We start from the raw sequence: 57,671 nt of genomic DNA, 5'->3' as shown, positions 1-57,671 counted from the left end.
CATCAACTAACACGAAACAATGCTTGGTTGATGGTCGATGATGCCCATGGCGTGGGCGTTTTAGGCGAAGATGGCGCCGGCAGTTGTAATGCAGCGGGCATCCAACCCGAGATACTGGTTGTGACGTTCGGCAAAGCATTCGGACTCTCAGGTGCGGCTATTCTGTGCAGTGAAGAAGTAGGGAACTATCTGACTCAGTTCGCACGACATCATGTCTATTCGACGGCTATCCCTCCAGCGCAGGCTTATGCCATTACTCACGCTATTGGCATGATTCAGACTCAGCAATGGCGACGCGAAAAGCTTCATGAGCTGTCTCAGGTTTATGATGAACTATTGCAGTCAGTTGACGGCTATGTCGCGACGTGTACACCAATCAAACCTTTTATTTTGGGTAAATCTCAGCACGCACTTAACGTTGCGCGACAACTGAAAGATAAGGGATTTTGGATGACGGCTATTCGTCCGCCAACGGTTCCTGAAGGCTCAGCTCGATTACGTATCACGCTGACGGCCAATCACAGTATCAAAGATATCTCGGCGTTAGCGAGCGCTTTAGTTCAGTGTATGGAGTCAAATAAATGAGTGAACTTGCCTTACGCTCAGAGATTGAAAGCAAAGATAAATCTGCTATTTCAAGCGCCTTTAGCAAAGCTGCTGCGACCTATGATAAGCACGCGACATTTCAGCGCGATGTTGGTCATCGTCTATTGAATCAACTACCCGCAGATTTATCAGGTCTTCGTGTTCTCGATTTGGGCTGTGGGACTGGCTACTTTTCACAACAACTTAAACAGCTAGGAGCGAATGTGGTGTGCGCTGATCTCTCTCCAGCTATGCTTGAGCAGGCGAGGGTGCGTTGTGGTGAGGATTCGGTCACGTATGTTCATGCCGATGCGGAACAACTGCCTTTTTCTGCTGGCGAGTTTGATATTGTTTTTTCAAGTCTGGCTCTTCAGTGGTGTGACGATTTATCCACGCCTCTGGCGGAAATCCGACGAGTACTCAAACCATTAGGTCGTGGTTACTTTTCTACTTTGCTTGATGGCTCTTTGGCTGAACTTAAGCAGTCATGGAGGAAAATTGATTCTCATCAACATGTTAATGAGTTCATTTCTTTCAATCAGGTAAAAATTGCGTTAGCGCAAGCCGAGCTTCCTAAGCATCACTTAAACTTGGCCGAGATGATTGTTTGGTATGACACCGCTTTTGAACTCATGCGCGATCTAAAGGGCATCGGGGCGAACCATATCCATTCAAGATCTCAGGGGTTGACGGGAAGACGGGCACTGATTCAAGTCGAACAGGCCTACGAGCGATTTCGAAGTCAGCAAGGTTCTTTACCTGCAACATATCAGGTTTGTTTAGGGGTAATTTATCGATGATAAATGCATTATTTATTGCGGGTACGGACACCGATGTTGGTAAAACAGTGGCTTCAAAAGCGATATTGCAAGCGATTGCCAGTAAGGGCTTTACAACAATTGGCTATAAACCAGTAGCCGCGGGTTGTGAGAGAACAGAGCAAGGTTTACGAAACTCTGACGCGCTCCATCTCATGAAAGTAGCGACACAAGAAATGCCGTATGACGACGTCAATCCATACGCGCTAGAATTGCCTGCATCGCCACACATTGCAGCTAAGCACGAGAATCTGACTATCGATTACAAGGTGTTGAGTGACAAGCTCGCTTACCTGAAAACCAAAGCGGACACCGTGTTGGTTGAAGGTGCGGGTGGGTGGCGAGTGCCAGTTTCGGATACAGACTGTCTCTCCTCTTGGGTTAAGCAAGAGAAATTGCCCGTTGTATTAGTGGTGGGTGTGAAACTTGGCTGTTTAAGTCACGCGCTGCTTACAGCAGAAAGTATTGAAGCGGATGGTTTGACGATTGTTGGTTGGGTGGCAAACCGTATTAACCCAGGCACTGAACACTACGCTGAAATTATTGAGGTGTTGGAATCTCGTATTCGAGCACCAAAACTGGGTGAAATCCCGTATGTCCCAAGCGCGAAACGCACGGAACTTGGTAAATACATCAATCTTGAACCTTTGATGGAAAAGGAACTCGCGTAGTCGGGTTCCAAACCAAGTATTCTGAGTTAGCTTGGCTATAAGGCAAAATAAAAGGGCTGCATTAATGCAGCCCTTTTTAAATCTGTTTGATTACACTTCTTTGTTCAAACCCAGCATAGCGAATGCTTGTTGAGTTTCAGCGATATGTTGTTGCACAGATTGTTCCTGACCAATACCCAGTTGCAACTTCGCTTCTTCTTCAGTTAAGCCTAAATGGCAGCGGAGTAGGTCGATTGCCATTTTATAACTTTGAGCTTCAGCCATGATGATATCCTTCGTTATGATGTCTCTCTCACTGCTCGGAATTTAATCTCTTTCGACTTGTGCCTCAATACGACAAAAGTCTAACTCTGCAGAGATCGGATCTGTTTACATTATAGCCACATAATTGACATTAAATGTTTCAATTTATCACTTAACCTTGTTTTTTAAATCGCAGACACTATGTATTAGAAAACTCCTGAAGCCTTTGTGTGGAATACCTTAGTGACTTCAGGCTAATAGTCAGCTTTCCTCAACGGAGATAATTAATGAAGCGAGTATTGTTATTCCTGGCAACCAACCTAGCCGTCGTAATGGTGCTAAGTGTGGTTTTGAATATTGTTTATGCCACTACAGGGATGCAACCGGGTAGTTTGTCTGGCTTGCTCGTAATGGCAGCCGTGTTTGGTTTCGGCGGTTCATTTATTTCACTCTTGATGTCAAAGAGGATGGCTCTGAGCTCGGTGGGCGGTGTTGTAATTGAAAACCCACGTAACGAAATGGAGCACTGGCTGCTGGAAACGGTGAAGCGTCAGTCGCAGCAAGCAGGTATTGGTATGCCTACTGTTGCTATTTACGATTCTCCAGATATGAACGCATTCGCTACTGGTGCAAAACGTGATGATTCGTTAGTGGCGGTTTCTACAGGCTTGCTACATAACATGACGCGTGATGAAGCCGAAGCTGTGCTTGCTCATGAAGTTAGCCACATTGCAAACGGCGATATGGTTACCATGACCTTGATGCAAGGTGTTGTGAACACATTCGTGATCTTCTTGTCGCGCTTCATTGCTAACATTGTTGCTTCTCGTAACAGTGACGAAGAAGGTCAGGGCAGCAACATGATGGTGTACTTCGGTGTCTCTATGGTGCTTGAATTGGTGTTAGGCTTCCTAGCAAGCTTCATTACCATGTGGTACAGCCGTCATCGTGAGTTCCATGCTGATGCGGGCGCTGCTCAATTGGTGGGTAAGCACAAGATGATTGCGGCACTAGAGCGCCTGAAGATGAGCTACGAACCTCAATTGGAAGGTTCTATGATGGCGTTCGGTATCAACGGTAAGCGTACGATGACTGAGCTACTGATGAGTCATCCACCGCTTGATAAACGTATTGCTGCATTGCGCAATTCTTAAAATTTATAAGCCAGCTTCTTAGCTGGCTTTTTTGTGCCTTCAATTTGTCTCCTCTGCATACTGTTAAATTTCTCTGCTAAAGAATTCTTACAAAAAGTTGTACAAATATTTTTTTGTACAACTTTTCTTTGTGCGCTATCCTAACACTTAACTTATACGGAAAATAAATTTGTACAGGTTTAGCGAATATGGATATCCAAGTTATCGCCCAGTTTTATCAGCAGCTCAGTAAAGACAATTTGCATTTGCTGCCAGAGGTTTATCACCAGCAGGTGGTATTTGAAGATGCGGCGCATCGGATAGAAGGGCTGGAAGCACTGCAAAGCTATTTTGCTAACCTTTATCAGAATGTTGAGCGATGTGAGTTTTCAATAGCCGAACAACATCAGTCTGACAATGACGGATTTATAACTTGGACCATGCACTTGCAGCACCCCAAGTTATCTGGCGGCAATCCTATTGATGTTAATGGTATGAGCCATCTTAAATTTGCCGACGGCAAGGTTATATCCCACCGAGACTACTTTGATCTGGGCGAAATGCTTTACGAGCACATCCCTTTACTTGGTGGAGTCATTAAAAGCATTAAGCGGAGGCTGGGCCAATGAGTGCGGTACTGATTACTGGAGCAACATCTGGCATTGGGCAGCAGTTGGCGTTGGATTATGCCAAACGAGGCTGGCGAGTGATCGCTTGTGGGAGAAATAAAGAATCTTTGGCTAAGCTTGATGAAGCGTATCCAAATATTGAAACTTGCGAGTTTGATATTACGGACCGAGTGCAGACATTCAATGCGCTGCGCAGTTTATCTTTGACTCCAGACCTTTGGCTCCTTAACGCGGGCAATTGTGAGTATATCGATAATGGAGAAATGGACTCGAAACTGGTTGAGCGAGTGTTTCAAACCAACGTATTTGGTTTGACTAATATTATTGAAGCGATAGAGCCTCATTTAGTTTCAGGGCACAGAGTAGCGGTGGTGAGTTCAATCGCCAGTGAGCTGGCCTTGCCGAGAGCGGAAGCTTATGGTGCATCCAAAGCAGCCGTCGGATACATCGCTCGTTCATTACGCTTAGACTGGCGCGAGCGAGGCGTTGAGGTGTCTACAATTTTTCCAGGTTTCGTTGATACGCCGCTAACCGCGAAAAATACCTTTCCTATGCCCATGCTCATCAGCGTTGAACAAGCATCAGAAGCGATTCAGAAAGGTTTAGACAAGGGGCAAGCTAACATTTATTTCCCCAAACGATTTACCTGGATTTTAAGAATACTGGGGTTATTACCTTACTCATGGCAGCACGCAGTGACTGGTCTGCTGTTTCGGTCTTAAAAGGAAAACAAGATGAAGATTGCAATTATTGGTACAGGTATTTCTGGTTTGTCTTGCGGTTACTATCTGCATGAACAGCACGACATTACGGTATTTGAAGCCAATGATTATATTGGTGGTCATACAGCCACGGTTGACGTTGAAGTTGGCGGAAAAACTTACGCTGTAGATACAGGTTTTATTGTTTATAACGATCGTACTTATCCTAACTTCATTAGTTTAATGGCCGAGTTAGGTGTGAAAACGACGCCGACCGAAATGAGTTTCAGTGTTCGTAATGATGCGAATGATCTCGAATACAATGGTCATACGATCATGACTCTGTTTGCTCAGAAACGTAATTGGCTGAACCCGCGTTTCTATCAGTTTATTTCCGAAATTCTGCGTTTTAACAAGTTAGCCAAGCAAGAAGCTAAGGAGTCTGAAGTCAATTTGCAAACTCTTGGGCAGTTTCTCAATCATCACGGCTTTTCGCATTATTTCTGTGAAAACTACATTCTTCCGATGGGCGCTGCTATTTGGTCGTCGTCTCTGGCGGATATGCGTGCGTTTCCATTAACGTTTTTCCTGCGCTTTTTCTTAAATCACGGTCTGCTTGATATCAGCAATCGTCCTAAATGGAATGTTATTCAAGGCGGCTCTCGCTCCTATATTGAACCACTAACTCAAGGGTTTAAGCACAACATTCGAACCAGCTCACCTGTCAACAAAGTAAAACGTGTTGCTGGTGGTGTTGAAGTATCAAGTCTTGGCAAAACCGAGTGGTTCGATGAAGTGATATTTGCTTGTCACAGCGATCAGGTACTTTCGATGCTGGAAGATGCGACAGAAAGCGAGCAGCAAATTCTGTCTCAGCTCGGTTATCAGGCAAACGAAGTGATTCTGCATACCGACACCAGTTTGCTGCCTAAGCGTAAAGCGGCTTGGGCGTCATGGAACTACTGGTTGAGAGGAGATAAAGGGCAGGATTCTCGCCTACCTTCACTCACCTATAACATGAATATTTTGCAGCATATTGATGCACCAGAGACTTTCTGTGTGTCGCTAAATAGCAGTGAGCACATTAATCCGAGCAAGATTCTTCGCAGCTTTGTTTATCATCATCCAGTGTTTACCGAACAGTCGATTAAAGCACAGCAACGTAAAGTAGAAATCAGCGGACAAAATCATACTTGGTTCTGTGGAGCGTACTGGCACAACGGTTTCCATGAAGATGGTGTACGAAGCGCGTTGGATGTGGTGACCAATATTGCACGCGCTAATGAAGCCAAGATGAAAGGGGCTGCGTAATGTCAGCCCTTAACAGCCAACTGCTTGTTGGGAGTGTGAGGCACAGACGCTTCACTCCTAAGAATCATGCGCTGACCTACTCCTTGTTTATGCCGTGCATTGACTTGGATGAATGGACTTCCTTGTCGAAAAAAGTCTGGGGACTTGGCGAGAAATGGTGGCACTGGGCAAGGTTACGTCGTGAAGACTACCTTGGAGAGGGTGAACTCAAACAGGCTGTACAAGATAAAGTATTTGAACTTACGGGCAACCGAATAGAAGGCAAGGTGCTTGCAGTGATTCATTTACGCTACTTAGGTATCTACTTCAGTCCTGTAAATTTCTATTACCTTTATGACGAAAATGGTGAGTGGCGTTATTTGCTGGCAGAAGTCAGCAACACACCTTGGAATGAACGCCATTACTACGCGATACCAGCTGACATGGGCGCAGAAGGAGAGAACTGGCAACATGACAAAGCGTTTCATGTTTCTCCGTTTAATCCGATAGATCAGCAGTACCAGTGGAAGTTAAAGCCGTTGACTGAGTCGTTAATGGTGCATTTGGAATGTCATCGCGAAGGTAAAGCATTCGACGCAACTCTGGCTATGAAAGGCCAAGAATTTACCACCAAAGGTTTGCTTGCTTTGTTAGTAAAAACGCCGGTTATGGCGATAAAAGTGACATTAGGGATTTACTGGCATGCGCTGAAACTATGGATGAAAGGTGTGCCGATTCATGATCATCCGAACACACAAAAAAAAGAAAACAATCGTAGTAAGGAGAATACGCAATGATAAATGTGACTTCTATGGATATGCCAACCAGCTTATCTGCGTGGCAGAAAAGCGCTCGCAACGTTGCATTTAAATTTTTGCAGTACTTGGATGTCGGCAGCTTAACGATTGTGGAGTCTTTTTCTGATCAGGCGTCTAATCAGCAGCAGTTTGGTCATAAAAATCAAGATGAACCTCATGCTGTGATCTGGGTTAAGCATCCCGATTTTTATTCGCGGCTATTGAAAGGTGGCAGCATTGCAGCCGCAGAAGCGTATATGGATGACTGGTGGGATAGCCCAAATCTAACGGCTTTGATGGAGCTCATGGCGAAAAACATGAGTGCGTTAGACAGAATTGAGCAACGCAGCAGTTGGTTAACACAATGGGCGTATAAGGTTGGCCATTGGTTTAAACGAAACTCCATTGATCAGGCAAAAGAAAACATCGAAGCGCATTATGATCTGGGTAATGAACTTTACAAGACCTTCCTAGATAAACGAATGCTCTACTCAAGTGCGTTGTACTCGTCGCCAAATGACACGTTAGAGCAAGCGCAGATTAACAAGATGGAACGCCTCTGCCAGCAGTTACAACTGAAACCGAGTGACCACGTGATTGAAATCGGTACCGGTTGGGGCGCTATGGCGATTTACATGGCTCAAACTTACGGATGCCATGTCACCACTACCACCATCTCGGAAGAACAATACAGTTATGCAAAAGAGCAAATTGAGCGAGCTGGTTTGGGTGACCGTGTCACCTTACTCAAGCAAGACTACCGATTGTTGGAAGGTCAGTACGATAAGCTGGTTTCTATCGAAATGATTGAAGCTGTCGGTAAGCAGTATCTTAAGTCTTACATCAAGAAGTGCCAGTCGTTACTTAAGCCGAAAGGTTTAATGGCAATACAAGCGATTACTATCGCTGATCAGCGTTACGACTATTACAGCAATAATGTTGATTTTATTCAGAAATATATTTTCCCGGGCGGATTTTTACCATCGGTTACGGTACTGACTCAAACGGCTACTCAGCACAGTGATTTAATCACCAGAGACATTTTTGATTTAGGACTCGATTATGCGCAGACGCTGAAAGACTGGAGACTACGTTTTGAACAGTCACTAGAGCAAGTTTCACTACTTGGTTATGACGAGCGTTTCATTCGTATGTGGCGTTACTACTTCTGTTATTGCGAAGGCGGCTTTAACGCGCGAACCATAAGTACCATTCATATGACTTTGCAACGAGGCTAACGGTGGGGCGCTTATTCGTCGTATCACTCTGGTTCCAGATAATCTGGTTTCTCGCTGTTCTGGGGCAGGATCGCTTTCAGTGGCTCACACTGGGTTTGGGGCTGGTGACCCTAGGTTATGCAGCATATTCAAGCCGTGATGATATTGGCAGGATATTAGCGCTAGGTGTCGGAGGTATTGCTTTAGATTCCTTTAACAGCGCAATTGGCCTATTGGTATTTAAAAGTGCACACGTACCTGTATGGCTTGCCGCTCTCTGGCTTGTGTTTGTCTGGTACGCAAGGCAATGGGTACCGCATTTAAGCAAATACCCCAAAGGCTTGGTAATGCTGTTTGTCGGCGTCTGTGGTGCTTTGAGTTACTGGGCTGGATATAAGTTTTCAGCGGTTGAATTTTCATTGCCCGTTGTAGGTTCGCTGGTTGTGTTAACAGTGCAATGGGCTGGTGTAGCGTGGTTAATCATGAGGGTGTTTGTAAATGATTACTCAGTTTCGAACAAGAATCCTGACACTGCTAGCTCTCGTCAGCGCTAACGTCAGTGCAACGGGAAATGCAAATGATGTTGTTCGCCAATGGCAACAGTGGCCGATTGTCGGTCAGGCGACCCTTTCTTGGCTGTGGCTGGATATTTACTCCTCCCAGTTACGTTCGCCAGACGGCAAATACAAACTAGAGGGTGATATTTCACCGCATCCTGTAGCGTTGGAAATTCGCTATCTAAGGGATATCAGCAGCACTCAATTGCTCGAAGCTACACAGGAGCAATGGCAAAAACAAGGTTTCAGCGATGAGAAGATCGCCTCTTGGATGCCAACGTTAACCGCTATTTTCCCCAGAGTGAAAACTGGGGAAAAGCTGATTTATGTTACGGATGGCACTTCGGGAGAGTTTGTCTATATCTCCAATTCTGGTGAGCAGAAAGTGGTGGGAGCGATAGACGATGAATCATTGAATGATGCGTTTCTGGCAATTTGGTTATCACCGAAAACGGAATATCAAACCTTGCGCCAACAACTATTAGGGATGAATCGATGATGAGTTGGGTTAGAAAGAGTTTTGTGGCGTCAGTATTGCTGCTATTAACGGCATGCAGCGCCGAGTTGTCGGATTATCAGCAAAGTGAACCGAAGTTCGACCTGTTCGGTTATTTCGAGGGCAAGACGAAAGCTTGGGGAATGGTGCAAGATTATACCGACAAGCAGACTCGACGCTTTGAAGTGGATATTGAAGGTCATATTATCGGTAACACTCTGACACTGACCGAAGATTTTATTTTTGACGATGGCGAGAAGAGCCAACGGGTTTGGGCAATTCAGCGTTCGTCGAATGGTTTTTATCTTGGGCGAGCTGACGATGTTATTGGTGACGCTATCGGTCAGGAAGTCGGCAATGCACTTCAGTGGAAGTATGATTTCTTGTTAAAAATGGACGATGGTGAAATTGAGGTGACTTTTGATGACTGGCTTTACCGTCAAGATGAGACTCGGGTATTTAACATCACCAAGATTAAAAAGTTTGGTATTGAAGTGGGGCGGGTAACGCTGTTCTTCGAAAAGAGTCAATAAATAAACTTATGGCAATTAAAAAGGGAGGCTCAGCCTCCCTTCTTCAATCTAATTACAGCTTATAGCTTGTCAGTAAGCTCAATCGCTTGACCGATATAGCTTGCAGGTGTCATTTCTTTCAAACGCGCTTTTTCTTCTTCTGGCAGTTCTAGGCCATCAATGAAGTTACGCATTGCTTCACCGTCAACACGCTTACCACGAGTCAGCTCTTTTAGCTTCTCGTATGGTTTTTCAATGCCGTAACGACGCATCACCGTCTGTACTGGCTCTGCTAGAACTTCCCAGTTCTTATCCAGTTCAGCCAGTAGAGCTTCGCGGTTCACTTCTAGCTTGCTGATACCTTTCAGAGTCGACGTGTAGGCAATGATTGCGTAACCCACGCCCACGCCTAGGTTGCGTAGTACCGTTGAGTCTGTAAGGTCACGTTGCCAGCGAGAGATAGGCAGTTTTTGTGCTAGGTGAGTAAACACAGCGTTTGCCAGGCCTAAGTTACCTTCTGAGTTTTCGAAATCGATTGGGTTAACTTTGTGCGGCATGGTTGAAGAACCGATTTCGCCAGCAATTGTTCTTTGCTTGAAGTGACCCAGAGCGATGTAGCCCCATACGTCACGGTCGAAGTCGATAAGAATCGTATTGAAACGTGCCACAGCATCAAATAGCTCAGCGATGTAATCGTGAGGTTCGATTTGAGTTGTGTACGGGTTCCAAGTTACGCCAAGAGATTCTGTAACGAACTCTTCGCTGAATTTGTGCCAATCAACCGTTGGGTAAGCAGAAAGGTGCGCGTTGTAGTTACCTACAGCACCGTTGATTTTCGCTAGGATTTCAACGTTCGCGATTTGCTTGTATTGACGTTCCATACGGTACGCAACGTTCGCCATCTCTTTACCCATAGTCGATGGAGAAGCAGGCTGACCGTGAGTACGAGACAGAAGTGGGATATCACGGTATTCAACCGCTAAGCCACGGATAGCATCAATGATATTACGGATTTCAGGAAGAATAACCGTATCACGAGCTTCTTTAAGCATCAGAGCGTGAGACGTGTTGTTGATGTCTTCAGAAGTACATGCAAAGTGAATGAATTCATTAACTGCGTGAAGCTCAGCAACGCCAGCAACTTTTTCTTTTAGGAAATATTCCACTGCTTTTACGTCGTGGTTAGTTGTGCGTTCGATATCTTTGATACGTTGTGCATCAGCTTCGCTGAAGTTTGCTGCAACGCTATCAAGGAATTTGTTTGCTTCTTCACTGAATGCAGGAACTTCTGCAATCTCAGCTGTTGCTGCAAGCTTCTGTAACCAGCGAATTTCAACGATAGTACGGTATTTAAGTAAGCCAAATTCACTAAAAATACTGCGTAGTGCAATAGTTTTACTGCCGTAACGGCCGTCTACTGGTGAAACAGCAGTCAATGCTGACAGTTCCATGATCTTCTCCTGAATTGGTTTCTAAATTTCGTGTGCTTTATACCAGTATCAATGGCAATTGTCACGAATATTGCGCAAACGTTTGCGCGAGATTTCTGCTACTCAAAAACGATGAGTAAAAAAATTAGCTCGCATGGTGCGAGCTAACGATTACATTCTGGCCAGTAATATCTTGGCTTGATCAACCATCTTCTTGCGTCCGAAGACAAGATGGAGACGTCGGCCGCCGACTTGACGCCAAAGTACTGCACAACGAATACCGGATAACAGTAGTGCGCGCACCTTTTGTTGGTTTGCGGTTTGCTGTAATACCGCTGGAGTACCTGCAACTTGAATGCGAGGGCCGATAGGGCTGATCACATCGAGGTAAACACTCGCTAGATTGCTGATCATCTGTTCATCAAGCAAATCAAAATGTTCAACTTGGCGTTCGATCATTTGAATGCGATCACCCAGTTGAGACATCGCATCTCTGCGGCTGGTTAGTTTACGCTCTAAAGCCAGTAAGCTAATAATATAGCGAGTAATAACACTGCCCGTAGGGGTGCTATCAATGCCATTCACCAGACACTCAAGACCAACTTTTAAATCGGCTTCGCTACCGAAAACACCAATAGTATTACTTGGATTGGTTGCCAAAATTGCACGCAGTGAAGTTTCAAACGCGTCTGAATCACAGTAACCGTCTTTCGCTACTTTTTGCACTAAAGCGACAGCTTGGCAAATTCCAGCAAATGCGATAGTTCGGTCATAAATTGTGTTAGCCACGTAAATACTCCTTAACAAATACGTTGTTCAATAATGCCGCCACCTAGACATACATCGCCTTGGTAGAAAACAGCAGACTGTCCTGGGGTAACTGCGACTTGTGGGTCATCAAACATCACTTTGATGTTGTTGTCATCCACAGGGATAACGGTACAAGGAATGTCAGTTTGACGGTAACGTGTCTTCACTGAACAGCGGAACGCTTCTTTCACTGGGGTACGATCAACCCAATGTAGTTGTGAAGCCATTAATCCGTATGATTTCAATAACGGATGGTCTGCGCCTTGTACTGCGATAAGCACGTTACGTTTGAGATCTTTCTCTGCAACGTACCATGGGTCTTCGTTACCGCCGCCACCTTTTTGACCACCAATGTGCAAGCCTTTGCGCTGACCTAATGTGTGGTACATAAGGCCTTGATGTTCGCCAATAACTTTACCTTCAGGGGTCTCAATTTTACCCGGTTGAGCAGGCAAATAGCGAGACAAGAAGTCTGTAAATTTGCGCTCACCGATAAAACAGATACCTGTTGAATCTTTTTTCTTCGCTGTGATTAAACCTTGCTCTTCAGCAATACGGCGAACCTCTGGTTTTTCTAATTCACCGACTGGGAACAAACTGCGTGCGACCTGTTCGTGGCTCAGTGTATATAAGAAGTAGCTTTGGTCTTTGTTGTTGTCTTTACCACGTAGCATTTGTGGCTTTTCACCTTCTTCTACGAAGGTGCGACGAACATAGTGACCCATAGCTATATAGTCTGCATCTAACACTTCATCTGCAAACTCTAAAAATGCTTTGAACTTGATTTCTTTGTTACAAAGAATGTCTGGGTTTGGTGTACGACCCGCTTTGTATTCCGCTAAGAAATATTCGAACACGTTGTCCCAGTATTCCGCTGCGAAATTAATCGTGTGCAAATAGATACCAAGTTTGTCGCAGACAGCCTGTGCATCAGCAAGATCTTCTGCTGCCGTACAATACTCTTCGTTATCGTCTTCTTCCCAGTTCTTCATGAACAAGCCTTCTACTTGATAGCCTTGTTGTTGAAGAAGATATGCTGAAACGGAAGAATCAACGCCACCTGACATGCCTACAATGACTTTCTTTTGGCTGTTTGCGTTGCGGTTATCTGACATGACTTAATACCACTTGATTGACTTGGACGCAGATTCTAACAGAAAGACTTTTTTGAGGACAGATCAGAGACTGAGTTCACACTTCTGATTTGGTGTATTTCAGCTTCATTGATGTGGGAAATAGAAATGTAATCGTTATCTACTATCGTTGTAAAAAAGACTTGTGTAAAAAACTTTTACTACGTAAACGTTTGCTATCCTTTGTTGAGTTGCTGCCTTACTGGACGCAGGGTAAAATTCCGGCTCTTTTCTTCTCACGCACCTAAATTATCGTTATGAAATTTCCTGGCCAACGTAAGTCAAAGCATTACTTTCCAGTCGATGCACGTGATCCATTAATCATCCAAGCGCAAGATAATAAGAGATTATCTCGCACACATATTATCGGTATTGATCAGACGTTGGTTGATATTGAAGCGAAAGTGGATTCCGAACTCATTGAACGCTATGGCCTGAGCAAGGGACATTCTTTAGTCATTAATGATGAGGCCGCTGAAGCTTTGTACAACGAGTTAAAGCAAAATGGTTTAATCAAAAATGAATTTGCGGGCGGAACTATTGGTAATACGTTGCACAATTATTCTGTGCTAGCGGATGACCGTTCAACGCTATTGGGTGTGATGAGCCAAGATATTAAAATTGGCAGCTACGGTTATCGTTATTTATGTAATACCTCTAGCCGTATGGATCTCAATTATCTGCAAGGTGTTGATGGTGCGATTGGACGCTGTTTCGCATTAATTACAGAAGATGGTGAACGTACTTTTGCAATTAGCGAAGGCCAAATGAATAAGCTTCACCCTGAGAGCATTCCTGAAAAAATATTTAAAAATGCATCTGCGCTAGTGATCACTGCATATTTGGTTCGTTGTAAAGAAGGCGACCCAATGCCACAAGCTACAATGCGCGCAATTGAATATGCTAAGAAATATGATGTGCCAGTTGTATTAACGCTAGGAACAAAATTCGTTATTCAGGATGACCCTCAATATTGGCAGGAATTTTTGCGTGATCATGTTTCTGTTGTTGCAATGAATGAAGATGAAGCGGAAGCATTAACGGGTGAGAGTGATCCATTAAAAGCTTCGGATAAAGCTTTAGATTGGGTTGATTTAGTTTTATGTACCGCTGGACCTGTGGGTTTATATATGGCGGGTTATACTGAAGACGAAAGTAAAAGAGAAACTTCTTTACCATTATTGCCGGGAGCTATTCCAGAGTTCAATCGCTTCGAATTTAGTCGCCCAGCAACCAGATTTAGCTGCGAGAATCCGACTCGAGTTTATTCTCATATTTCACCTTATATGGGTGGTCCGGAGAAAATTAAGAACACTAATGGGGCAGGTGATGCAGCTTTGTCAGCATTACTTCATGATATGGCAGCAAATAAATACCATAAAGGTAATGTGCCAAATTCAAGTAAGCATCAACATAATTTCTTAACCTATTCTTCTTTCTCACAAGTTTGTAAATACGCAAATCGAGTAAGTTACGAAGTGTTGGCTCAGCATTCTCCTCGTTTATCTCGTGGTCTTCCTGAACGTGAAGACAGCTTAGAAGAAGCGTATTGGGAAAGATAACGCTAACCTGAATAACGTTATATTTATCAGTATCACTAAATAATAGGTATAAAAAAGGCTCCGAATTCGGAGCCTTTTTTTGATAACTAGAAAATTAAATTTCGAATTGTTCTAGAGTTTTACCTTCATCTAAAGCTTTTTGAATTGCTGAAGGTGTACGGCCTTGGCCTGTCCAAGTTTTCTCTACGCCGTTGTCCATGTATTTATATTTCGCTGGACGAGGTGCGCGTTTGCCTTTTGCTTTTGATTTAGATTTTGTTTCGCCAGCAAGAGCAGAAATTAATGCTTCAACATCAATACCGTCATTAGCAATTTGCTCAGCAATTGCTGCTAATTTTGCTTCTTGTTCAGCTAGAGCCGCTTGTTCTTTTTCTTCAGACTCTCTGCGCTCTTCAACTACGATCGTTAATTTATCAAGCGCTTCTTCAAGTTGCTCTAAAGTTAGATCGCGTGAAAATGCACGAAGACTACGAATATTTAATAGAGTTTTAGTGATTTCCGACATTTCTTAATCCTGTTTAATTAAATAATTAACGGGGTAATAATAAACTGACTTATTAGTTCTTACAATATAATTAATCCAACATTAATGTAAATATTCTGAAATTTCCACCATAGTAGTAATTAAAGTTAGCCCTTTATAACTTAGCCATAAAAATAGAAAGGAAATATTAGTACTTCAGAGCATCAGACACATGCCATTTTTATGCAATTAATCTAATTTGGCCCGCAACACTTGGTGTTAGATTATGAAATATAATTCATTCACGCACTGAATAAATAGATGTAATGAAAATTGAAATTCTATGTTGCATTGACAGTTTTGTTAAGTACAATACGTCACACCTAAAGCGGAGTATGTTTAATGATCACGCAATATCTAGATTGCGTAGGTAATTGTTCTATCTCCGACGTAGAGGAGCGATATTGATCAGTATCCAGTATTGGGGTGATGCCAATGAATACCGGAGAAAGGCCATATCGCCGAAGTTAGTCAGGCCATCAATCTGCTAGCTGGGGTTGTCATCGAATAGGGGCAACACTGCCATAGTCTATATTGTTGTTAAACTATGGAGCGCTACTGTAGGGTTGGGTGGAGTGTTCACTTCCCTTTCGCTTAGTTCAACATTAATCGCATTGAAATTATTCGATGTGGTTTATCTGCAGTAGATCTCTAACCGAAATATTACTGGTTTTTGAAGATCATGAATTTATTAGATTTTGCATCGTCTCCTTTGTCGCTAATCCCAGCGTTAGTGGCGTTGAGTCTCGCTATTATTACTCGTCGTGTACTTGTTTCCCTTGGAATGGGTATTGCCCTTGGTGCGTTATTACTTGCTGATTACTCCATCGGTGATGCGATTAGCTATGTCGGCACAAAAGTAACCAACGTATTTATTGAAGACGGCGGTCTGAATACTTGGAATATGAGTATTGTCGGTTTCTTATTGCTATTGGGCATGATGACGGCACTGTTAACGCTTTCTGGTGGTACTCGTGCATTCGCCGAGTGGGCTCAGGTTCGCGTAAAAAGTAAACGTGGTTCGAAGCTTTTGGCTGCTTTCTTAGGTGTTTTCATTTTCGTTGATGACTACTTCAACAGCTTAGCGGTTGGCTCAATTTCTCGTCCTGTTACTGACCGCTTTTATGTTTCACGCGCTAAACTGGCTTACATCCTAGACTCTACTGCTGCACCAATGTGTGTTGTTATGCCTGCTTCAAGCTGGGGCGCATACATCATGACGATCATCGGCGGTATTTTGGTGTCACACGGTATTACTGAGTATTCTGCGCTTGGTGCTTATTTGCGTTTGGTTCCGATGAACTTCTATGCGGTATTTGCACTATTAATGGTGTTCGCTGTTGTATGGTTCCAAATGGATATTGGTCAGATGCGCCAACACGAAATCAATGCTTCTCAAGGCCAAGGTTTCGATGATGATATGTCTGAGAATGACGAACAAGCTCGCGATTTAAATGATGAGCTTGATATTCGTGAAAGTGAAAAGGGCAAGGTTTCAGACCTTATTTTCCCAATCGTACTGCTGATTATCGCGACCGTTGGTTCAATGCTGTACACCGGTGGTCAAGAACTAGCCGCTGATGGTAAAGCATTCAACGTACTAGGTGCTTTTGAAAATACCGATGTAGGTACATCACTTATTTACGGTGGTTTAGTTGGTTTAGCGGTTGCTCTGTTCACAGTAGTTAAACAAGGTATCGCTATATCTGAAATTGCACGTACGCTTTGGATTGGTGCTAAGTCGATGTTTGGCGCGATTCTAATTCTTGTCTTTGCCTGGACAATTGGTTCAGTGATCGGTGACATGAAAACGGGCGCGTACCTTTCTTCGTTAGCTCAAGGCAATATCGACCCACATTGGTTGCCAGTTATTTTGTTCCTACTGTCAGGCATTATGGCGTTCTCTACGGGTACTTCTTGGGGTACATTCGGCATCATGCTGCCAATCGCAGGCGATATGGCAGGGGCAACGGAAATTGCTCTGATGCTACCTATGCTGAGCGCGGTACTCGCTGGTTCTGTATTCGGCGATCACTGTTCTCCAATTTCAGACACCACTATTTTGTCTTCTACTGGTGCACGTTGTAATCATATTGACCACGTAGCAACTCAGCTCCCATATGCGTTGGCGGTTGCTGGTGTATCATGTGTTGGTTTCATTGTTCTTGGTATGACGCTATCGGTTCTGGCTTCTTTAGCAGCATCTACAGTGGCATTCGTTGCAGTCTGTCTCGTGTTTAATGCGCTCGCCAAATCAAAATTGGTAAGCTACACACAAGCTTGATGTTTTATGTATCTGCTTATTGAAGGAGGCTTTGGCCTCCTTTTTTTATGCTTGGAAAGTAGCTGACAGAAAAAGATAAGAAAAAGTGAAATTTTTTGTTGAAAAATGAGACGAGCTTAGATAGTGTTGAAAGCAATCCAATGAACACATTCGGTGTAATTAAGTATGCGTAATTTTGTAATGAACATTCATCATCACCATCATCCCTAAGAGTCTTTCGGGAGATGTACGCATACCCGGGAGACAGGATTCTCCCGGTGGTTAAATCAAAGTATTTTTAAGATTTTAGACCCTTGGGAGACCAATCTCTCAAGGGTTTTTTACTATCTAGATTAATTAAAACTTAAAGATTTCAATATTTTACGAAGGAAGAATGTAATGCAAACACAACGCCTAAGAATAGCAGTTCAAAAGAAAGGTCGTTTAAGCGACGAATGCCAAGATTTACTGAAGAAGTGTGGTGTGAAGTTTAATGTGATGGGTGAGCGATTAGTCGTACACTCAATGAATATGCCAATTGACCTTCTTCTTGTTCGTGACGACGATATTCCGGGATTGATTATGGACGGTGTGGTTGACCTGGGTTTTGTTGGCGAGAACGTGTTGGAAGAAACTCGTTATGACCGCATTGCTCTAAACCAGCCAAGCGAATTCGTTGACCTACGTCGTATGGACTTTGGTGGTTGCCGTCTTTCAATCGCAATCGACAAAGATATTGAATATAACGGACCACAAGACCTGAAAGGCAAGCGTATTGCAACGACCTATCCTCAACTTCTAAAAGCGTACATGGCAGAACAAGGAATCGATTTTAGTACCTGTATGTTAACTGGCTCGGTTGAAGTGGCTCCACGTGCAGGTCTTGCTGATGCAATTGCTGACTTGGTATCAACCGGTGCGACACTTGAAGCGAACGGCTTAAAAGAAGTTGAAGTGATATTCCAATCAAAAGCGAAACTGATTCAACGTTCGGGAGAATTTGCTCCAGATAAAGCAGCGTTGATTGACCGCCTTCTTACTCGTATGAACGGCGTGCAACAAGCGAAAGAATCGAAATACATCATGCTGCACGCGCCAGTGGAAAAACTACCTCAAATCACAGCGCTACTTCCAGGCGCAGAAGACCCAACTGTGTTACCACTTTCTGCTGATAAAACTCGCGTAGCCGTACACCTCGTCAGTGCTGAAAATTTGTTCTGGGAAACAATGGAAAAGTTAAAAGCACTTGGTGCAAGTTCTATTCTTGTATTACCAATTGAGAAGATGATGGAGTAATTCCGATGAGAACGATTGTTTGGCAATCGCTGAGTGAAACTCAGCAAGACTCAGTATTGGAACGTCCTGCTATCGCTGAAGGTGCGAATATCACTGCTGCGGTTGCGGAAGTTATTGCCAAAGTTCGAGCGGAAGGAGACTCTGCTCTTTTAGAACTGACTGAGAAATTCGATAAGTGTAAACCGGATTCAATTCGTGTTTCGGCAGAAGAAATTGACGCGGCATGTGAGCGTCTTGATGACGAAATGAAGCAAGCGTTGGAACTGGCTTACAACAACATCTCTAAATTTCACAAAGCACAAAAAGCAGCACCGATTAAAGTTGAAACTATGCCAGGTGTTGTGTGCGAACAGGTAACTCGTGCAATCAACAAAGTGGGTTTGTACATTCCAGGTGGCAGCGCGCCATTACCATCAACCGTATTGATGCTTGGTGTACCTGCGCAAATTGCCGGATGTCGTAAAGTCGTGTTGTGTTCTCCTCCGCCGATTGCTGATGAAATTCTTTATGTCGCTAAGCTTTGTAAGATCGATGAGGTTTATAACGTTGGTGGCGGCCAAGCAATTGCAGCAATGGCTTACGGTACGGAAAGCGTAGCGAAAGTGGATAAGATTTTTGGCCCAGGTAATGCGTATGTAACGGAAGCAAAACGCCAAGTGAGTAATGATTTCCGTGGCGCAGCGATTGATATGCCAGCTGGTCCATCAGAAGTGTTAGTGATTGCGGATGAAACTGCGGACGCGGATTTCATTGCAGCAGACTTACTAAGCCAAGCTGAACACGGTCCTGATTCACAAGTTGTTTTGGTCACACCTTCACCAGTCGTTGCGGATAAAGTGGCTGATGCGGTTCAAAAACAGCTTAAGTCGCTATCTCGCGCCGCAACTGCTGAAAAAGCTCTCGCTTCAAGCTTAATCATAATTGCAGAGTCGTTAACTCAGGCTGTTTCAATTTCTAACTACTATGGCCCAGAGCACCTGATTGTTCAGACTAAGAATCCTCGTGAATTAGTGCCTCTGTTAGACAATGCAGGCTCAATTTTCTTGGGCGACTGGTCACCAGAATCAGTGGGTGATTATGCTTCAGGCACTAACCACGTGCTGCCAACCTACGGTTATACCCGCACTTACTCAAGCTTAGGTTTAGCGGATTTCAGCAAACGTATGACAGTGCAAGAGCTAAGCGCAGATGGTCTCAAAGCACTAGCACCAACAGTTGTAAAAATGGCGGAAGCAGAAGGCTTAGACGCACACAAACGTGCCGTTACTATCCGCATAGAGAAACTCCTTACTGATAAAGGACAAAAGGCGTAATCATCATGGAAAAACTCGCTCGTAAACAAATTCAGCAATTAACGCCTTATCTTTCTGCTCGTCGCATTGGCGGAAGTGGTGATGTGTGGCTAAACGCTAACGAATCGCCATTCAACAACGAATACAAAACAAATTTTGCTCGCTTAAACCGTTATAGCGAATGCCAGCCACCTGAACTCATCAACGCGTATGCGTCATATGCAGGTGTGAAACCAGAGCAAGTGTTAACTTCTCGTGGTGCTGATGAAGGCATTGAATTATTGGTGCGTGCATTCTGCGAACCAAACCAAGATGCGATTTTATTCTGCCCGCCGACATACGGCATGTATGCAATCAGCGCAGAAACCATTGGCGTTGAACGTAAGAAAGTTCCACTGACTGCAGAGTGGCAGCTAGATTTAGCCAACATTGAAGCCAACCTAGAAAACGTTAAGTTGGTGTTTGTTTGTAGCCCAAATAACCCAACTGGTAATCTCGTTAAACGTGAAGATATTGTTTCTTTGTTAGAGATGACCAAAGACCGTGCGATTGTCGTGATGGATGAGGCTTATATCGATTTCTGCCCAGAAGCATCTACGGTTGATTTGCTGGCACAGTATCCAAACTTAGCTATCCTACGTACGCTATCCAAAGCGTTTGCTCTTGCAGGTCTTCGCTGTGGTTTTACTCTTGCTAATGAAGATTTAATTAATGTACTGCTAAAAGTCATCGCACCATACCCAGTGCCAGTGCCTGTTGCGGAAATCGCTACTCAAGCATTGTCTGAAGCAGGACTTGCTCGTGCAAAATACCAAGTGCTGGACCTAAACGCTAACCGTGCATATATGCAAGTGGGTCTGTCCATGGTAAGTGGTGTGCAAGTGTTTGAAGGATGGGGTAACTACTTGTTAGTTAAGTTCCCAGACGGTGATGCTTTGTTCAAAGCAGCATGGGATTCAGGCATTATTTTACGTAACTCACCGATTGAAGATTGTGTGCGTATTAGCGTAGGCAATAGAGAAGAGTGCGAAAAGACCGTCGCGTTTATTCGTAACTACTACCAATAGAAAGGATTCTACAATGAGCACCCAACAGAAAATTCTCTTTATCGACCGTGATGGCACTTTGATTGTTGAGCCTCCGGTGGATTTTCAGGTTGACCGTTTAGATAAACTTAAACTGGAACCTTTTGTTATCCCAAGTTTGTTGACTCTACAAGATGCGGGTTACCGTTTAGTAATGGTGACTAACCAAGATGGTTTAGGCACAAGCAGCTACCCGCAAGAAGACTTCGATGCTCCACACAACATGATGATGGATATCTTTTCCTCTCAAGGTGTGAAGTTTGATGATGTGTTGATTTGTCCTCACTTTGAAAAAGACAACTGCTCTTGCCGTAAGCCTAAGCTAGGAATGGTGAAAGAGTACCTTCAAGGCGGCAAAGTTGACTTTAAATCATCGGTTGTGATTGGTGACCGTCTTACAGATCTACAGTTAGCAGAGAACATGGCTATTCGTGGTATTCAGTACAATCCAGAAACGATGAACTGGCCACAAATCGTCAAAGACCTAACAGTAAAAGCTCGCACTGCAAAAGTGGTTCGCAAAACCAAAGAAACTGACATTCAGGTTGCAGTTAATCTTGATGAGACTGGCGGTAACCAGATCGAAACGGGTTTAGGTTTTTTTGACCACATGCTTGATCAAATCGCCACTCACGGCGGTTTCCAATTAAAGCTCAAAGTAGATGGTGACTTACACATCGACGATCACCACACCGTTGAAGATACCGCTTTGGCACTTGGTCAGGCGATTAAAGAAGCCTTAGGTGACAAGCGTGGTATCGGTCGTTTTGGTTTTACTCTGCCAATGGACGAATGTTTAGCGCAATGTGCATTAGACCTATCAGGCCGCCCTTATCTGAAATTTGACGCAGAGTTCAGCCGCCCAGAAGTTGGCGATTTATCCACTGAGATGGTTTACCACTTCTTCCGTTCGTTGACTGACACACTCGCGTGCACTCTGCACTTGTCTTCTACTGGCGAGAATGACCACCACATCATTGAAAGCTTGTTTAAGGCGTTTGGTCGTACACTGCGTCAGGCTATTCAAGTACAGGGAAATGAGTTGCCAAGCAGCAAAGGGGTTCTCTAATGGCGAATGAACAAAAAGTTGTCATTATCGATACGGGTTGTGCCAACGTCTCTTCAGTGAAATTCGCCATTGAACGTTTGGGCTATCCAGTGACGATTTCAAAAGACCCAGCAGTGGTTCTTGCTGCGGATAAGCTGTTCTTACCGGGCGTAGGAACAGCCAGCGAAGCGATGAAGAACCTTGAAGAGCGTAACCTTATTGAGCTGGTGGCAAAGGTAGATAAACCGCTACTAGGGATCTGTTTAGGTATGCAGTTACTAGGTAAATTATCTGAAGAGAAAGGACAGAAAGCGGATGATATCGTTGAATGTCTGGGTTTGGTTGAAGGTGAAGTTCGTTTAATGCAAACCGGTGATTTGCCATTGCCTCACATGGGCTGGAATACCGTTTCGGCTAAAGCTGGCAACCCTCTTTTCAAAGATATTGAAGAGGGCGAGTACTTCTATTTTGTACACAGCTTTGCAATGCCTGTAGGTGACTACACCATTGCTGAATGTGACTACGGAAATCCATTTAGCGCAGCGATTCAAAATGGCAATTATTACGGTGTTCAGTTCCACCCAGAGCGTTCATCAAAAGCCGGTTCTAAGTTAATTCAGAACTTCCTAGAGCTCTAAAAAATAGACGGAAGCTGTAAGCGATAAAGCGGCAAGTCGAATAAGGAACAGAAATGATTATTCCCGCATTAGATTTAATTGAAGGTCAGGTTGTACGCCTCTATCAGGGTGATTACGGCCAAGTGACAGAATATAAAGTCGACCCAGTTGAACAATTCAATTTATACAACAAAGCTGGCGCTGACTGGCTACACCTTGTGGATTTAACGGGCGCAAAAGATACCAGTGCTCGCCAGTTAGACCTGATTGCAAAATTACTGGCAGGTACGCCAGCCAATATTCAAATTGGTGGCGGTGTACGCAGCGAGCAAGACGTGGTTGACCTGCTCGAAGCGGGCGCGCAACGTGTTGTGGTAGGTTCAACGGCAGTTAAGCAACCTGAGTTAGTGAAAGGTTGGATGACCAAATACGGCGCAGAAAAAATTGTGCTGGCGCTGGATATAAACATCGATGCTGACGGTACACGCAAAGTGGCGATTTCCGGTTGGCAGGAAGATTCAGGTGTCACCATCGAAGCACTGATTGACGATTATCTAACCGTCGGTTTGAAACATGTACTCTGCACAGACATTTCCCGTGACGGAACGCTAGCCGGTTCTAACGTTGAGCTGTATGTAGACCTTTGTAAACAATACCCACAGGTTCAGTTCCAATCTTCAGGTGGTATTGGCAGTTTAGCGGATATTGAAGCGCTGAAAGGTAGTGGTGTGGCTGGCGTGATTGTTGGTCGTGCGTTACTGGATGGTAAATTCACCACTGAGGAGGCGTTCGCATGTTGGCAAAACGTATAATCCCTTGTTTGGACGTTCGTGACGGACAGGTTGTGAAAGGCGTGCAGTTCCGCAATCACGAAATCATCGGAGACATCGTTCCGCTAGCAAAACGTTATGCGGAAGAGGGCGCAGATGAGTTGGTGTTTTACGATATCACCGCATCCAGTGATGGTCGTGTGGTGGATAAAAGCTGGGTTGCGCGAGTTGCAGAGGTAATAGACATTCCTTTCTGTGTCGCTGGTGGTATTAAATCAGCCGAAGATGCCGCTCGCATCCTCGAGTTTGGAGCGGACAAAGTATCGATTAACTCGCCAGCACTAGCGAATCCAGACCTGATTACCAATCTAGCGGATAAGTTTGGTGTGCAATGTATCGTTGTAGGTATCGACTCCTATTTTGATAAAGAAACGGGCAAGTATCAGGTTTACCAGTTCACTGGTGATGAAGCGCGTACTAAAGCAACCAAGTGGGAAACCAAAGATTGGGTTCAAGAAGTGCAAAAACGTGGCGCGGGTGAAATCGTATTAAATATGATGAACCAAGACGGTGTACGTAACGGTTACGACCTAGAGCAACTGAATATGGTTCGATCTGTATGTCACGTACCTTTGATTGCTTCTGGTGGCGCGGGTGCTATGGAGCATTTCGCCGATGCGTTCAAATTAGCGAATGTTGATGGTGCGTTAGCTGCATCAGTGTTCCACAAACAAATCATCAATATTGGTGAGCTCAAGCAATATTTAAAACAACAAGCGGTTGAGGTGAGACTATGAGCCTAGCGGAACGAATTAATTGGGAAAAGGTTGATGGTCTTGTTCCTGCGATTGTGCAGGACTTTGGTTCAAGCCAAGTGCTGATGATGGGGTACATGAACCAAGAAGCACTAGCGAAAACATTGGAAACAGAACAAGTCACTTTCTATTCGCGCACCAAGCAGCGACTATGGACCAAAGGAGAAACCTCTGGCAACGTGTTGCAATTGAAAAATATTGCTTTGGACTGCGATCAAGACACCTTGCTGGTTAAAGTGAATCCGATTGGTCCAACGTGCCACACTGGCACAACAACTTGTTGGGACGGTGATGCACAAGAGGAGTCACAAATGGTGTGGCTTCATCAACTTGAGCAGTTATTGGCTGCCCGCAAGAGTGCCGATCCAGACTCCTCTTACACCGCTAGTCTTTATGCGCGTGGCACCAAACGCATTTCGCAGAAAGTGGGCGAAGAAGGCGTTGAAGTCGCACTTGCGGCGACGTCGGGCGATAAGGCGGAACTAGTGTGTGAGTCTGCGGACTTAATCTATCACTTGCTTGTCTTGCTTCAAGACCAAGGCCTGTCGATGAGTGATGTGATTAATAAACTCAAAGAGCGTCATAAGTAGCCATAGCTTCAATAAGCTGAAGAGAACGTTTTGGTAGGCCGTGCGGGGCTCGAACCCGCGACCGATTGATTAAGAGTCAACTACTCTACCAACTGAGTTAACGGCCTACGTATTGAAAAATACATTTTGATACAACGAATTATAGTCTCGATTCGACCATTTATCGTTGTGAAAGTTATAAATTGCAAAACGGACAATTTAATTGTTATTCTGTCCGCCATTAGTCGGGGAGCCTTTGGGCTGAGATCGCATTGCGAGACCCGTTGAACCTGATTCAGTTAATACTGACGTAGGGAACTAATCCAATCTTTGCGATTGTATATCTCGTTTTGCCGTCTATCTCAGATGCGCTTTCGAGAGACTGTTCCTGTACGTCTTACCTCAAAGGAACAGTTATGCCTAAATCCAATACAATTCCTGTTGTACTGACTATTGCCGGATCGGACAGTGGTGGTGGTGCGGGTATTCAAGCCGATATCAAAGCGATATCCGCGACTGGCAGTTACGCGGCTTCGGTTATCACCGCGATTACCTCTCAAAATACATTGGGTGTGTTAGATATCTTACCCATTCCTTTAGCTCATATTGAAAGTCAGTTAGATGCAGTATTCCAAGACCTCAATATTGTCGCGGTAAAAATTGGTATGTTGGCGGATGCCGACATCATCAATTTGGTGGCTGATAAGCTGGAACAATATCAACCAAAACACATTGTGTTGGATACCGTGATGGTGGCAACCAGTGGCGATTTACTGCTAAAAGAAACGGCGATAGGCAGCTTGAAAGATCGCTTGTTGCCTCTCGCAAGCATTATTACGCCAAATCTACCAGAAGCCGCAGCGCTCACAGGGCTAGCTGAGCCGAAAGACGCTGAGCAAATTGAACATATGGTTACTGCAATGCGTCAGTTAAGTACTTCAGCGGTATTGCTCAAAGGCGGGCATTTAGAGGCGTCTGATGAGAGTGATGACCTGCTGATTACCCAAAATGAAACACACAGATTAAGCACTGAGAGAATTCGCACTCCGAATACCCATGGGACGGGTTGTACCTTGTCTTCGACAATTGCTTCGTTTTTGGCTCAGGGAGAAGATATGCTCTCAGCGGTCAGTCACGCCAAACAATACATTACACAAGCGATAGGACATGCTGATTTGCTTAAAGTGGGACAGGGCCGAGGCCCCGTCGATCATTTCTTTATGCTGCATCAATAGAGATTTCTTTCCACTCGCCAGGCTGAAGGTCACCCAACTCAATATTACCCATTGAGTAGCGAATCAGACGCAGAGTAGGGAAGCCAATGTGCGCTGTCATGCGTCTTACTTGTCGGTTACGACCTTCAATGATGGTAATTGCAAGCCAAGTGGTTGGAATGGCTGCGCGAAAGCGCACTGGTGGATTTCGAGGCCATAACTGGGGTTCTTCAATCACCACTACTTGCGCTGGAAGTGTTGGTCCGTCCTTTAGTGTCACTCCGTTTCTAAGTGGTTCTAAATCTGACTCTGTCGGTATGCCTTCAACCTGAACCCAGTAGGTTTTTGGCGATTTTGATTCAGGCTGAGTCAGTTTGGCTTGTAAAATACCATCGTTGGTTAACACCATCAGACCTTCGCTATCGCGGTCAAGTCGCCCAGCGGCATACACATCTTTGACTGTTATGAAGTCGGCGAGCGTTTTTCGGCCTTCACCATCGGTAAACTGGCTTAACGTGTCATAAGGTTTATTAAAAACAATGACTTTGCGATCTTCAATGTTCACTTTTGGTTTCTGAACCGCAGGTTTACGCGCTCTTTGGCTCGTTGAAGTGCGCCCAGAAGAACGATTTCCTTGTTTGAAACGCGGTTTATGAGTCGAGTGAGGAGCCTTAGCAGTGCTTCTACGCGAGCTGGATGACATGTTAACTACCTTGCAAAAATGTAAATGAAGTGTGTTTGAAAGTTTTCTGAAACTCGCTTTTGCGCTATCATTTTCGCGCCCAGAAATAGGATAAACGACAAGATGATAGACTATTATCCTAGTTTTGTTTAATTATAACGATCTTCACTCAAGGACTGTCTCGAAGACTCATTATGGTGGTTCGCACAAAGAAGTTATTCGAACACAAAAAGGAAAGAGTGAGACTATCGTGCACAAGTTTGGGATGTTTCCCGCTTGAGCCGTACATTCACACAACACATGCCCGTGTGTTGTTAGAACAAATAGGGAAAGTTCATGCCAACAAATAAACCTACAATTATTTATACAATCACTGACGAAGCCCCAGCTCTAGCTACATATTCATTGCTGCCAATTATCCAGTCATTCACGGCATCGTCAGGCATTGAAATTGAAACTCGTGATATTTCTTTAGCAGGACGTATTCTTGCTAACTTCCCAGAGCATTTGAAAGAAGACCAGCGCGTTGGTGACGCTCTTACGGAACTCGGTGAACTTGCACAAACTCCTGAAGCAAACATCATCAAACTGCCAAATATCTCAGCATCGGTACCTCAGTTAAAAGCGGCGATCAAAGAACTTCAAGACAAAGGTTTTGCACTTCCAAATTACCCTGAAGAGCCTTCAACTTACGAAGAAGAAGCGATTAAAGCAACGTACGACAAAATCAAAGGTAGTGCGGTAAACCCTGTACTGCGTGAAGGTAACTCTGACCGTCGTGCTCCAGCTTCAGTGAAAAACTATGCGAAGAAGAACCCACACTCAATGGGTGCTTGGTCTGCGGATTCTAAGTCTCACGTTTCTAGCATGAGTGATAAAGACTTCTTCGGTACTGAAAAATCGGTCACCGTAGATGGTGCAACTCAAGTTTCTATTCAGTTTGTCGGCAAAGATGGTTCAACCAAAGAACTGAAAAAGCCTTTTGCACTGAAGGATAAAGAAATTATTGATGCAAGCGTTTTGAACAAGAAAGCGCTTGTAGAGTTCTTCGAAAAAGAAATTGCGGACGCTAAAGAACAAGACGTTCTGCTTTCTCTGCACATGAAAGCCACCATGATGAAAGTGTCTGACCCAGTCATCTTTGGTCATGCAGTTAAGGTTTACTACAAAGAAGTGTTCGACAAATACGGGGACGTATTTGAGAAACTTGGTGTTGATGTAAACAACGGTCTAGGTGATGTGTATGCGAAAATCCAAGCATTACCTCAGGCTCAACGTGACGAGATTGAAGCCGCACTTCAAGCGGTTTATGCAACTCAACCTCCACTGGCGATGGTTGACTCTGATCGCGGTATCACCAACCTACACGTACCTAGCGACATTATCGTTGACGCGTCTATGCCAGCGATGATCCGTTCATCAGGTCAAATGTGGGGTCCAGACGGTAAGCAAAAAGATACTAAAGCAATGATCCCAGATCGTTGTTACGCTGGCGTTTACCAAGCTGTGATTGAATTCTGTAAAGAGCATGGTGCATTTGACCCAACTACTATGGGTAGCGTACCAAACGTGGGTTTGATGGCTCAGAAGGCGGAAGAATACGGTTCTCACGATAAAACCTTCATTCTAGATGCTGACGGTGCAGTGCGTGTTGTTGATGCGGCAGGTAATGTGCTGCTTGAGCAACAAGTAGAAGCTGGCGATATCTTCCGCATGTGCCAAGTTAAAGACGCGCCGATTCAAGACTGGGTTAAGCTTGCAGTAAACCGCGCTCGTGCAACCAATACACCAGCAGTATTCTGGTTAGACGAAGCTCGCGCACACGATGCTGAGCTGATTAAGAAAGTGAAGCAGTATCTACCTGATCACGATACTTCTGGTCTAGAGATCAAGATCCTTTCTCCAGTAGACGCAACGCTATACTCGCTAGCGCGTATTAAAGAAGGTAAAGACACTATTTCTGTTACAGGTAACGTACTACGCGACTACCTAACAGACTTGTTCCCAATTCTTGAGCTAGGTACTTCAGCTAAGATGCTTTCAATCGTCCCACTAATGAATGGTGGTGGTCTGTTTGAAACGGGCGCTGGTGGTTCAGCTCCTAAGCACGTTCAACAAGTTCAAAAAGAGAACCACTTACGTTGGGACTCTCTTGGTGAATTCTTAGCGCTTGCTGCTTCTTTGGAGCATCTAAGTGTGGTGACTGGCAATGCGAAAGCTCAAGTATTGGCTGATGCGTTAGATAAAGCGACAGGTAAATTCCTAGACCTTAACAAATCGCCATCACGTAAAGTGGGTGAACTAGATAACCGTGGTAGCCATTACTACCTAGCAGCATATTGGGCTGAAGCACTAGCTGCACAAACTCAAGATGCGGATCTTGCGGCTGAATTTGCTCCTGTGGCTGAACAGCTGCTAGCGAACGAAGAGAAGATTGTGTCTGAGCTAAATGGTGCTCAAGGCGTTGCGGGTGATTTGGGTGGTTACTATGCGTTTAACGATGCATTGGTTTCTAACCTAATGCGTCCAAGTTCAACATTGAACAGCATCGTAGATCGCGCATAAGCTTAAAAGGCACTTGACGATAAAATACAAAACCCGCCAAGTGGCGGGTTTTTCATATCTATCAATTCATAAATCGTTAGCGTTTAAATAACCGATAGGTCAGTTATCGATAATGATTTATTCGGCAGCGAACTATTTAGATTGTTGCCCTTCAATAGGTACGACACTACTAGCGTGGTAACCTTTAGGTCCTTGTTCAACTTCATACGCTACTTGCTGTCCCGCTTTAAGTGTGCGGTAGCCATCCATTTGGATAGTAGAATAATGAGCAAAAATGTCTCCATCTTCGCCTTCTGGACAGATGAATCCGAATCCTTTGGCGTTATTGAACCATTTTACTGTACCTGTAGCCATGCTATACGTCCCTCATGCATTTTGTTACTGATGTTGTTACGGAGAAATTCACTCTAATATCCATTATCAGAAAATCTGATGGTGATCACTCCTATTAGTGAATATCGATTCAGCCGCTGCCAAATTTTTAGTCACTATTTGACCAATGTAGTCAATGATTGAGCACAGTCAATAGGATAATGGTATAAAAATGCATACTTTTATAAGCAAATCACTTTTAAGATAACCCTATTCCATTTGATATCACTTGTGCGACAAGTATTTGTGCCACTTATGATTGGCTCGATTTTAGACTTTAGTACGAATAGTGTTACAGAAAGGTGACGAGTTTTTGAACGTTTAGAATAAACTCGATTGTGAATAGCAATGTTTTATTTGCAGCGATACAATTGCTGCATTAGTCTCTAAGTAAGGATTGTTTTTCACCTTCACTGACAGCACCTTAGGTTATCAGTAAGTGATGACTTTTTAAGAGAAGAGACATTTTTAAGAGAAACACTCCTAAATACGGCCATCATGAGTAAAAACTTCGAATGGGTAACTCCAGACTCAGATCTACTGGAGCTAGAGAAAACAGCAACAAAACCACCGTCGATGTATAACGTTATACTGAATAATGACGACTACACGCCGATGGATTTTGTGATAGAAATCCTTGAACGCTTCTTCTCTATGGACATAGAAAAAGCGACACAAGTGATGCTCAGAGTTCATTATGAAGGGAAAGCAATTTGTGGCACGTTTACTGCTGAGGTTGCAGAGACGAAAGTCGCTCAGGTGACAATGTACGCACGGGAAAACGAGCATCCACTGCTTTGTACGATGGAAAAAGCGTAACACTTGCAGATGTGGTTGTTCTTTAAGGAGGCCTTATGCTTAACAAAGAACTAGAGTCTAGTCTAAACGGCGCGTTCGCTCGAGCGCGAGACAAAAGACATGAATTCATGACCGTCGAGCACCTCCTACTTGCATTGTTAGAAAACGATGCAGCGAAGGAAGCATTATTGGCCTGTCAGGCAGACATTGACGTTTTGCGTCGAGAGCTTGACGTATTTATTGACCAGACAACCCCTCTCATCCCAGATAACGACGAAACACGTGAGACTCAGCCAACGCTTAGCTTCCAACGTGTATTACAACGTGCTGTGTTCCATGTTCAATCATCCGGTCGCAGTGAAGTCACTGGCGCAAACGTACTGGTTGCTATTTTTAGTGAGCAGGAATCTCACGCTGCCTATCTATTGAAAAAGAACGATATCAGTCGTTTGGATATCGTTAACTATATTTCCCACGGCATTACTAAAGCATCGAGTAGCTCGGGCGAAGATTCATCTTCCGATTCATTTGGCACAGAAAGTTCAGACGATTCGCCAGCTGATGAAAGACTGGAAAGCTTTGCAACGAACTTAAACCAGTTAGCTGGTCAAGGTCAGATCGACCCTCTTATCGGTCGAGACAAAGAACTTGAACGTACAATCCAAGTGCTTTGCCGTCGTCGCAAAAACAATCCATTGTTGGTGGGCGAGGCTGGTGTCGGTAAAACCGCTATAGCTGAAGGTTTGGCATGGAGAATTGTGGAAGGGCAAGTGCCTGAAGTGATTCAAGACAGCGTTATCTACTCACTGGATATAGGTTCATTACTTGCGGGTACCAAATACCGTGGTGACTTTGAAAAACGTTTTAAAACGATTCTCAAACAGCTAGAAAAAGAGAAAGATGCAATTCTCTTTATCGATGAAATTCACACCATCATTGGTGCTGGTGCAGCATCTGGTGGTCAGGTTGATGCTGCAAACTTGATTAAGCCTCTACTAAGTAGCGGTAAATTACGTTGTATCGGTTCAACCACTTATCAGGAATACAGCAATATTTTTGAGAAAGAGCGTGCGCTTTCACGCCGATTCCAAAAAATTGACGTTGTAGAACCTTCGTTGGATGACACAACCAAAATTTTGATGGGTTTGAAACCAAAATACGAAGCTCACCACGATGTGCGTTACACCAACAAGGCACTTCGCGCTGCGGTTGAACTGTCTGCGAAATACATCAATGAACGTCACTTACCGGACAAAGCGATTGATGTTATCGACGAAGCGGGTGCTCGTGTTCGTTTGATGCCAGCCAGCAAACGTAAGAAAACAGTCGGTGTGGCTGAGATTGAGTCCATGGTTGCAAAAATGGCTCGTATCCCAGAAAAATCTGTTTCTTCTTCGGATAAAGATATTCTGAAAAATCTTGATCAGAAAATGAAGATGCTGGTGTTCGGACAAGATAACGCGATTGATGTGTTAACTGAATCCATCAAGCTGACTCGTGCTGGTTTAGGAGCGGATAATCGTCCAGTTGGTTCATTCTTGTTTGCTGGCCCAACGGGCGTAGGTAAAACAGAAGTCACCGTTCAGCTATCTAAACTGTTGGGTATTGAACTACTCCGATTTGATATGTCTGAATACGGTGAACGCCACTCAGTGAGCCGCTTGATCGGTGCTCCTCCAGGTTATGTTGGTTATGACCAAGGTGGCTTGTTAACGGATGCCGTGATCAAGAACCCACATGCGGTTGTGCTGTTAGACGAAATTGAAAAAGCGCACCCTGATATCTTTAACTTGCTATTGCAAGTGATGGATAACGGCACGCTAACCGATAACAACGGTCGTAAAGCGGATTTCCGTAACATCATCTTAGTGATGACAACCAACGCTGGTGTGGCTGAAACAGTGAAGAAATCGATAGGTTTGATTCAACAAGATCACAGCCATGATGCGATGTCGGAGATCAAGAAAGTGTTCACGCCAGAATTCCGTAACCGTTTAGATCATACAATTTGGTTTAACAGTTTGGATGAAAGTGTGATTCACCAAGTGGTTGATAAGTTCATCGTTGAGCTACAAGTACAATTGGATGCCCGTGGTGTGTCTCTTGAAGTATCAGAAGATGCTCGTCACTGGCTAGCTCTGAAAGGTTATGACCGTGAAATGGGAGCACGACCTATGGGACGCGTGATTCAAGAACAGTTGAAGAAACCGCTGGCTAATGAGCTGCTATTTGGGGCATTGGTTGATGGCGGAACAGTGAAGGTGGCTTTGAAAGATGATCATCTAGTCTTTGAATACTTAGGTGCCAAAGAAGAAGTTCTGCATTAAAACAAGAAAAGCGCATCGAAAGATGCGCTTTTTTATATCCTTTAGAACAACAACAAAAAACGGAGCCTTAAGCTCCGCTTTTTGTTGTATTCGAAAATCAGAGATTAACGAGCACGGAAGACGATGCGGCCTTTTGATAGGTCGTATGGAGTCATCTCAACAGTAACTTTGTCACCCGTTAGAATACGAATGTAGTTTTTACGCATTTTACCAGAGATGTGAGCCGTTACTACGTGACCGTTTTCAAGCTCAACACGGAACATTGTGTTTGGAAGAGTATCAAGGACAGTACCTTGCATCTCAATTACGTCTTCTTTAGCCATTTAATCCTCTTTAGAAATGTGGCGCAAATCAACGGCCTATCGTGCCGATGATTGTTAAACAAGTTAAGTTGGGGCGTATTCTACCCTTGCCAACGCTGATTTACTAGCCTTTGATGGCGTTGGAAGCGCACTTTATAGTTCATCGCGGGGCATTCGTCGATTTGATAGCCTAAGTAAAGCCACTGTTTATGGGTGTTTCTGCAATATTCCAGTTGAATCAATACCGCCAGAGTACCAATTGAAAGTGGGGATGCTGGGTCAAAAAAGGTATAAAACGCACTCGCACTATTAGGCAGAATATCCGTCACTGCGACCGCAATAAGCTGATTATCTTCGTAAATATGAAGAAACTGGGTGTTAAGCCATTGGGAATTGGCGAATTTATCAAATTCATCTTTCTGTGGTGGATACATGGTGCCATCACGATGACGGGCCTTGATGTACTTAGCGTAGAGCGAGAACCAGTTCTCATCTAACTTGGGTTTGAGTTCCCAAGTCAAATGTTGTTTTATCTTGTTGATTAAACGTTTCTGACTTTTTGAAGGGGTAAAGCCAGGCACAGAAACACGCAAAGCGTGGCAGGCGCTACACGTATCACAATGAGGTTTGTAAATCGTATCGCCACTTCGGCGAAAACCATTGGCGAGAAGAATTTCATAATTTTCGTCAGACTGCATACTGCTATCGAGTGCGACAGCAACACGTTCCATGCGGTCTTTGAGATAACTGCAAGGATGATTGTTTGTCAGGCCAATTCTAATTTGGTGTATATCAGAACTCACGCTTTACTCCTAAACAGACTCAGATTCATCTGTAATGCTAATACTGAGCCACTGGCGTTTGAAACACGCTTCTTTTATTGCTTTATCTCTAAAAGATAGCAATGAATTTATAAATTCGTCACGTGGTAGTTCAAATGCGCCTAATGAAGCGAGATGTGGGTTCATTACTTGGCAGTCAATGAGCTGTCCGTCGTGCTTTGCAAAGTGACGACAGAAATACCATAGGGCAATTTTTGAAGCATTAGTTTGCGTACTGAACATGGATTCACCGCAAAAAATCTGTCCCATCTGAATGCCGTACAAACCGCCGACAAGCTGTTCATTTTGCCATACTTCAACCGAGTGGCATTTACCAAGATCTGCCAGTTCACCATAGGCTTCTCGCATTTCAGCATGAATCCATGTCTGTTCGGGTGGGCGAGTGGCAGCGCACAGATCAATCACTTGCTTAGTTGCGTGGTTGATACTGACCAAATATTGCTGCTTGCGCTGAAATTTTTGCACACTTTTTGCTGGTTTGAATGTCTTAGGATTAAATACCGCTCGCGGCGATGGGCTCCACCATAGGATTGGTTCACCTGGCCCATACCAAGGGAAAATGCCATTCTTATAGGCGTTATAAATGCGATTTGGGTTGAGATCTCCGCCGAAAGCGAGCAAGCCGTTTGGATCTTCTAATGCTTCGTATGGTGAAGGGAAGCCGTAATCATTAGCAGACAGCTCTGGAAGATAAATCGTCATCGAAACCCCAGCTTTGATTAGGAGAGAAAATGAAAAAGTGGATTTGGATCATATTGATTTTTCCGTTGTTTGCCAATGCTGGTTATCAACGTAACCAAGCCAGACCCGTAAACGAAGTCGTTTTTGGGACGGTAGAAAGCGTTCGCTACATTTCTCAACAAGATATTGTTCAGTCGAAAGCAAATGGCTGGGAAACCTTGCTGGGAGCAGTGGTTGGCGGTGTGATTGGTAATCAATTTGGTGACGGTCATGGGCGGGAGGTAGCCACAGCTGTAGGTGCCATTGCGGGAGGCAGTATCGCGCATAAGAATGCGAATCGAACCTACAGCATTGAGTATCGTTTAGTGGAACTTTTGATAGAAACGAAAGACGGTAAATGGATTGATGTCATCCAAGATGTCGACCCTCAAATGCTGTTCAGCAAACAAGATAAAGTGCGAATTTTATACTTTGACGATGGCGTTCGTGTGGACAAAGAAATGTGATGACTAAAAATTCACGACGACTAGAGATTTAGGCTAGTTTTCACGGTTGAATTTAGTTAGTCTGCCAGTACGAAGAATTTTACATCGCTCCAGATAAAAAGAGATATGAGAGCGGTGCAAGGAAACACAGCATTAATGGAAAGCCTTACGTTACAACCCATTCAAAAAATCAGTGGAGAAGTGAATCTCCCAGGTTCGAAAAGTGTATCAAACCGCGCTTTGTTGTTGGCGGCTTTAGCCAAAGGAACAACGCGACTTACTAATTTGCTCGACAGTGACGATATTCGCCATATGTTGAACGCACTCACCAAACTTGGTGTTCAGTATCAATTATCTGACGATAAAACAGTGTGCGAAGTTGAAGGTCTGGGTAAGCCGTTTACCGCAGATCAGGCTCAAGAACTGTTTTTGGGTAATGCGGGCACAGCAATGCGCCCACTAGCCGCAGCATTGTGTTTAGGCTCGGGTGACTATGTTCTGACTGGCGAACCTCGTATGAAGGAACGCCCAATTGGTCACTTAGTGGATGCCCTGCGTCAAGCAGGTGCGGATATTGAATATCTGGAAAATGAAAACTTTCCGCCACTACGCATTAAAGGCACTGGTTTAGCGTCTGGAACGGTAGAAATTGATGGTTCAATTTCAAGCCAGTTTTTAACCGCGTTCTTGATGTCAGCTCCGCTTGCGAAAGGCGATATCACAATCAAAATTGTTGGCGAATTGGTTTCTAAACCCTATATCGACATCACCCTGCATATCATGGAGCAATTTGGTGTTCAGGTTGAAAACCATGATTACCAAGAGTTTGTTGTTCGTGCTGGCCAAAGCTACGTCTCACCGGGTAACTTTTTGGTTGAAGGTGATGCCTCTTCTGCCTCTTATTTCCTTGCTGCTGCGGCTATTAAAGGTGGTGAGATTAAAGTAACTGGTATTGGAAAAAACAGTATTCAAGGCGATATTCAATTTGCTGATGCGCTTGAGAAAATGGGCGCTGAAATTGAGTGGGGCGACGATTACGTTATCTCGCGTCGCGGTGAACTTAATGCAGTTGACCTTGATTTCAACCATATTCCTGATGCAGCAATGACCATTGCTACAACCGCTCTTTTTGCCAAAGGCACTACAGCAATTCGCAACGTGTACAACTGGCGAGTGAAAGAGACGGATCGTCTTTCTGCTATGGCGACAGAGCTGCGTAAAGTCGGTGCAGAAGTGGAAGAGGGTGAAGACTACATCATTATCACGCCTCCAGCGAAGCTAACTCACGCGGCGATTGACACTTATGACGATCACCGAATGGCCATGTGCTTCTCGCTGGTTGCCTTAAGTGATACACCAGTAACGATTAATGACCCGAAATGTACATCAAAAACTTTCCCAGATTATTTTGATAAATTTGCAAGCTTGAGTCATTAACCAGTTGAAATAAAAGCCTCTATTGAGGCTTTTATTATTTTTCGACGCTGAACTCTTTAGAAAGCTGATGAGCCAGGTATTTGAACATGTTAAATACCACTGTTGTCTTCTCGGTTGGTAAGCCATTTTCGTCGAGAAAGTAGTTGCCTTTAAATACCAGAACGTCGTCTTTTTCTTCAACACTGTCTGCTCTTAAACCTTCGAAATATTGGTCATGGTCTTGAATTAACTGGTTTGCAATAAGCAGCAATTCAAACTCACTGACGGTTTTTTTATCATTCATTAATGTGTTACCTCATAAAACGAAATCTGAAACTGAGTTGTTCGGCAATTAAATTGCCATTGGTAGGGCGTTGTCAACTCAGCACACTGTTTGAGTATTTATCTGGCAGTGTAATGCTACTTGTGCTCAATTCCATGATCGAAAACAGAAATGGTAGGATTTGTGCAATTGCTACTTTTGTGATTTGCTCCATATTTAATTCGTTTACAGTCGCGTCATGGAATAAGCCATTCTAGTATGTGCGGGTTTTTGAACGTAGAAGCACAATTCGTCGATTTGTCGAGCAAATAAAAAGGATTTTAAAAAAACAAGTTGATCTTCTTGTTGTTCGGCTCGATAGTAAAAAAAAGAAGCAACCTTGTAGAGCGCCGTTTGATTGAGCGTTTTCATAGTGATTAAGGGCATTTGAGTCAAATTATGGGTAAATCACTCGTTATAGTGGAATCACCAGCCAAGGCGAAAACAATTAATAAATACCTTGGAAAAGACTTCATTGTTAAGTCTAGTGTCGGTCATGTCCGCGATCTACCAACCGCAGGTCAAAGCACTGCAACAACAGCTGCCAAAAAAGCTGCTGCGGTATCAAAAAATTTAAGCGTAGAAGAAAAAGCTCGCCTAAAGAAAGAGAAAGAGCGTAGCGCCCTAATCAAAAAAATGGGCATTGACCCTTATCATGGTTGGGAAGCGAACTACCAAATTCTGCCAGGTAAAGAAAAAGTTGTAGCAGAGCTACAGAAACTTGCGAAAGATGCTGACCACGTCTATCTCGCAACCGATTTGGACCGCGAGGGAGAGGCTATCGCTTGGCACCTTCGTGAGATCATCGGTGGCGATGAAGAGCGATACAAACGTGTAGTGTTTAACGAAATTACTAAGAATGCTATCCAACAAGCCTTCCAAAAACCGGGAGACTTGAACATGGATGGCGTTAACGCGCAGCAAGCACGCCGTTTTATGGACCGTGTTGTGGGCTTTATGGTTTCTCCACTATTGTGGAAAAAAGTCGCTCGTGGCTTATCTGCGGGCCGTGTGCAGTCTGTTGCTGTAAAACTGCTGGTAGAGCGTGAACGTGCGATTAAAGCATTCGTTCCTGAAGAGTTTTGGGATATTCACGCGGATACCACAACGCCAGCGAAAGAAGCGTTCCGTCTTCAAGTTGCGCAGAAAGACGGTGAAGCTTTCAGACCAACAAACGAAGCCGACGCTATGGCGTCTGTGGCGACGCTGCAAAAAGCCGTTTATGAAGTCTGCAAACGTGAAGACCGACCAACCAGCAGCAAAGCAAGCGCTCCATTTATTACATCGACACTGCAACAAGCGGCAAGTACTCGATTAGGCTACGGTGTTAAGAAAACCATGATGTTAGCTCAGCGTCTTTATGAAGCGGGTTACATCACTTATATGCGTACTGACTCAACCAACTTGAGTTCAGAGGCTGTGGATGCAGTTCGCGAATACATCAGTTCTGAGTTTGGTGCGGATTACTTACCTGCAAAAGCGAAAGTTTACGGTAGCAAAGAGGGCGCACAAGAGGCGCACGAAGCGATTCGCCCTTCTAGCGTGGATGTGAAAGCTGAAGACCTTGAGGGTATGGAAGCGGACGCTCACAAACTCTATGCACTGATCTGGAATCAGTTTGTTGCTTGTCAGATGACAGACGCTCAATACGATTCAACCACAGTCAGTGTTAAGGCTGCTGAATACACGCTGAAAGCGAAAGGTCGTATTCTGAAGTTTGATGGTTGGACTCGCGTTCAACGACCTCTGGGTAAGAATGAAGACCAGATTCTTCCTGCAGTAAAAGTGGGTGATAAGCTTTCACTTGAGAAGCTGGACCCAAGACAGCAATTTACTAAACCGCCAGCTCGTTATACGGAAGCTGCATTGGTTAAAGAGCTTGAGAAACGTGGCATTGGTCGTCCGTCGACCTACGCGTCAATCATCTCAACGATTCAAGACCGCGGTTATGTAAAAGTCGATCAACGTCGTTTCTATGCCGAGAAAATGGGCGAAATCGTTACTGACCGTCTAGACGAAAGTTTCGATGACCTGATGAACTACGACTTCACAGCGCGCATGGAAGAGAAGCTGGACCAAATTGCCGTTGGTGAAACCAGTTGGAAAGAGGTTCTAGATAGCTTCTTCAATGATTTCAGCACAGATTTGGAAAAAGCAGAGCAAGACGAAGCTCATGGCGGTATGAAACCAAATCATATCGTTGAAACCAGTATTCTTTGTCCGACCTGTTCACGCCCTATGGGAATCCGTACCGCATCAACAGGTGTATTCTTAGGTTGTTCTGGCTATGCATTACCACCGAAAGAACGTTGTAAGACAACGATCAACCTTGGTGACGAAGAAGGCATTATCAACGTCCTAGAAGAAGACGTAGAAACTGCGGCTCTTCGTGCGAAGAAACGTTGCCCTATTTGTGAAACGGCAATGGATGCATACCTGATTGACGATAAGCGTAAGCTACATGTTTGTGGTAATAACCCGAATTGTGATGGCTACATTGTCGAAGAAGGTGAGTTCAAAGTTAAAGGTTACGATGGCCCTGTTGTTGAGTGCGATAAATGTGGCTCAGACATGGTGCTTAAAAATGGCCGCTTTGGTAAATACATGGGTTGTACTAACGAGGAGTGTAAAAACACTCGTAAGATTCTTCGCAATGGAGAAGTGGCTCCACCGAAAGAAGAACCAGTGCATTTCCCTGAACTACCATGTGAAAACTCAGACGCATATTTTGTGCTACGTGATGGTGCTTCTGGTCTGTTCTTTGCTGCTAGTAACTTCCCTAAATCACGCGAAACTCGCGCGCCATTAGTTGAAGAACTGGCTAAATATAAGGAACGTCTGCCAGAGAAATTCCATTATTTAGCAACGGCTCCTGCGAAAGACCCTGATGGTCGTCCAGCGGTGGTTCGTTTTAGCCGTAAGAGTAAAGAGCACTATGTCCGTACCGAAAATGATGGTAAGCCATCTGGTTGGACAGCGCTTTATATCGATGGCAAATGGGACGTAACAGATAAGCGCAAGAATGCTTAATTGAAATCTCCGAAACAAAACCAAAAAGGGTAGCGAATAGCTACCCTTTTTCTTTTTCAAATTGCACGATTCGCTAGCGGGTTATTGTCTGGTTCGTGTAATTAGAATCGACCAACTTGTGCTGGAACTCATACTTTAGAATATTACCCATAACTAATGAACGGGAATGTCATCTTCTACATACTTTCTACTGCTATAAACTTAAGAGCAGATATGTAACTTGTTGCTTTTCTTGTGAGTTCTTTGAAAAAGCATAGTGCAGTCTGCCACGCTACCTTGTCCCCCCCCCAACTAAAAACGCAAGGTAGACGTCAATATAATAAATGGAGAGTTATATATGTTTGGTGTACTAGGAATGATATTGGCTGGCGGCGAAGGATCTCGTTTGATGCCATTAACCGAAACGCGTTCAAAACCCTCAGTGCCTTTCGGTGGCAGCTACCGGTTGATTGATTTTGCCCTAAATAATTTTGTGAATGCTGACTTAATGAGAATCTATGTTTTGACTCAGTTTAAGTCGCAATCTCTTTATATTCACATGAAGAAAGGTTGGAATGTCTCCGGTATTACTAACCGTTTCATCGACATAATCCCTGCACAAATGCGTGATGGTAAGCGTTGGTATGAAGGTACTGCTGATGCCATCTATCAGAATATTGTGTTTGTGGAACAATCAGGCGCTGCGGATGTTTGTATTTTTGGCTCTGACCATGTTTACAAAATGGATATTCGTCAAATGTTGGAGTTTCATCTTAGAAAGCAAGCAAAGCTGACGGTAGCAGCATTGCGTATGCCAAGGTCAGAAGCGTCAAAATTTGGTGTGATAGAAGTGGACGGTGAAGGCAAGATGATTGGCTTTGAAGAGAAGCCTGAAAATCCTAAATCGATTCCGGGAGAACCTGACTGGTGTTTGGTTTCAATGGGAAACTACATCTTTAAATCAACCGTACTTTGTGATGAGCTGCGAGAAGATGCGGTGAACCCTGAATCAAGCCATGACTTCGGTAAAGACATTATTCCGAAGATGTTTTCTGATGGCGGAGTCTATGTGTATGATTTTTCTCAAAACAAAATCAAAGGCGAGATTGAAACAACCTATTGGCGTGATGTTGGTACGATAGAATCGTATTGGTCGGCGCATATGGATCTTCTGTCTAAGAACCCGCCATTCTCTTTGTACAACCGCAGTTGGCCTTTGCATACCTACTATCCACCGTTGCCGCCAGCAACTTTTGTTGATTCTGGTGAACGTAAGGTTAAAATCACAGACAGTTTGATTTCAGGTGGTAGTTACATCCAAGGATCAACTATTTACAAATCAGTTTTGGGATTTAGAAGCAATATTGCGGCTGGCTCTTTGATTAGTGAATCTGTTATCTTGGGTGATGTGAAAGTAGGGGCGGGTTGCTCAATTAAGCGTGCCATCATCGACAAGCATGTCGAAATCGCCCCCGGTACTGTCATTGGTGAAAATTTAGAATTGGACCGACAACGATTCCATGTATCTGATGACGGAATCGTCGTCATAGCAAAAGGAACGAAAGTTGGATTCTAGAAAGGAACAACTCAATGTGTGGTTTACCGTTTCAGAAGTTCAAGGACTAGTAAAAAGTGGAGGCTTGGCTGATGTAGCCAAGGCTCTGCCTAAAGCCCTGCTGGAACTTGGTCATCAAGTCGCCATTGTTTTACCTGGCTACCGCACGGTACCAGACAAAAACTCATCGCCAGTGATTCTCGAAACAGAACTCACTCATTGGCCTCATATTCGTTATCAGGTGCGCCAAACTGAACTGGAAGGCGTGCCTGTTTATCTTATTGATTGCGGTACCTATTTCGACCGCCCAGAGCTGTATGCGGAACGTAATCAAGCCTACCATGACAACGGGGAGCGCTTTGGCTTTTTCTCCTCTGCGTGCCTGGATGTATTACCTAAGTTAGGAATCAAACCAGATATCGTTCATGCGAACGACTGGCATACGGGTCTTGTGCCTTTTCTATTGAAGACTCGCTTCAAAGATGACCCGTATTTTGCTGGTGTGAAAAGCGTTATTACCATCCACAATGCGATGTTTAAAGGTGTGTTCTCGCATCATCAATTGGAAGTGATTCCAGAACTCAACCTCTCTGGTATGGAGTTCCTTGAATATGGTCACGACCATATCAGTATGCTCAGAGCCGGTATTGCATTTGCAGATAAAGTAAACGCGGTAAGTCCGAATTATGCGTCAGAGCTTCTTACTCCTCTTGGCTCTCATGGTTTGGTTGATGACTTTGTGCGTCGTGCCCGTGATTTACACGGCATTGTTAACGGCTGTGATTATAGCGAGTGGAACCCAAGAACCGATACCTACTTGCCTGAAGTCTACTCCGATGATGCGAAATCATTGAAGAAGGGTAAGCTTGCCAGCAAGAAGGTATTACAAGAAGAGTTGCAGCTACCGCAGCGTGACGTCCCAATGTTTGGCATGGTATGTCGACTGACTCATCAAAAAGGTTTTCACTACATTCTTCCTATTTTGGAGAAGTTTCTACGTAACGATGTTCAGTTGGTTATTGTCGGGACTGGTGAGCCAGAAGTGGCTGCTCAGTTGCACAAAATAGCGAGTGCTAACCCTACACAATTTGCGTTTGTTGAGGCGTACAGCAACCGATTTGCACACCTTGTTGAAGCAGGTTCGGATTTCTTCTTGATGCCTTCTGAATTTGAAGCGTGTGGTCTTAATCAAATCTACAGCATGGCGTATGGCACGCTGCCAATCGTACGAGAAGTCGGCGGTCTCAAAGACACGGTAATGGACTATGACAAATACCCTAATGAAGCAACGGGGTTTGGTTTCCAAGAACCGTCACCAGAGGCTCTGCTTATTACCATGCAACGAGCACTGCTGTTCTATCTGCAACATCCAGATCTAGTGTTAGAAGTTCAGCAACGAGCGATGAGATGTGACTTCAGCTGGCGGGAATCCGCGTTGGAATATGTGAAAATGTATCACTACGCGATTTTTGACTAAAAGTTCACTTGAATAAAAACAGAGCCTTAGCGCTCTGTTTTTGATCTGGTCGACCTTGGGAGACATTTTTTAACAACTCCAATCACTTTGAAAGGCTAGTCTGTGGTAACCTCGTGCCATCTTCTTTGGTTTAAATTAAGTGGTATCAATGCTTCAAAGCCTGCTTTTTCATAAAACTTACCATCATCCTACGAGTAAAGAGTGGGTGGTATTTGTTCATGGTGCTGGAGGCAGTTCGGCTATTTGGTTTAAGCAAATTAAAGCGTATAAGCAGCACTTCAATTTGTTATTTGTCGATTTGCGCGGTCACGGTAAATCACCTCAGCTGATTAAAGATTTAATCAGTAACAAGTACACGTTTAAGTCAGTGACATTAGATGTGTTACGCGTGCTCGACCACCTAAAGATTCAATCTGCGCATTTTGTTGGAATGTCCTTGGGTACCATTATTGTTCGCAACCTTGCAGAACTTGCCACTGAGCGAGTCAGTTCTATGGTATTAGGTGGCGCGGTTACCCGTTTAAATGTACGTTCGCAGATATTGGTTAAACTCGGGCATATGAGTAAGAACTTTGTGCCATACATGTGGCTCTACCGGTTATTTGCGTACATCGTGATGCCGCAGCGTAGCCAAAAGCAATCTCGCAATTTATTCGTCAGGGAAGCAAAGAAACTCTGCCAGAAAGAATTCAAGCGTTGGTTTACGCTTACCGCAGAAATCAATCCGATGATGCGTTGCTTCCGTGACAAAGAGTTACCGATCCCAACTTTGTATTTGATGGGCGAGCGTGACTATATGTTTATTCAGCCGGTTAAAGACATGGTTACTTTGCATGAGAAAAGTGAACTTTGGGAAATTCCTAATTGCGGTCACGTATGCAATATTGAACAGCCAGAAGTGTTTAACCGCGTTTCTATCGACTTCATCAACAAACAAGTTACGATGAAAGCGTAATCGTTCTCTAACTGCTCTCTGAGCCGCAGTTCCAACACAATCCGAACTGTGGCTCGTTTTGCTCTCCACAATGCTCACATCGCCATTCAGGCTCATATCCGTTTGTAGGATTCAAGTAGTCACGCACAATAGCTTCTGATTGCTTTAGAAAGCTAAGATCTAAGAGCCAGACATAAGGTGACGATGATTCGTCAAAAGGAATTTCCCCACGAACGCTAAAAAGGGTTTCTCCTCTTACTTCGCAGGGAATGTTTTGCTGACATAATAATCCGCACACGATATGTGCTTCAGCGGGGTGCTGGGCTATGAATATTTTCATTCTACTCGTTGGTGACCGCTCTCTTTTGTAGTTTAGATAGTAGCCATTTAGCTATGAGTGGGAATACACCCAATAGGGCAAAAGAGAACAACACCGTTGGCGAAACAATGCCTGCTAGTGTTTTTATTTCTGCTAACTGCGTACCTGCATTGAGATAAACGGCGGTTCCCGGAAGCATGCCCAATTGACTCACCAAATAATAACGAACGGTGGAGATGGGTGTTAGTCCCATCAGCAGATTGATAAGAAAAAACGGGAAGATAGGAATCAGTCTGAGTGTAAAGAGATAGAAGGCCCCATCTTTCTTTACGCCTGCATTGATAGCATTTAGCTTGTCGCTGAATCGTTGTTGAACCCAATTTCTAAGTAAGTAACGACTACTAAGAAAAGCCAGTGTTGCACCTATTGTGCTTGCAAAAGAGACTAAGGCAAGGCTAAACCAAAAGCCAAATAAAGCAGCTCCGAGTAAAGTGACAACCGCAGCGCCAGGAATAGAGAAGGCTGTAATTACTACGTAGGCAACGAAGTATATCAGTGCTGAGTAGAGAAGGTTTTGCTCAATGTAGTGAGAGAGGTTTGCTTGTTGAGCTTTTGCATTCTCAAGCGTCAAATATTGACTAAATTCAATACCGAGAAAAACAACCACAGCGACCAAAACTAAACCCAGTATCAATTTACGACTCATCTATTACTCCAAAATAGTCGGCTCATTATTATTTAATGTCCTTCATCTATGGTTAATAAGAAAGGGAAAGACGATTTTTAATTTCAATCTGGGTTCACTTTTCTTAAATACAGAAAGCTTCTGAAAAACAAAAAGCACTCGTAAAGAGTGCTTTTAAACATAAGGTGAGTTTCTAACTCAAAGCTTCTGCATTAACTCGTCGCGACGAGATTGAGGAATCACCGACCAGTGTTTACCTTCAATTGCACCTTCTAAAGCCCAAAGTAGCTCTAAACCAACAGTAGTGGTATGAGTCTCTTGTACGGCTCTGAACGCCGCGACAGCGCCTTTCTGTTGCAGCATGTCAACTGAGTCTATACCTGCTTTTTTCAGCATACGTTCTGTTGCCAGACGCATATTAGGCAGATCTTTAAGGCGATCGGGTTTGGCTTTTGCTTGAGTTTCACGTTCTTCCTTCGCTGCTTCTAAAGCCCTTTTAGCTTCCTCAACAATCTGATCTGGGGTTTCCCATGCATTTTCAGGTAGAGCGAAGTATTTTGTAACAACAGGGAAACCACGTTTTTTATAAACGTAAGGTTCATAACCTTGTTGTTGGAAATTCTTTGAGGAGTGATCATCTGCGCGAATGTGCAGGCGGTCATTAACCACTAGAGCGAACATTGCGTCATCGATGAAAATGCCGAACCCTCCGAACATAGAACGTGATTTCACACATCCTAGCTGCTCAAAAAGCCGCATTGAGTCTTTTAGTACTGGTTTATCCATGCTGTTAGTCTCGGTGTATTAACTAATACGCCACCAAATTCAGGTCCGAGAGAATAGCAAAAAAATACATGAAGTATGTCAATCAATAGTCAACTCATGTATAGATTTTTGCCATCGGCAACCCCGCTACCTACCAGTAATGATTGAACATTGTTTGGTTTAGGCCGGAGGCTTTGCGTCCCATCCTTTCAGAAGGTTTGCCCTGTGCGTGACACTACAGTGAAAATAATAATAAAAAAATTGAATTAGAATCACATTTATGTGCACTAGATGTGATTTTAGTTCAAAAAATTAACTTTATGTTTGCTATTTTTGTTGCTAACGAAAAATTTTGCGAGATGTGTCTCTAAAGCCCCAGAAAATTCTGGGGCTAAATTGAGAGTAACTTATTATTTTGTCAGATCTTTTACTGTATCGCGTTCAACAATTTCTGGATGCATTTCAAAGATACGGCGTTCGTGTTCTTTGTCTTTAATGCGTTCTAGCAGGATTTCGAAGGCGTTTTTACCCACACGACGTTTCGGTTGGTGGATAGTGGTTAGCGGTGGAGAGAAGTACTCCGCCAACTCAATGTTGTCGTAGCCAATCACGGAAATGTCGTCCGGTACGCGCACGCCTTTCTGCTGCAAACGTGACATCAGACCCAGCGCCATTGTGTCGTTAAAGCAGAACACAGCGGTTGGCATCTTATCCATAGCAATGATTTTATCCGCGGCTAGAACCGCAGTGTCACATTCAAAGTTGCCTTCTAGAATCCAGTTGTCATTCACTTCTAGATTGGCTTCTGCCATTGCGCGACGGAAGCCAGCAATACGCTCCTGACAAGCAAGTTTGTTTAAATGACCGCTGAGACAAGCGATGTCTTTGTGCCCTCTGTCGATGAGGTACTTAGTTGCTAAGTAACCACCCAGTTCAGAGTTGTCGATAATCTTGTCGGCTTTAGACGCTTCAGGGCCCCAATCCATAATAACTTTTGGAATGTCAGCATGTGATTCAAGCATTTCTGACAGTTCTTGAGTTAAGTCAGAGCACATCACCAGAATGCCATCAACACGTTTTTCTGCCAGCATTCGAATGTAGTCTCTTTGCTTCTCGTAAATACCACCCGTGTTACACAGAATTAGCGTGTACCCTTGGCGGTAACAGTAGCTTTCAACACCGTCTATAACTTCAGAGAAGAATAGGTTGGTGGATTGTGTCACCAACATACCGATAGTACGTGTAGTGTTACATTTCAAACTACGTGCTACCGCACTTGGTGCGTAGTTTAGCTCTTTTACTGCTTCGAGAACTTTCTCTTGAGTTGCTTCAGCAACAAAGCGAGTTTTGTTAATTACGTGTGATACGGTTGTGGTTGATACGCCTGCTAAGCGAGCAACATCTTTAATCGTAGCCATAGATTTGTCCTGTTTTGACTGCTGATTTTAGCTAAATTTTATTAGGTCAAACAAACCCGATTACTGGCCGGATTCAGCAGCGGCGAAGTTGAATAGCTTCTAGCCTAAAGTCACTAAAACACAAAAACCGCTTTGAAACAGCGGTTTGCGTTTTAAATAATGATTAATCATATTTTGCTGTTGAGTTTAAACCGCAAACGGTTAGCTCGCAACGACAAATCATAGGCGCAAACTTAACTGTAGTCACAATTCATTGCCTAAATTGAGTGGTTGATGAGAATCCGTTGCCAGTAAGGTATTGTAAATCGAGTTGCAAGAAAGCGACTAATAATACGGATATTGATGAATAAAACCCTAATTTATCAACACTTGAACAATGAAGAGAAAATTCTGGCACCCAACTCAGTAAATGATTACGTATATAGTCAGCTTGGAACTGAAGCGCCTTTTCCATATGCGGTTCTTTCTCTAATTCGTTTGAACGAATAATCAGGTGGCCAAGAAAGTCCAGTTCAATAGAAAGATGATCGTAAGATTCATCGCTCTGCTTTTGTACATGAACCCCGTTTTGTTCCATCAGATCCGCAATAGCTTGTGCAGGTGTGTTCTCGACGAGCTGAGACTTATCAAAATAGAGTGAAGCATAGGGGAGTGCAGAGTGTTCGTCACATTTTGTAAACAGATGGCAAAAGCTGTTGGCTATTTGCATTTGAGCATCTTGTTGCTTGAGAAGTCGGTTGAGCACAGAAATGAACTTATGGCTGGGATCTGTTAATTGGGCATTTTCGCCCAGTCCCGCTAGGAAGTTATGGATCTCTGGAGAGTCATAGCGAGCTAACTCCTGCGCGGTGAGCTCATGAGTAAACAGACCTGAAAGCCACCAGTAAATTTCAGCACGTTTTTCATTGAATGCTTTAATTTCTTTCATCGCTTAATTCCGGTTCAGCCTTTTTCTAAGTCTAAGCAATAATTGCGCTTTATATTAAATTTACCCTGCAAATTGTTTAGTAATTGTGCTTTAGAGATAAGAAAGAACCCGCACTAGGCGGGTCTTAATAGGTGTGAATGATTGGCTACTGGTTTTGTGTCGCCGTTTCTTCATAACCGGCGACATAGTCACGAAGATTCTGCCAAAGCTGACCTAGACTCTCATGCCAGAATCGCTCGGTTTGTTCCAGATAACGCGCTTTCGGTGTGTACTTTTCCCAAGGTTGGGCAATATTGACTTGCGCTAAGAAGTTAGTTGGCGCAGGTATTGGGTTTAACCCAGCCGATTCAAATTCTTTAATTGCTCTCTCCATGTGGCTAGCCGAAGTAACCAGTACGAGCTTTCTGTTTTGCACGAAAGCAGCGGCTTGTCTTGCTTCTTCCCATGTATCTTTTGCTGTTTCCAACAATACGATATCGGATTTTGCGACACCAAGTGCCAAAGCAACACGCGCCAGCATACGAGCATGACTGAATTCACTGCCGCCGGAATAGCCGGAAAGAATCAGTTTAGACCCCGGATACATACGAGAAATGCGAATACCTTCAGCTAAACGCATTAACGCGGTACGAGAGAGTTCTGATGTAGGCGGTATATCGTCGTCAACGACATGACCGTTACCTAACACCATTACATAGTCAATTGCGCCATCTACTGGAAGAAAAGCAGAGTATTGACGCTCCAGCGGCATCAATAAACGGGTTGATACAGGTTGAAACGAAATAAGGAAAAGACTGGTGAGTGAAAATAAAACGATGAGGCTGCCAGTCTTGCGTTTGGCAGTAAACATAATCAGCATTAAGCCGATGAATCCCACAATCAGCAGTGCTGGCAAGGGCATTAAAAAGGATGAAACAATCTTTTTCAGCTCAAACATAAACAAAATAGTCCGAAAAAACAGCACTTGATAATAAAAAGGGAGAAACCCTCTTTATTCCTGCTATTCCTATGACAAAATAGCAGCACGAATTCGTTATCATAACTCAAGCCGCCGTGACAGAAGATCGCAATTTCGACGATATTGCCCACAAATTTGCAAAAAACATCTATGGCTCTGACAAAGGAGAAATCCGCCAAGTCATTGTTTGGGAAGATCTCACTCAGATGTTAACAAATTTTGACCAGTCAGAAGCTCCATTGCATGTCCTTGATGCAGGAGGTGGACTCGCACAGATGTCACAGAAGATCGCCAAACTTGGGCATCGTGTCACCTTGTGTGATCTTTCTTCTGAAATGCTCAATCTAGCCAAACAGGATATTGCCAATCATGGTTTGCTTGATCAATATCGTCTGGTTCATTCTCCTGTACAAAAAATTCAGGAGCATTTGAGTGAACCGGTCGATGTGCTGATGTTTCACGCTGTGATGGAATGGTTGGCAGACCCTAAGCCTGCATTGGAAAACTTGTTAGAACAGGTTAAACCGGGTGGGATGGCGTCTATCATGTTCTACAACTATCACGGGCTGGTATATAAAAATGCGGTTTGTGGCAATATTCCTCATGTATTAGAGGGGATGCCGCATCGAAAACGATTCAAGCTCCAACCTCAAACCGGATTACTTCCTACTGAAGTGTACCAATGGATAGAGGACGCAGGGTTTGAGATACAAGGAAAATCGGGTATTCGCTGTTTCAGTGATTATATTGGCAATGTGAAAAACATGGGCGAATACCAATACGATGATGTATTGGCTTTAGAACGGAAATTTTGTCGTCAGGAGCCATACCTCTCATTAGGCCGATACATACATGTATGGGCTAAGAAAAAACAATAACAGGAATAACAATGGGTGAGTTAACTCAGAAAGCTGTTGAGCAACCTATTGATGAATTGGTTAGCTGGGTAAAACAGCATGATTTCTCATTAAATCTATCGACTGAGCGACTCGCATTTCTCATTGCAATTGCAGTGCTGAGTAACGAAAGGTTTGATGAAGAACTCGGTGAAGGCGAGTTGCACGATGCATTCACTATAGTCACTCGAATGTTTGAAGATACAGGTGAAGCATCGGCTTTTCGTGCTAACAACGCCATTAATGAGCTAGTTAAACAACGTCTTATCAGTCGCTTTACCAGCGAACTCAATGAAGGGGCGAGCATATATCGACTGTCGCCACTAGCGATAGGCATAACCGATTACTACGTTCGTCACCGAGAGTTTTCTAAGCTGAAGCTTTCTATCCAACTCTCTATGTTGGCTGACGAAATGGCAAAAGCTGTTGAATCTGCACAGCAAGGTGGCTCAGTTGGACACTGGAAAAAGAATGTTTTCGGTGTGCTGAAATACTCTGTGGGAGAAATCTTTGACCGTATTGATTTAAACCAACGTGTCATGGATGAGCAGCAGCAATCCGTAAAAGAGCAAATCGCAGAGCTTCTGAATAAAGATTGGCGTGAAGCCATCAATAACTGTGAAGCGCTACTTTCAGAAACATCTTCAACATTGCGCGAGCTTCAAGATACTTTGCAAACCGCTGGCGATGATCTTCAAACTCAGATTTTAGATATTCAGGAGATTGTGTATGGCAATCCTGAACTTGAGTTTATTGAAGAGACCTTATTCAGCTTGCAGATGAAACTCGACCGAATCACGAGTTGGGGCCAGCAGGCGATTGACTTGTGGATTGGTTATGACCGCCACGTACATAAGTTCATTCGTACCGCTATTGATATGGACCAAAACCGTGCGTTTAGCCAACGTCTGCGTCAATCCTTCAATGACTACTTTGAGCAACCTTGGTATTTAACTTATGCCGATGCTGAGCGTTTGATGGATCTTCGTGATGAAGCGCTAGTGCTTCGCGATGACGAAGTGACAGGTAGCGTTCCTGACGAAGTAGAGTACGAAGAATTCCAGCAAGTAAACGATGAACTTGCTGAGAGAATTGGCGCAATGCTGCAAGTGCATAAAGACCAAGGACAAGCGATAGATTTGGGTGCTGTATTACGCGATTACCTCGCCACTCATCCAAAAACTCATCATTTTGATTTAGCACGAATAGTTGTTGATCAAGCCGTTCGACTCGGCTACTCCGAATCGGACTACCGCGCGATTCAGCCGGACTGGCAAGCAATCAACGATTTTGGTGCAAAGGTACAAGCAAATGTCATCGACAGATATTAATGAATACATGCCAGAGAATCTGGCGAAAGCGATCAGCAATCCGCTTTTCCCTGCACTGGACAGTGCCTTGCGTGCTGGTCGACATGTTTCCAGCGACGATTTAGATAATCACGCATTCCTATCGGATTTTGAAACGGAACTAGCGCAGTTTTACCAACGTTACAACACCGAACTGGTACGTGCCCCAGAAGGCTTCTTCTACTTACGTCCGCGTTCTACAACACTTATCAGCCGCAGTATTTTGTCCGAGCTGGACATGCTGGTAGGTAAAGTGTTGTGTTTCCTTTATCTTAGCCCTGAGCGTTTGGCTCATGAGGGTATCTTTACCAATCAAGAGTTGTATGAAGAGCTGCTTGCGCTAACCGATGAGAAAAAACTCATGAAGTTAGTGACGAACAGAGCCAACGGTTCTGATTTGGATAAAGAGAAACTGTTTGAAAAAGTTCGAGCATCACTTCGTCGTTTACGCCGTCTCGGTATGATTATCAATATCGGTGAAACCTCAAAATTCAGCATCAGTGAAGCGGTGTTCCGTTTCGGTGCTGATGTACGAGTAGGTGACGATATGCGTGAAGCGCAGCTGCGCCTGATCCGCGATGGTGAAGCAGTTGTGCATACTCAGGAACCGAATCAACATAGTTTGTTAGATGAGGGTTCATTAGAGGAAGACTTGTTAGACGAGGATTCCCTAACAGATCAAGAGCAAGTCGATGATACAGAATTGGAAGGTGAAGCATGATTGAAAGAGGTAAATATCAATCGCTGACCATGATCAACTGGAACGGCTTCTTTGCTCGTACATTTGATATTGATGGCTTAGTAACGACACTATCTGGCGGTAACGGTGCTGGTAAATCGACCACTATGGCAGCGTTTATCACTGCGCTTATCCCAGACCAAAGCTTGCTGCATTTCCGCAATACGACAGAAGCAGGTAGCTCACAAGCGTCTCGTGACAAAGGTCTGTTCGGTAAATTACAACCGGGCGCCTGTTACGCTGCACTTGATGTGGTGAACTCTCGCAAACAACGCTTATTGTTTGGCGTTAAGCTGCAACAAGTCGCTGGTCGTGATAAGAAAGTGGATATCAAACCATTCCTTATTCAAGGCTTGCCAAGTCATATCAAACCGACTGATATCCTAATCGAAACGGTTTCAGACAAGCATGCGCGCGTACGTCAAATCAACGATGTGAAAGCCGCAGTATCTGCGATTGAAGGTGCACACTTCAAAGCGTTCAGTTCTACCGTGGATTACCACGCGCAAATGTTTGAGTTTGGCGTTCTACCGAAGAAACTGCGCAGCAGTGGCGATCGTTCTAAGTTCTATCGTTTAATTGAAGCATCTTTATACGGTGGTATTTCAAGTGCGATTACTCGTTCGCTTCGTGACTACCTATTGCCACAAAATGGCGGGGTAAAGAAAGCGTTCCAAGATATGGAATCGGCGCTGCGTGAAAACCGCATGACGCTGGAAGCTATCAAATCAACCCAAGCCGACCGTGATCTGTTTAAACATCTGATAACTGAATCGACTAACTACGTAGCGGCTGACTACATGCGTCATGCAAACGATCGTCGCAATAAAGTTGGTCAGACGCTTGAACTGCGCAAAGAGTTAATGAGCTCTCGTGAAACCTTGATTGAGCAAAACAGTTTGCTTAACCGAGTGCATGAAGAACTTGAGATGTTGGTTGAACAAGAGTCTGCACTTGAGCAAGACCATCAAGGTGCTTCTGACCATTTGCAACTGGTTCAAAACGCATTGCGCCAGCAAGAGAAAATTGAACGCTATCAGGATGATCTTGAAGAGCTGAACATGCGCCTTGAAGAGCAGATGATGGTGGTTGAGGAAGCTCAGGAGCGCTTATTAGAAGCTGAAGAGCAGGCGACAGTTGCTGAAGAAGAGGTGGATAGCCTCAAGACGCAACTGGCCGATTACCAACAAGCGCTGGATGTTCAACAAACCCGTGCACTGCAATACCAACAAGCATTGCAAGCGCTAGATAAAGCACAGCAGCTACTGGGTGATGAAGCCATCAGTGCTGAAAACGCCGTAGCGAAAGTGGCAGAGCTTAAGCAGCAGCAGGAAGAGCGCACTTCGGAGTTACTGTCTCTGAAACACAAACTCGACATGTCGTCTGCAGCAGCGTCTCAGTTTGAGAATGCGTTTAGCTTAGTGAAACGGGTGTTGGGCAGTGTTGAACGCCAAGATGCAGCTCAAGAAGCAAGAACACTGATTCGTCGTGCGAATGAAGCACAACAAGTGACGCAAAACGAACAACAGTGGTATGCGCAGCAACGAGACTTAGAGCGTCGCCTAGAGCAACAAACTGCTGTTCGTAAACTTGTTGATGACTACCAAAAACAACACAACGTCACTTTGAGTGATGAAATGGCGGTTGAGCAAGAGCTAGAACGTCATCAAGCAGTATTGGAAAACTTAGAATCGACACAAGAAGAACTGCGTGAAAAACGCAGTGAACAGCGTCGTCTAGAGCAAGACCAAGTGCAGAGAATCACTCAGCTTGAAGCTATCGCTCCTGCTTGGATTAAAGCCAACGATGCACTAGAAATTCTGCGTGAGCAAAGCGGTGCTGAGCTGGCTAACAGCCAATCTGTTATGGCAGAAATGCAGCAGGTATTGGAGCAGGAGAAAGTCCAATCCAACGCGAAAGATAAGCTTGCTGAGCGTCGTGAGGTTCTAGAGCAAGAAATTGAACGTTTAGCCTCTCCAAGTGGTTCGAACGACCCTCGCTTGAAAGGCTTAGCCGATACGCTTGGCGGTGTGTTGCTGTCGGAAATTTATGACGATATCACCATTGAAGATGCGCCATATTTCAGTGCGATGTATGGTCCTGCACGTCACGCGATTGTAGTTTCTGACCTTACAGGTATCAAAGAAAAGCTCATTGAGCTGGATGATTGTCCTGAAGATCTCTACCTGATTGAAGGTGATGTAGACGCGTTCGACGACAGTTCATTCAATGCTGAAGAACTGGATGGCGCTGTTTGTGTTCAGTTCAATGATCGTCAGATTCGTTATTCACGTTTGCCAGCTATTCCTCTGTTTGGCCGCGCAGCACGTGAACAACGTTTGGAATTGTTACGTTCTGAACGTGAAGAAGTGGTGGAGCAACACGCGAAAGCAGCTTTTGACTCGCAAAAGCTGCAACGTCTATACACCAGCTTTAATGAGTTTGTCGCCAAGCATCTACACGTGGCGTTTGATGCAGACCCAGAGCAAGCAATTCTAGTGGCGCGTGATAAACGTAACCAAATCGCTCGTACTCTGGCTGAGTTAGATAGTCAGGATCAACAACAACGCAGTCAAGTGCAGCTCAGCAAACAAGCGATTACTGCACTGGATAAAATTGCGCCGAACATGTTGCTGGTTGAAGACGATTCTCTAGCGGAACGAGTAGAAGAAATCGCGCAAAAGATTGCTCAATTGAGTGAATCGAAAAGCTTTATTTCAGCTCATGGAAAAGCCATCGCTGAGCTAGAGAAGGTGGTCAACGCGTTGGATGCAGACCCAGAGCAATTCGACGCATTGGAAGAGCAATATCAGCAAGCGGATGCACAACTTCAACAATTGAAAGCGCAGATCTTCGTGTTATCTGATTTGGTTGAACGTCGCCATCACTTCGCTTATTCAGACTCAGTGGATATGTTGAGTCAAAGCAGTGAACTAAGTGAGCAGTTGAAAGCGAAGCTAGTGCAAGCGGAAAGCACCCGTAATCGTACTCGTGAAGAACTGAAACAGTCTCAAGCACAAATTGGTCAATACAATCAGGTATTGGCATCGCTGAAGAGCTCGCATCAGGCAAAACTAGAAACGGTTCAAGAGTTTAAGCAAGAACTACAAGAGTTCGGTGTTCATGCTGATGAAGGTGCGCTTGAGCGCGCACAGCGTCGTCGTGATGAGCTGTATGAACGTCTGCATACTTCTCGAGCTCGTAAGAGTGAATACGAGCGTACTATCACTTCAACTGACCTTGAGATGAAAGCGCTGGTGAAGCGTCTTAAGAAAGTTGAGAAAGACTACCGTGATTTACGTACTTTCGTCGTCAACGCGAAAGCGGGTTGGTGCTCTGTACTGCGTTTAGCGCGCGAAAATGATGTAGAGCGTCGTCTGCACAAACGTGAACTTGCGTATCTGTCTGCGGATGAACTGCGTTCTATGTCAGATAAATCATTAGGTGCACTGCGTCTTGCTGTGGCAAACAATGAAGATCTGCGTGATGCGCTGCGTCAGTCGGAAGACAATGCTCGTCCTGAACGTAAAGTATTGTTCTATATCGCGGTTTACCAGCATCTTCGTGAACGCATTCGTCAAGACATCATTCGCACTGACGACCCAGTTGAAGCTATCGAAGAGATGGAAGTGGAGCTGGCGCGTCTAACGGAAGAGCTGACTCAACGTGAAAACCGTTTGGCTATTAGCTCTGAATCTGTGGCGAGCATTATTCGCAAAACCATTCAGCGTGAACAGAACCGTATCCGTATGCTGAACCAAGGCTTGTCAAACATTGCCTTTGGTCAGGTGAAAGGCGTTCGTCTAAATGTTAAAGTTCGCGAAAGTCATGAAATCCTATTAACAGGATTGTCAGACAACCATGAGCAGCACAGAGATCTGTTTGAAAGCTCTCGCTACACCTTCTCAGAAGCGATGGCGAAGCTATTCCAACGTGTGAACCCACATATCGATATGGGTCAGCGTTCCGCTCAGGTGCTGGGCGAAGAGATGCTGGATTACCGCAACTACTTAGAGCTGAGTGTTGAGGTAAGCCGTGGTTCAGATGGCTGGTTACAAGCAGAATCTGGCGCACTGTCTACCGGTGAGGCAATTGGTACTGGTCAGTCAATTCTGTTGATGGTGGTTCAAAGCTGGGAAGAAGAGTCTCGTCGCCTGCGTAGCAAAGACATCGTTCCATGCCGTCTGCTGTTCTTGGATGAGGCTGCGCGTCTTGACTCTAAGTCAATCGCAACCCTGTTCGAGTTGTGTGATCGCCTAGATATGCAGCTTCTGATTGCGGCTCCTGAAAACATCAGCCCAGAGAAGGGGACAACCTATAAACTGGTGCGTAAGGTGTTTAAAGATCATGAGCACGTGCACGTGGTTGGCTTAAGAGGCTTCGGACAAACGGAAAAGCCGAAATCTGAAGAGCAGTTGCTAGCAGAAGAACTCAGTTAATAACGAAAACCTAATAAAAAACGCCTTCTTAAAAGAAGGCGTTTTTGTTTCTAATCACACAAGGTTTAAAGGTAATAAACCTCAAACGCCGTTGTATTTGTTAATTTAAATAAGCCTTACTAACGGAAACACACTGATTTACGACGTCTGAAATGGAACCCGTGATATCAATTTGATGAGTATTTGGTTCTTGTGATGAAGGCATTTCAAGAGTCGCGAATTGGCTGTCGAGCAGTGACAGGGGCATAAAGTGGCCTTCACGGTTTTGCATTCGTTGTGCGATGACTTCTTTGTCGGCATGAAGATGCAGGAACACCACATTGTTGTTATCTTCGCGTATTTTGTCGCGATAGGTCTGCTTTAGTGCCGAGCACACTATTACGCCGATTTCGTTTTTCTTTTCGATGCTAAAAACAGAATCACGTACTCGTTCAAGCCAAGGGGCTCGGTCATCATCATTCAGTGCCTGACCTTGAGACATCTTGATTACGTTGGCTTTAGGATGCAGGTCGTCACCATCAATAAACTTACCGTTAATGGCTTTTGCGAAATGCTCACCTACGGTTGATTTACCCGTGCAGCATACGCCCATGATGATGAACACCGCAGAATGTTGGTTTTTGTTATCGCTCATAGTTTGACTCAAATTGTTTTTAGTTTTTGTTAGAGGCTTGATTGATGAGGCTTGAACATAGGTCAGAGTGATTACTTCTGACCTATGTGGTGGTTCTTAGGTTGGATTGCTAGCGATGGAAAATGCGAACAATGACCTCGTAAGTTTTGCCCGCAGTAATATCTTCAATCATGTTCGATGACAGGCGGTTACCGTCTACAAAAATGCCTGCTTCACTCTCACTGCTGACGGTTTGATATTCAACATCGAATGTGGCACCACGGAACTGACGCAATACATGAGCATTTTCCCAGTCAGAAGGTAATTGCGGTGCAATCACAAGTCCTTGCTGGCAACCTTTCAAACCAAATAGCTCTTCAATCACCAAGCGGTAGTACCAAGCGCCAGTACCCGTATTAAACAGGTTGCTTGAGCGTCCTGCAGTTTCAGGGAACTGGTAGTATGCGCCGCGATAGTAGTTTGGAATGTATACAGGGAGCTGACCTCGTTGAGCAAAGGACTCATTTTCTGGATCGGCTAACATCTTTCTCAGAGTTTTAAAGGCTCTGTCGGACTGCTTAATGTTGTACATACTCGCAGCATAGAAAGCAGCGGCATGGTTATACACAGAGCCATTTTCGCCGGAACCAGGCCATTTTTGTGTCACACGGCCAACATCTTCTCGCATAGCCGTAAACGCAGGTGCGCATAGCATCACA

The 57,671-nt window shown here is 44.3% G+C and carries 55 protein-coding genes, 1 tRNA gene, 3 riboswitches and 1 other annotated feature (2 of these 60 cut by a window edge); of the genes, 36 read left to right on the top strand and 20 right to left on the bottom strand.

Annotation, left to right across the window (positions count from 1 at the left end; genetic code table 11):
• The 3 genes in view from bioF to bioD are tightly spaced (each overlapping or abutting the next) and all read left to right on the top strand, a layout consistent with a single transcriptional unit that may run on beyond the window.
• Nucleotides 1-585: the 3' portion of an 8-amino-7-oxononanoate synthase gene (gene bioF, locus HKI82_RS08170; protein WP_171137712.1), read on the top strand. Its footprint begins 570 nt before the window's first position; the window shows 585 of its 1,155 coding nt (coding positions 571-1,155); the start codon falls outside the window, past its left edge; the stop codon is at nt 583-585.
• Nucleotides 582-1,385 (top strand): malonyl-ACP O-methyltransferase BioC, encoded by an 804-nt coding sequence (gene bioC, locus HKI82_RS08165; RefSeq protein WP_171137711.1) that lies wholly within the window; start codon nt 582-584, stop codon nt 1,383-1,385. The genes bioF and bioC overlap by 4 nt, the downstream gene beginning before the upstream one ends.
• On the top strand, nt 1,382-2,074 hold the full coding sequence (bioD, locus tag HKI82_RS08160) for a dethiobiotin synthase (RefSeq protein ID WP_102941632.1): 693 nt from the start codon (nt 1,382-1,384) through the stop codon (nt 2,072-2,074). Before bioC ends, bioD begins: the two co-directional genes overlap by 4 nt.
• A 90-nt stretch (nt 2,075-2,164) precedes the next feature.
• Here bioD and HKI82_RS08155 read toward each other — a convergent pair whose 3' ends face one another.
• Nucleotides 2,165-2,338: a hypothetical protein gene (locus HKI82_RS08155; RefSeq protein ID WP_167828591.1), complete on the bottom strand. Its 174-nt coding sequence runs from the start codon at nt 2,336-2,338 to the stop codon at nt 2,165-2,167.
• A 266-nt stretch (nt 2,339-2,604) separates the two neighbouring features.
• On the opposite strand from HKI82_RS08155, the gene htpX reads away from it, so the two are divergent.
• From htpX to HKI82_RS08110, 9 genes are all read left to right on the top strand, one after another.
• Entirely contained in the window at nt 2,605-3,471 is an 867-nt protein-coding gene (gene htpX, locus HKI82_RS08150; protein WP_042481914.1) for a protease HtpX, read from the top strand.
• Nucleotides 3,472-3,659: 188 nt separating this feature from the next.
• On the top strand, nt 3,660-4,079 hold the full coding sequence (locus tag HKI82_RS08145; protein ID WP_112404731.1) for a nuclear transport factor 2 family protein: 420 nt from the start codon (nt 3,660-3,662) through the stop codon (nt 4,077-4,079).
• Nucleotides 4,076-4,801, top strand: coding sequence for an SDR family NAD(P)-dependent oxidoreductase (locus tag HKI82_RS08140; RefSeq protein WP_171137710.1), 726 nt, complete (start codon nt 4,076-4,078; stop codon nt 4,799-4,801). The genes HKI82_RS08145 and HKI82_RS08140 overlap by 4 nt, the downstream gene beginning before the upstream one ends.
• A 12-nt stretch (nt 4,802-4,813) precedes the next feature.
• Complete coding sequence (locus HKI82_RS08135; RefSeq protein ID WP_171137709.1) at nt 4,814-6,091, top strand: NAD(P)/FAD-dependent oxidoreductase; 1,278 nt, start codon at nt 4,814-4,816, stop codon at nt 6,089-6,091.
• The gene (locus HKI82_RS08130) at nt 6,091-6,867 is read left to right on the top strand and encodes a DUF1365 domain-containing protein (protein ID WP_171137708.1); all 777 of its coding nucleotides are present in this window, start codon (nt 6,091-6,093) and stop codon (nt 6,865-6,867) included. The genes HKI82_RS08135 and HKI82_RS08130 overlap by 1 nt, the downstream gene beginning before the upstream one ends.
• Nucleotides 6,864-8,105: an SAM-dependent methyltransferase gene (locus HKI82_RS08125; protein ID WP_171137707.1), complete on the top strand. Its 1,242-nt coding sequence runs from the start codon at nt 6,864-6,866 to the stop codon at nt 8,103-8,105. The genes HKI82_RS08130 and HKI82_RS08125 overlap by 4 nt, the downstream gene beginning before the upstream one ends.
• Nucleotides 8,106-8,107: 2 nt before the next feature.
• Nucleotides 8,108-8,638, top strand: a complete 531-nt coding sequence (locus HKI82_RS08120) for a DUF2878 domain-containing protein (RefSeq protein WP_171137706.1) — start codon at nt 8,108-8,110, stop codon at nt 8,636-8,638.
• Nucleotides 8,583-9,140: a chalcone isomerase family protein gene (locus tag HKI82_RS08115; RefSeq protein ID WP_171137705.1), complete on the top strand. Its 558-nt coding sequence runs from the start codon at nt 8,583-8,585 to the stop codon at nt 9,138-9,140. The genes HKI82_RS08120 and HKI82_RS08115 overlap by 56 nt, the downstream gene beginning before the upstream one ends.
• Nucleotides 9,140-9,670, top strand: a complete 531-nt coding sequence (locus tag HKI82_RS08110; protein WP_171137729.1) for a DUF3833 domain-containing protein — start codon at nt 9,140-9,142, stop codon at nt 9,668-9,670. Before HKI82_RS08115 ends, HKI82_RS08110 begins: the two co-directional genes overlap by 1 nt.
• Nucleotides 9,671-9,729: 59 nt before the next feature.
• On the opposite strand, the gene purB is transcribed toward HKI82_RS08110, so the two are convergent.
• The 3 genes from purB to mnmA form a co-directional block, all read right to left on the bottom strand.
• Complete coding sequence (gene purB / locus HKI82_RS08105) at nt 9,730-11,100, bottom strand: adenylosuccinate lyase (protein WP_171137704.1); 1,371 nt, start codon at nt 11,098-11,100, stop codon at nt 9,730-9,732.
• A gap of 150 nt (nt 11,101-11,250) precedes the next feature.
• Nucleotides 11,251-11,868, bottom strand: a complete 618-nt coding sequence (gene hflD, locus HKI82_RS08100) for a high frequency lysogenization protein HflD (RefSeq protein WP_171137703.1) — start codon at nt 11,866-11,868, stop codon at nt 11,251-11,253.
• 11 nt (nt 11,869-11,879) lie between these two features.
• Entirely contained in the window at nt 11,880-13,004 is a 1,125-nt protein-coding gene (gene mnmA / locus HKI82_RS08095) for a tRNA 2-thiouridine(34) synthase MnmA (RefSeq protein WP_042481931.1), read from the bottom strand.
• A gap of 275 nt (nt 13,005-13,279) precedes the next feature.
• On the opposite strand from mnmA, the gene HKI82_RS08090 reads away from it, so the two are divergent.
• Nucleotides 13,280-14,584, top strand: coding sequence for an inosine/guanosine kinase (locus HKI82_RS08090; protein WP_171137702.1), 1,305 nt, complete (start codon nt 13,280-13,282; stop codon nt 14,582-14,584).
• 94 nt (nt 14,585-14,678) lie between these two features.
• On the opposite strand, the gene HKI82_RS08085 is transcribed toward HKI82_RS08090, so the two are convergent.
• On the bottom strand, nt 14,679-15,089 hold the full coding sequence (locus HKI82_RS08085) for an H-NS family histone-like protein (protein WP_112404565.1): 411 nt from the start codon (nt 15,087-15,089) through the stop codon (nt 14,679-14,681).
• A gap of 401 nt (nt 15,090-15,490) precedes the next feature.
• A riboswitch (Lysine riboswitch) is annotated at nt 15,491-15,673 on the top strand.
• 116 nt (nt 15,674-15,789) lie between these two features.
• Between HKI82_RS08085 and HKI82_RS08080 the strand changes: the two genes are divergently transcribed.
• The 9 genes from HKI82_RS08080 (at nt 15,790) to hisIE (ending at nt 24,883) form a co-directional block, all read left to right on the top strand.
• Entirely contained in the window at nt 15,790-17,391 is a 1,602-nt protein-coding gene (locus tag HKI82_RS08080; RefSeq protein WP_171137701.1) for a Na+/H+ antiporter NhaC family protein, read from the top strand.
• A gap of 188 nt (nt 17,392-17,579) precedes the next feature.
• Nucleotides 17,580-17,716: a sequence feature (His leader region), on the top strand.
• A 53-nt stretch (nt 17,717-17,769) separates the two neighbouring features.
• Nucleotides 17,770-18,666 (top strand): ATP phosphoribosyltransferase, encoded by an 897-nt coding sequence (hisG, locus tag HKI82_RS08075; RefSeq protein ID WP_102941646.1) that lies wholly within the window; start codon nt 17,770-17,772, stop codon nt 18,664-18,666.
• Nucleotides 18,667-18,671: 5 nt separating this feature from the next.
• Nucleotides 18,672-19,979, top strand: coding sequence for a histidinol dehydrogenase (hisD, locus tag HKI82_RS08070; RefSeq protein ID WP_112404564.1), 1,308 nt, complete (start codon nt 18,672-18,674; stop codon nt 19,977-19,979).
• Between the two features lie 5 nt (nt 19,980-19,984).
• A complete protein-coding gene (gene hisC / locus HKI82_RS08065) occupies nt 19,985-21,025 on the top strand; it encodes a histidinol-phosphate transaminase (protein WP_112404563.1) in 1,041 nt (346 codons plus the stop codon).
• Between the two features lie 13 nt (nt 21,026-21,038).
• The gene (gene hisB, locus HKI82_RS08060) at nt 21,039-22,112 is read left to right on the top strand and encodes a bifunctional histidinol-phosphatase/imidazoleglycerol-phosphate dehydratase HisB (RefSeq protein ID WP_112404562.1); all 1,074 of its coding nucleotides are present in this window, start codon (nt 21,039-21,041) and stop codon (nt 22,110-22,112) included.
• Complete coding sequence (gene hisH / locus HKI82_RS08055; RefSeq protein ID WP_165311698.1) at nt 22,112-22,729, top strand: imidazole glycerol phosphate synthase subunit HisH; 618 nt, start codon at nt 22,112-22,114, stop codon at nt 22,727-22,729. Before hisB ends, hisH begins: the two co-directional genes overlap by 1 nt.
• Before the next feature lie 53 nt (nt 22,730-22,782).
• On the top strand, nt 22,783-23,520 hold the full coding sequence (hisA, locus tag HKI82_RS08050; RefSeq protein WP_102941651.1) for a 1-(5-phosphoribosyl)-5-[(5-phosphoribosylamino)methylideneamino]imidazole-4-carboxamide isomerase: 738 nt from the start codon (nt 22,783-22,785) through the stop codon (nt 23,518-23,520).
• Nucleotides 23,502-24,275, top strand: a complete 774-nt coding sequence (hisF, locus tag HKI82_RS08045) for an imidazole glycerol phosphate synthase subunit HisF (protein WP_171137700.1) — start codon at nt 23,502-23,504, stop codon at nt 24,273-24,275. The genes hisA and hisF overlap by 19 nt, the downstream gene beginning before the upstream one ends.
• Nucleotides 24,272-24,883: a bifunctional phosphoribosyl-AMP cyclohydrolase/phosphoribosyl-ATP diphosphatase HisIE gene (hisIE, locus tag HKI82_RS08040; protein ID WP_042481952.1), complete on the top strand. Its 612-nt coding sequence runs from the start codon at nt 24,272-24,274 to the stop codon at nt 24,881-24,883. The genes hisF and hisIE overlap by 4 nt, the downstream gene beginning before the upstream one ends.
• A gap of 31 nt (nt 24,884-24,914) precedes the next feature.
• On the opposite strand, the gene HKI82_RS08035 is transcribed toward hisIE, so the two are convergent.
• Nucleotides 24,915-24,990 (bottom strand) — tRNA-Lys (locus HKI82_RS08035).
• Nucleotides 24,991-25,098: 108 nt separating this feature from the next.
• Nucleotides 25,099-25,196: riboswitch (TPP riboswitch) on the top strand.
• An 82-nt stretch (nt 25,197-25,278) separates the two neighbouring features.
• Here HKI82_RS08035 and thiD point away from each other — a divergent pair.
• Complete coding sequence (gene thiD, locus HKI82_RS08030) at nt 25,279-26,097, top strand: bifunctional hydroxymethylpyrimidine kinase/phosphomethylpyrimidine kinase (protein WP_171137699.1); 819 nt, start codon at nt 25,279-25,281, stop codon at nt 26,095-26,097.
• Here the strand turns inward: thiD and rluE are convergent.
• Nucleotides 26,081-26,779, bottom strand: coding sequence for a 23S rRNA pseudouridine(2457) synthase RluE (rluE, locus tag HKI82_RS08025; protein ID WP_102941655.1), 699 nt, complete (start codon nt 26,777-26,779; stop codon nt 26,081-26,083). The genes thiD and rluE overlap by 17 nt on opposite strands.
• A 315-nt stretch (nt 26,780-27,094) precedes the next feature.
• Here rluE and HKI82_RS08020 point away from each other — a divergent pair, with 315 nt between their 5' ends.
• A complete protein-coding gene (locus HKI82_RS08020; protein ID WP_171137698.1) occupies nt 27,095-29,323 on the top strand; it encodes an NADP-dependent isocitrate dehydrogenase in 2,229 nt (742 codons plus the stop codon).
• A gap of 132 nt (nt 29,324-29,455) precedes the next feature.
• Here HKI82_RS08020 and cspD read toward each other — a convergent pair whose 3' ends face one another.
• A complete protein-coding gene (gene cspD / locus HKI82_RS08015) occupies nt 29,456-29,677 on the bottom strand; it encodes a cold shock domain-containing protein CspD (protein WP_042481960.1) in 222 nt (73 codons plus the stop codon).
• A gap of 516 nt (nt 29,678-30,193) precedes the next feature.
• Here cspD and clpS point away from each other — a divergent pair.
• Together clpS and clpA are read left to right on the top strand one after the other, a co-directional pair.
• On the top strand, nt 30,194-30,514 hold the full coding sequence (gene clpS, locus HKI82_RS08010) for an ATP-dependent Clp protease adapter ClpS (RefSeq protein ID WP_165311692.1): 321 nt from the start codon (nt 30,194-30,196) through the stop codon (nt 30,512-30,514).
• A gap of 35 nt (nt 30,515-30,549) precedes the next feature.
• Entirely contained in the window at nt 30,550-32,820 is a 2,271-nt protein-coding gene (gene clpA / locus HKI82_RS08005) for an ATP-dependent Clp protease ATP-binding subunit ClpA (RefSeq protein WP_102941657.1), read from the top strand.
• A gap of 104 nt (nt 32,821-32,924) precedes the next feature.
• On the opposite strand, the gene infA is transcribed toward clpA, so the two are convergent.
• The 3 genes from infA to aat form a co-directional block, all read right to left on the bottom strand.
• Nucleotides 32,925-33,143 carry a translation initiation factor IF-1 gene (gene infA / locus HKI82_RS08000; protein WP_001040192.1) on the bottom strand — a complete coding sequence of 73 codons (219 nt, stop codon included), beginning with the start codon at nt 33,141-33,143 and terminating at the stop codon, nt 32,925-32,927.
• 80 nt (nt 33,144-33,223) lie between these two features.
• Nucleotides 33,224-33,925 (bottom strand): arginyltransferase, encoded by a 702-nt coding sequence (locus HKI82_RS07995; protein WP_112404557.1) that lies wholly within the window; start codon nt 33,923-33,925, stop codon nt 33,224-33,226.
• Nucleotides 33,926-33,934: 9 nt separating this feature from the next.
• Nucleotides 33,935-34,666, bottom strand: a complete 732-nt coding sequence (gene aat, locus HKI82_RS07990; RefSeq protein WP_102941659.1) for a leucyl/phenylalanyl-tRNA--protein transferase — start codon at nt 34,664-34,666, stop codon at nt 33,935-33,937.
• Between the two features lie 29 nt (nt 34,667-34,695).
• Here aat and HKI82_RS07985 point away from each other — a divergent pair, with 29 nt between their 5' ends.
• The gene (locus HKI82_RS07985; protein ID WP_112404556.1) at nt 34,696-35,151 is read left to right on the top strand and encodes an outer membrane lipoprotein; all 456 of its coding nucleotides are present in this window, start codon (nt 34,696-34,698) and stop codon (nt 35,149-35,151) included.
• A gap of 135 nt (nt 35,152-35,286) precedes the next feature.
• Nucleotides 35,287-36,567, top strand: coding sequence for a 3-phosphoshikimate 1-carboxyvinyltransferase (aroA, locus tag HKI82_RS07980; protein ID WP_112404555.1), 1,281 nt, complete (start codon nt 35,287-35,289; stop codon nt 36,565-36,567).
• 34 nt (nt 36,568-36,601) lie between these two features.
• Here aroA and HKI82_RS07975 read toward each other — a convergent pair whose 3' ends face one another.
• Nucleotides 36,602-36,850 (bottom strand): DUF2498 family protein, encoded by a 249-nt coding sequence (locus tag HKI82_RS07975; protein ID WP_042481984.1) that lies wholly within the window; start codon nt 36,848-36,850, stop codon nt 36,602-36,604.
• A gap of 417 nt (nt 36,851-37,267) precedes the next feature.
• Here HKI82_RS07975 and topA point away from each other — a divergent pair, with 417 nt between their 5' ends.
• The 4 genes from topA to HKI82_RS07955 all read left to right on the top strand — a co-directional run bounded on the left by topA (nt 37,268) and on the right by HKI82_RS07955 (nt 43,864).
• On the top strand, nt 37,268-39,898 hold the full coding sequence (gene topA, locus HKI82_RS07970) for a type I DNA topoisomerase (protein WP_171137697.1): 2,631 nt from the start codon (nt 37,268-37,270) through the stop codon (nt 39,896-39,898).
• Between the two features lie 337 nt (nt 39,899-40,235).
• The gene (glgC, locus tag HKI82_RS07965; RefSeq protein ID WP_171137696.1) at nt 40,236-41,453 is read left to right on the top strand and encodes a glucose-1-phosphate adenylyltransferase; all 1,218 of its coding nucleotides are present in this window, start codon (nt 40,236-40,238) and stop codon (nt 41,451-41,453) included.
• Nucleotides 41,443-42,909 (top strand): glycogen synthase GlgA, encoded by a 1,467-nt coding sequence (gene glgA, locus HKI82_RS07960; protein ID WP_171137695.1) that lies wholly within the window; start codon nt 41,443-41,445, stop codon nt 42,907-42,909. The genes glgC and glgA overlap by 11 nt, the downstream gene beginning before the upstream one ends.
• A 148-nt stretch (nt 42,910-43,057) precedes the next feature.
• Nucleotides 43,058-43,864: an alpha/beta fold hydrolase gene (locus HKI82_RS07955; RefSeq protein ID WP_102941665.1), complete on the top strand. Its 807-nt coding sequence runs from the start codon at nt 43,058-43,060 to the stop codon at nt 43,862-43,864.
• Nucleotides 43,865-43,871: 7 nt separating this feature from the next.
• Here the strand turns inward: HKI82_RS07955 and HKI82_RS20490 are convergent, their stop codons facing one another.
• From HKI82_RS20490 to elyC, 6 genes are all read right to left on the bottom strand, one after another.
• Nucleotides 43,872-44,183: a DUF7577 domain-containing protein gene (locus HKI82_RS20490; protein WP_240956672.1), complete on the bottom strand. Its 312-nt coding sequence runs from the start codon at nt 44,181-44,183 to the stop codon at nt 43,872-43,874.
• A gap of 1 nt (nt 44,184) precedes the next feature.
• Entirely contained in the window at nt 44,185-44,868 is a 684-nt protein-coding gene (locus tag HKI82_RS07950) for a TVP38/TMEM64 family protein (protein ID WP_171137694.1), read from the bottom strand.
• Nucleotides 44,869-45,045: 177 nt separating this feature from the next.
• The gene (locus HKI82_RS07945) at nt 45,046-45,633 is read right to left on the bottom strand and encodes a TfoX/Sxy family DNA transformation protein (RefSeq protein WP_171137693.1); all 588 of its coding nucleotides are present in this window, start codon (nt 45,631-45,633) and stop codon (nt 45,046-45,048) included.
• Nucleotides 45,634-45,746: 113 nt separating this feature from the next.
• Nucleotides 45,747-45,845: riboswitch (cyclic di-GMP riboswitch) on the bottom strand.
• Nucleotides 45,846-46,022: 177 nt separating this feature from the next.
• Nucleotides 46,023-47,030 carry an HTH-type transcriptional repressor PurR gene (gene purR, locus HKI82_RS07940; RefSeq protein WP_171137692.1) on the bottom strand — a complete coding sequence of 336 codons (1,008 nt, stop codon included), beginning with the start codon at nt 47,028-47,030 and terminating at the stop codon, nt 46,023-46,025.
• A gap of 250 nt (nt 47,031-47,280) precedes the next feature.
• Nucleotides 47,281-47,958, bottom strand: coding sequence for a molecular chaperone TorD (torD, locus tag HKI82_RS07935; protein ID WP_171137691.1), 678 nt, complete (start codon nt 47,956-47,958; stop codon nt 47,281-47,283).
• 145 nt (nt 47,959-48,103) lie between these two features.
• Complete coding sequence (elyC, locus tag HKI82_RS07930; protein ID WP_171137690.1) at nt 48,104-48,922, bottom strand: envelope biogenesis factor ElyC; 819 nt, start codon at nt 48,920-48,922, stop codon at nt 48,104-48,106.
• Nucleotides 48,923-49,011: 89 nt separating this feature from the next.
• Between elyC and cmoM the strand changes: the two genes are divergently transcribed.
• From cmoM to mukB, 4 genes are read left to right on the top strand one after another with little or no spacing between them, the layout of a single operon-like run.
• Entirely contained in the window at nt 49,012-49,794 is a 783-nt protein-coding gene (gene cmoM, locus HKI82_RS07925) for a tRNA uridine 5-oxyacetic acid(34) methyltransferase CmoM (protein ID WP_102941672.1), read from the top strand.
• Nucleotides 49,795-49,805: 11 nt separating this feature from the next.
• Entirely contained in the window at nt 49,806-51,143 is a 1,338-nt protein-coding gene (gene mukF / locus HKI82_RS07920; RefSeq protein ID WP_102941673.1) for a chromosome partition protein MukF, read from the top strand.
• Entirely contained in the window at nt 51,124-51,882 is a 759-nt protein-coding gene (gene mukE, locus HKI82_RS07915) for a chromosome partition protein MukE (RefSeq protein ID WP_102941674.1), read from the top strand. Before mukF ends, mukE begins: the two co-directional genes overlap by 20 nt.
• Nucleotides 51,879-56,339, top strand: coding sequence for a chromosome partition protein MukB (gene mukB, locus HKI82_RS07910; RefSeq protein ID WP_171137689.1), 4,461 nt, complete (start codon nt 51,879-51,881; stop codon nt 56,337-56,339). The genes mukE and mukB overlap by 4 nt, the downstream gene beginning before the upstream one ends.
• A gap of 100 nt (nt 56,340-56,439) precedes the next feature.
• Here mukB and HKI82_RS07905 read toward each other — a convergent pair whose 3' ends face one another.
• Both HKI82_RS07905 and HKI82_RS07900 read right to left on the bottom strand, forming a co-directional pair.
• On the bottom strand, nt 56,440-56,973 hold the full coding sequence (locus HKI82_RS07905) for a gluconokinase (protein WP_206361846.1): 534 nt from the start codon (nt 56,971-56,973) through the stop codon (nt 56,440-56,442).
• 109 nt (nt 56,974-57,082) lie between these two features.
• Nucleotides 57,083-57,671: the 3' portion of a GH36-type glycosyl hydrolase domain-containing protein gene (locus HKI82_RS07900; RefSeq protein WP_171137688.1), read on the bottom strand. The gene runs 1,775 nt beyond the window's last position; only the last 589 of its 2,364 coding nucleotides appear in the window; its start codon lies off the right edge, out of view; the stop codon is at nt 57,083-57,085.

This window comes from Vibrio plantisponsor (assembly GCF_013041605.1).
Lineage (GTDB): Bacteria > Pseudomonadota > Gammaproteobacteria > Enterobacterales > Vibrionaceae > Vibrio > Vibrio plantisponsor.
This window is presented reverse-complemented; position numbering and strand designations above follow the sequence as displayed.

What these genes read in the sequence shown, in the direction of transcription:
- bioC (WP_171137711.1), top strand. Translation starts at nt 582, where the DNA reads ATGAGTGAACTTGCCTTACGCTCAGAGATTGAAAGCAAAGATAAATCT.
- bioD (WP_102941632.1), top strand. Translation starts at nt 1,382, where the DNA reads ATGATAAATGCATTATTTATTGCGGGTACGGACACCGATGTTGGTAAA.
- HKI82_RS08155 (WP_167828591.1), bottom strand. Translation starts at nt 2,338, where the DNA reads ATGGCTGAAGCTCAAAGTTATAAAATGGCAATCGACCTACTCCGCTGC.
- htpX (WP_042481914.1), top strand. Translation starts at nt 2,605, where the DNA reads ATGAAGCGAGTATTGTTATTCCTGGCAACCAACCTAGCCGTCGTAATG.
- HKI82_RS08145 (WP_112404731.1), top strand. Translation starts at nt 3,660, where the DNA reads ATGGATATCCAAGTTATCGCCCAGTTTTATCAGCAGCTCAGTAAAGAC.
- HKI82_RS08140 (WP_171137710.1), top strand. Translation starts at nt 4,076, where the DNA reads ATGAGTGCGGTACTGATTACTGGAGCAACATCTGGCATTGGGCAGCAG.
- HKI82_RS08135 (WP_171137709.1), top strand. Translation starts at nt 4,814, where the DNA reads ATGAAGATTGCAATTATTGGTACAGGTATTTCTGGTTTGTCTTGCGGT.
- HKI82_RS08130 (WP_171137708.1), top strand. Translation starts at nt 6,091, where the DNA reads ATGTCAGCCCTTAACAGCCAACTGCTTGTTGGGAGTGTGAGGCACAGA.
- HKI82_RS08125 (WP_171137707.1), top strand. Translation starts at nt 6,864, where the DNA reads ATGATAAATGTGACTTCTATGGATATGCCAACCAGCTTATCTGCGTGG.
- HKI82_RS08115 (WP_171137705.1), top strand. Translation starts at nt 8,583, where the DNA reads ATGATTACTCAGTTTCGAACAAGAATCCTGACACTGCTAGCTCTCGTC.
- HKI82_RS08110 (WP_171137729.1), top strand. Translation starts at nt 9,140, where the DNA reads ATGAGTTGGGTTAGAAAGAGTTTTGTGGCGTCAGTATTGCTGCTATTA.
- purB (WP_171137704.1), bottom strand. Translation starts at nt 11,100, where the DNA reads ATGGAACTGTCAGCATTGACTGCTGTTTCACCAGTAGACGGCCGTTAC.
- mnmA (WP_042481931.1), bottom strand. Translation starts at nt 13,004, where the DNA reads ATGTCAGATAACCGCAACGCAAACAGCCAAAAGAAAGTCATTGTAGGC.
- HKI82_RS08090 (WP_171137702.1), top strand. Translation starts at nt 13,280, where the DNA reads ATGAAATTTCCTGGCCAACGTAAGTCAAAGCATTACTTTCCAGTCGAT.
- HKI82_RS08085 (WP_112404565.1), bottom strand. Translation starts at nt 15,089, where the DNA reads ATGTCGGAAATCACTAAAACTCTATTAAATATTCGTAGTCTTCGTGCA.
- HKI82_RS08080 (WP_171137701.1), top strand. Translation starts at nt 15,790, where the DNA reads ATGAATTTATTAGATTTTGCATCGTCTCCTTTGTCGCTAATCCCAGCG.
- hisG (WP_102941646.1), top strand. Translation starts at nt 17,770, where the DNA reads ATGCAAACACAACGCCTAAGAATAGCAGTTCAAAAGAAAGGTCGTTTA.
- hisD (WP_112404564.1), top strand. Translation starts at nt 18,672, where the DNA reads ATGAGAACGATTGTTTGGCAATCGCTGAGTGAAACTCAGCAAGACTCA.
- hisC (WP_112404563.1), top strand. Translation starts at nt 19,985, where the DNA reads ATGGAAAAACTCGCTCGTAAACAAATTCAGCAATTAACGCCTTATCTT.
- hisB (WP_112404562.1), top strand. Translation starts at nt 21,039, where the DNA reads ATGAGCACCCAACAGAAAATTCTCTTTATCGACCGTGATGGCACTTTG.
- hisH (WP_165311698.1), top strand. Translation starts at nt 22,112, where the DNA reads ATGGCGAATGAACAAAAAGTTGTCATTATCGATACGGGTTGTGCCAAC.
- hisA (WP_102941651.1), top strand. Translation starts at nt 22,783, where the DNA reads ATGATTATTCCCGCATTAGATTTAATTGAAGGTCAGGTTGTACGCCTC.
- hisF (WP_171137700.1), top strand. Translation starts at nt 23,502, where the DNA reads ATGTTGGCAAAACGTATAATCCCTTGTTTGGACGTTCGTGACGGACAG.
- hisIE (WP_042481952.1), top strand. Translation starts at nt 24,272, where the DNA reads ATGAGCCTAGCGGAACGAATTAATTGGGAAAAGGTTGATGGTCTTGTT.
- thiD (WP_171137699.1), top strand. Translation starts at nt 25,279, where the DNA reads ATGCCTAAATCCAATACAATTCCTGTTGTACTGACTATTGCCGGATCG.
- rluE (WP_102941655.1), bottom strand. Translation starts at nt 26,779, where the DNA reads ATGTCATCCAGCTCGCGTAGAAGCACTGCTAAGGCTCCTCACTCGACT.
- HKI82_RS08020 (WP_171137698.1), top strand. Translation starts at nt 27,095, where the DNA reads ATGCCAACAAATAAACCTACAATTATTTATACAATCACTGACGAAGCC.
- cspD (WP_042481960.1), bottom strand. Translation starts at nt 29,677, where the DNA reads ATGGCTACAGGTACAGTAAAATGGTTCAATAACGCCAAAGGATTCGGA.
- clpS (WP_165311692.1), top strand. Translation starts at nt 30,194, where the DNA reads ATGAGTAAAAACTTCGAATGGGTAACTCCAGACTCAGATCTACTGGAG.
- clpA (WP_102941657.1), top strand. Translation starts at nt 30,550, where the DNA reads ATGCTTAACAAAGAACTAGAGTCTAGTCTAAACGGCGCGTTCGCTCGA.
- infA (WP_001040192.1), bottom strand. Translation starts at nt 33,143, where the DNA reads ATGGCTAAAGAAGACGTAATTGAGATGCAAGGTACTGTCCTTGATACT.
- aat (WP_102941659.1), bottom strand. Translation starts at nt 34,666, where the DNA reads ATGACGATTTATCTTCCAGAGCTGTCTGCTAATGATTACGGCTTCCCT.
- HKI82_RS07985 (WP_112404556.1), top strand. Translation starts at nt 34,696, where the DNA reads ATGAAAAAGTGGATTTGGATCATATTGATTTTTCCGTTGTTTGCCAAT.
- aroA (WP_112404555.1), top strand. Translation starts at nt 35,287, where the DNA reads ATGGAAAGCCTTACGTTACAACCCATTCAAAAAATCAGTGGAGAAGTG.
- HKI82_RS07975 (WP_042481984.1), bottom strand. Translation starts at nt 36,850, where the DNA reads ATGAATGATAAAAAAACCGTCAGTGAGTTTGAATTGCTGCTTATTGCA.
- topA (WP_171137697.1), top strand. Translation starts at nt 37,268, where the DNA reads ATGGGTAAATCACTCGTTATAGTGGAATCACCAGCCAAGGCGAAAACA.
- glgC (WP_171137696.1), top strand. Translation starts at nt 40,236, where the DNA reads ATGTTTGGTGTACTAGGAATGATATTGGCTGGCGGCGAAGGATCTCGT.
- HKI82_RS07955 (WP_102941665.1), top strand. Translation starts at nt 43,058, where the DNA reads ATGCTTCAAAGCCTGCTTTTTCATAAAACTTACCATCATCCTACGAGT.
- HKI82_RS20490 (WP_240956672.1), bottom strand. Translation starts at nt 44,183, where the DNA reads ATGAAAATATTCATAGCCCAGCACCCCGCTGAAGCACATATCGTGTGC.
- HKI82_RS07950 (WP_171137694.1), bottom strand. Translation starts at nt 44,868, where the DNA reads ATGAGTCGTAAATTGATACTGGGTTTAGTTTTGGTCGCTGTGGTTGTT.
- HKI82_RS07945 (WP_171137693.1), bottom strand. Translation starts at nt 45,633, where the DNA reads ATGGATAAACCAGTACTAAAAGACTCAATGCGGCTTTTTGAGCAGCTA.
- purR (WP_171137692.1), bottom strand. Translation starts at nt 47,030, where the DNA reads ATGGCTACGATTAAAGATGTTGCTCGCTTAGCAGGCGTATCAACCACA.
- torD (WP_171137691.1), bottom strand. Translation starts at nt 47,958, where the DNA reads ATGAAAGAAATTAAAGCATTCAATGAAAAACGTGCTGAAATTTACTGG.
- mukF (WP_102941673.1), top strand. Translation starts at nt 49,806, where the DNA reads ATGGGTGAGTTAACTCAGAAAGCTGTTGAGCAACCTATTGATGAATTG.
- mukE (WP_102941674.1), top strand. Translation starts at nt 51,124, where the DNA reads ATGTCATCGACAGATATTAATGAATACATGCCAGAGAATCTGGCGAAA.
- mukB (WP_171137689.1), top strand. Translation starts at nt 51,879, where the DNA reads ATGATTGAAAGAGGTAAATATCAATCGCTGACCATGATCAACTGGAAC.
- HKI82_RS07905 (WP_206361846.1), bottom strand. Translation starts at nt 56,973, where the DNA reads ATGAGCGATAACAAAAACCAACATTCTGCGGTGTTCATCATCATGGGC.